The following is a 57671-nucleotide window of genomic DNA, read 5'->3' on the forward strand; positions in this document are numbered from 1 at the left end:
GAAACTAACAAGTATAATGTTACTATTGATAATGTCATTAATACTGTCTACAACTGCATTTGCTGCCGAATCTGCCAATAACAACAATATAGATAGTGTTTATAAAAATGTATATGATGAATGTAAAAACGTTCAAAACAAAAAAATATCTGATGATTATGGAGCCTATTCATATCTATTAAATAATTTAAAAAAGGTTAATATATCAGATTCAAATATTGGATTGTCTTCAGATATTTATAACAACTTAGAAATAAATGAAATAGCATTGTAAAAGAGTTTGTTAATCATCTAAATACATTAATCAAGGAAGATGCCATTCTTGTTAATAGTAGTTTGAAAATTTCGGCAAAAAAAGCCCCAGTAGCTGAATCAAGAGTAATTCTTGATTCACAAATATTTGAAATTATGCCAGAAGCAAGAACTCATGCCAAGCAGCTAAAAAATGTATATGATAATGCTGTGTTTGGAACTGCGCACCTAGTAGCAGGTAAATATTTTGCTGACAGGGTTAAGTCAGGAGGTGTATGGGATTATAAAAATTATTTAGGGCTTAAAACCAGATATTATGAATCAGAATTACGTGCAACAATGACAGGAGAGACAATCGGTAATTTTCATTATGGATATGTTGGCAGCGTGTGTTTCGGACCCACAACTTTAAAAAGTGCTGCCGGATTTATACAAATTCTTTCTGGCACAACTGATCTTAGTTATTGGGATAGTTATTTTGATGATCCCCGTGATCAAAAAGATATTCAATGGGGAATTGATAAATATCAAGCTGAACATTGAGCTTGATAGTTTAATACAGTATATTAATACCTAATTTATTTTATTTAAAAATTTTAATTCCACTCCTTTTTAAAATAATTATAGAATAGAGCCAAAATATCTATATAATGATATAAAGTGCCTTGATTTGGTCTATAAAAACCATTTTCCAGGCACTTTATTTATAACTGACAATATCCGTTATTTATATCTACTCTGCTTACATAGGATGAGCCTCTTCCATCTGAGTCATAGCCCTAATAAATGCATCATAATCCTGTTTCTTCACCAGTTCCTGAATCTGCCTCTGACTTAACAGAAAAGAGGCAGTCAGCTGGTAAAAGTGCTGCAGTTCTGCGCTGGTATGGTCCTTATCCGCAATGCATACCAGGAAAACAGCCCGGATTTTCTGATCTCCCCACTCCACCGGTTCATCAAGAATTCCCACGCAGACAAAGGTCTCACTGCTCATGGCTTTATAAGCATGAGGCATTGCCACCTGATTGCCGAAGGCTGTTTTTGCCAGCCTCTCCCGCCGCAGCACCGATTCATAAAATTCCTGGGGCAGATTCTTCTTTTCAATGACAAACTGACACATAAAGCGAAGCACCTCACATTTGGTGCGGAACTTTAAATGTGGGAGAAACAGCTCCCGTTCATAATAATTGCAAACAGAAAACGATTTCTGGGCACAAAGTACTTTCTTAACATTAACAATGTCCTCGTCACCGAGAAAATATTCCACTTCCAGAATCGGCAGCGGAACAGAAACCGTGATGGGAACTGTGGTAAAGATATAGTCATATCTGGAAAAATCCATCTTATATAAGCTTCCAACGTCACAGGCAATGATCTCATCGATATAATCATGAAAGGAATTCTTATATTTATACTGCAAAAGCTGGGCACTTCCCCTCCCGGAAGAACAGACCAGAATAATATTTTTCTTCTTAATTTCCGTTTTCTTCCGTTCCAGGGCCAGTGCAAAGGCGAAAGCAAAGTAAGCCACCTCATCCTCAGACAAGGAGACCTTAAAATGTTCATTGAGCACCGTGACCGCATTACACGCCATAGTATAGGACAGGCAGAATTTCTCCTTCACATCACGCAGCATGGGATTTTTCATATCCATATCAAACCGGATCCGGACACTTAACGGCACCAGATGCTGGCTTAAGATCATTCTCAGTTCTAAATCACTGCGAAAATCGAATTTAAACAGATCATATACCCGTTCCAGCATGGCAGTTACCAGATCACTGATCTCCTGGGTAATAATCACATTTTCCCCTATACTCTCTTCCTGCAAAAACATCTTTTTCCCGGCAAGATGAATGGCGATGTAGACGATTTCATTTTCAGGAAAACTGATATGAAACCGCTCTTCCAGCTTTGCTGCTATGGTCTTTGCTATGTGATATTCATACCGCTCTTCCGGATTATCAAGAAGCCCCTCCGGCATGGGGACATAGTGGCATTCCATAATCCTGCTGATGGCGATATAAAGATGGACTACCAGATTCTGATACGCCGCTCCTGTAACCATAAAATCATTTTCCTTTAAAACCATGGATACGATGGCAGCAATCTCGTCCATGCTTTCATTTCCCTTGTGAAGCCGCTTACCGGAAAATGACGCAATGCAGAGTCTGGTATCAAATTCTTTTCCTTCCAGGCGGATTCCATAATTGGGCTTGCGTACAATCCGGATATTGAATTTTTTTAAAAACTGCTCCACTTCCTTAAGATCTTCCGTCAGTGTCCGTTTGGAAATATACAGGCTTTCGCTTAATTCCTCCAGCTTTACATAGGACCCGCTGTTGATTAAGTACTCCAGCAAATACTGGATCCGCTCCTCCGAAGTAGAAGGCAGGTATTCCTCCGAACCGTGGGCATAATTCTTGCGGCAGTAAGCCTCATATTTTTCATTGTCCTGAATATTTAGAAAATAACCCACTCCGTATTTTGACAGAATACCAGCGCCATGGGGCTCTATCTCCTGATTGATTTCCTTCAAAAGATTACGGACCGTTTTTGTCCCCGCATGGATCTGTTCTGCAAGCATTTCTGCTGTATAGTAATCTCTGTCTGATAAAATATCCAAGATCTGCTTCATTCGCCTGTCCATTCTTCTTCACTCCTGTCAATCACTGCCGGTGTTGTTCTCATTTTACTAGCAAATTATGTTTTGTTACTTTTTTATCATTAATTCATAATTATTTATTTTTTTTTATGCACATTTACATAGTAACATAAATCTTCTGTTAACTGAATGAATCTTTTTTCCATTTTCAAAGTGGTAATATCTTCTTTTTTTTTGCAGTCACATACAACATTGAACAAACAAATGAAATAATTGGTGCTGTATGCATATAATGAAATAGAAACTTTTTGACAGGGGAGTATTTATGAACGGAGAAAACGAAGACGCGAGAGGAATGATTACAGTAAGCGGAAGCATTATGGAGGTACAGAATGCCCTTGTGGAAGATATGTTTACCTCCAACAGCAGGACGGGATATCTCCTTATCTCTTATGCAGATCCAGGTGAGAATGATATGTTAAATATTGGTTGGGATACTCTCCTGATTGACCAATTCGGAGAAGTAATCAGCTTATGCAGCATTACAAAAGGAACTTATGTCAATGCGACATTTTCCAGTGTGATGACAAGAAGCATTCCACCCCAGTCAAACGCCTACCGGATAATTGCCATGGTGGACACCACCTCATACCGCATAACCACTGACCGGATTGTCTGGGTTGATACAGATAACCATTTTATCTATACCGGCAACCCCAACGACGAAAGCGAGCAGATACGCTTTGTTATTTCAAGTGCTACTCAAATCATGGATGAGGACGGTAAGCCACTGACTGACGTTGATTTAAAACCCGGAAAAATGATCCGCATTAAGCATGCCAGTTTTCAGACTGCCAGCATCCCTCCACAAACAACAGCATTTGAAATTGAACTGTTATCCAGTTAAAAAAACTGCCGGCAATTTTTGATTTCGTTTCAACACATGGAACGAAGAAATTACCGGCAGATCTCATTTAATATGATATTTATTCTACATCAAATCCCCTGCCTATGATATTGTTGCTTATGCTTGCACAGATAAAGCTGTCATCATGAAAGGCCTTAACAAAGTCTTTGATTGCAATTAACTCCTGCTGATTTACCACTGCCTGAATCAGCATCTTCTTTTTTACATTGGAGGTATCCATTCCCTGAATAAAGGTGGCACCCCTGTTTAAATCGTTGCGGATAAACTGTGTGATCTCTAAATACTGATCTGACATAATATTAACATTATAATATTTCTCAAATCCAATGATCAGCTTATCAGTTACCACACTCTGCACAAACGTACAGATCAGGGAATAGATGATCATCGTCATATTTCCATAAATAATAGAAGAGAAAATAACTACCGTATTAATAATTAAATAGTAGGACCCGATTGATAATCCCTTTTTTTCTTTCAGATACAATGCCACTATGGATTCCGGTCCGTTTGCAACCCTCTGCTTCATAATAATACCGCCGGCAATTCCGCCCACAACGCCGCCGCTGATGGCTGCCGCGATAGGATCTGTGTGAAGCTGGGGCAGAATCCGGTTCACAATGCCCACGTAAAAGGTAAACATAAAGTAGCTGAATGCGGCATAAAAAATCTGTTTTTTGCTATAGCTGAAAAATGCCCAGATGAAAATAGGCAATGCCATAATAATTAAAAGCAGCTGTACATCTGCACCGGTCAGACGGTTAAATACTGTAGCCAGTCCCCCAAGTCCGGTTGCGACTAAATTGTTGGCGTTCAAAATCTGGCAATATGCACATGCAGAGATAAACTGGCCTATTGCTATCCAAAATAGCTTTTTCTTCATTGTTGCTCTCCTCATTCCAGTAGGTGATTTCATAGTTTTTGCGGTTTGTTTTAATGCCATTTCACCGACACCTATTATATAGATTTCAATCCTGTTAAGCAACAACATTAATTTGTTAATTTTTTGACTATTTTCTCTATTTTAGCCTTTGTACTAACCAATTTTCCGAATATATCTGACAAACGAGTATCAATGTATCAAAACATCGGAACGCTATGGTGATATAAGTCCAGAAAATCAATTCTGCCAGGAAAAAGTTTGTTAAATCTCTACAAAGTCTCCTCTTTTTTCTACCACGTTGTAACCAATCGAAGAAACCCGGTTTCTTAAACAGACATTACATTCCGCTGCCTCTTCTCCGGTACAGATTTTGTTGTCATAAAGCTCATATTTCTTTCTCACACCGATGGGAGATAAGTTGGGCATTAAAACATTGGAACCGGATAAAATCCCTTTCTCTCTGCCCTTGGGATCTATGGTTCCCAGCGCAGTTGTAGCCGGAATTAAGGCATTGGGGAGCATGAGCCTGAGCATTCCTATCAGAAACAGGGTTAAATCCATGCTTCCGGCAGGAAAATCCTTAAACGGTGTGTCCTTATGGGGAATAAAGGGTCCGATTCCCACCATCTGCGGAGACAGTTCTTTAATAAACTGCAGATCCTCTGCCAGACATTCAGGGGTCTGGTAAGGAGAACCCACCATAAAGCCGGTTCCCACCTGATAACCGATCTTTTTTAAATTTCTTAAGCATTCTTTTCTGTTTTCCAGGGAAAGAGAATCCGGGTGAAGCTTTTTATAATGCTCTTCGTTAGCGGTCTCATGGCGCAGAAGGAAACGGTTTGCACCAGCCTCATAATATGCCAGATACTGCTCATAGCTTTTTTCTCCGATGGAAAGAGTAATGGCACAATCCGGATATCCTTCTCTGATGTCTTTTATAATATCTGTCATAATTTCATCAGTAAATGCCGGATCTTCTCCGCCCTGCAGCACAAAGGTCCGAAAGCCAAGCTCATAACCATTCTGACAGCAGGAAAGGATCTCCTCTTTGCTCAGTCGGTAACGGCTGGCATTTAAATTGCTTCGTCTGATCCCGCAGTAATAACAGTCATTTCTACAGTAATTGGTAAACTCAATCAATCCTCTGATATAAACTTCCTTTTGAAAATGTTCCTGGCTGGTTGACTGAGCCAGGGAAAAAAGATACTCGCTGGTATCCTTATCAAAATTTTTTATTAAATAAATGAATTCTTCCTTTTCCAGGTTATGATTCTTATATAATTTATCGATCAGTTCTCTCATATGCCTGTGCTCCTTCTCCTGAAACGGCTACGCATATCCGTGCCTCATGTGATTATTTTAACATGTTTCCCCTTAACTGCATAAATGAATTTTCTGGCAGTTTCTCGTAAATTCATAGTATAATGGTATGTTTATACTATCATTTTCCTGAGCTCAGGGGAAGTGGGTTTTATCTTCTTGACTAAAAACCATATATGCGCTACAATTATACCATAAATGGGGGATTTTTTTGTTGGTTTTCACAATGATCTTTTCCATTTTGACTCCTATCACTCTCAAACTAATACGTAAGGAGACCAGATATGAACTATTTTAATGAGGAAGACAGTGCTTACGCCGTTTTTGGTGACAGAGACAGGGAAGTAATTGCACTGCTTGCCAACCGCTTCATCGGAGAAAATCCACAGGCGCCTTATCAGTACCGGCTGGATTTTACCTCCGGCATTTTATGTGACACAAAGGGCTGGTATTTATTTGACTTCGAACGCCGCTTTCCACAGGCGCAAATCGGAGATATCTGCTATGGGGCAGGTGACCTTTACAGCCACGAACAGACACCTTCCCGCTTTGAGGTCCGCTGTCAGGGGCCTGTTGTATGTTATGTAAACGGAGAAGAGGTATTCCGCTCTCTGCCCGGAGACGAAAGTTTTAAAACCTCTGCGTATTTCTCCATCACCCTTTTAGCCGGGCTCAACCACTTCGTTCTGTTTACGGAAAAGACGGAGATTGGCTTTGGATTTGCTCTTCGGAATGCAAAACCGCAATGGGAACCGCCTCATTTTCTTTCACCCGTACCCGGACGGAACGGACAGGCCGGCTTTGTTTACAGCGAACCGGTGAAGTGGGATTCTGATCGTCTGAAGTCCATTCTTTCCGGCTGCTATGACGGTATGACCTGGTTTCCATGTGTGAAGTATGATAAAGCGCAGTCCTGCTGCCCCATTACCCGGATCTTTGGCTCCTCCAGTGAGGGAACTGCCGTTTTAAAAAGCGGATTTTTCCTTGATGAAGCAAAAACCATCCACGTTACAGGCCGCAGCAATACAAAGGTCAGACTCTTTATTGACGGAAATTTAAGCGGGGAATGGCAGAATGGAACCTGGGAGTCAGGCATTATGCTTCAGGGCGGAACACACAGCCTCCTGGTCCTGTGCCTGAAGCAGGCGGGTGAAGAGTCTGGATTTGATTTCCGGTTAGAGGCTGATGGCAAGGCTGTTTCCTTATCTGCAGGCGTAAAAGGTTATGAAGGACAGTGGCTTTATACCGGCATGTTTGGGGATGACATCCCGCCTGTCTCCGATCTTTTGTCTATGGAAAAGGTTTACCCGGGCAAAAACGGTACGTGCTTCTGGAAGACAGATCTGCCGGATTCGTTTGTGAGAATATTCTCAGAAGAGGAATTGTACGGAAAATGGACTTATCCCTGCGGAGTTACCTTATATGGTCTGTTAACTGCCAGCCGGTATTTCAACCGGGCTGACTGGCAGGAATACGTTCTGGAATATGCCCGTATGACAGCTGCTGCCTATGATTATTCCTTATACGACAAATCCATTTTCGGCTATCCTGGAGTTAATACCCAGCTTTGCTGGTTAAGTGAACTGGACGACTGCGGCTCTTTTGGCTCCTTCCTGCTGGAAGCATACAAATACCGCCCATCAAGTGAAGCAGAAAGACTTGCTGATGTGATAGCTGATTTCATGAGAAACCGTCAGAGAAGAGAAAAAGACATGGTATTTTCCAGAAACAACAATACCATGTGGATCGATGATATGTATATGAGCATACCGTTTCTATGCCGGTACTATAAGCTCAGTGAAGACCGTGCATATTTAGATGATGCGTGCCGCCAGGCGAAGCTTTTTAAACAGTACTTTTTTATGACGGATAAGAAACTGATGTCCCATATTATTGATTTAACTTATGGAAAGATGAACCGGATTCCCTGGAGCAGAGGAAACGGCTGGGTGGTTCTCGCCCTCTCTGAACTTCTTCTTATCCTGCCAAAGGAACATCCGGATTACGATGCTGTTACTTCCTTTTTCCTTGAGATGACAGAAGGCATATTACAGGTACAGGATGAAACAGGAATGTGGCATCAGATACTTGATGATTCCACCACCTATGAAGAGGCTTCTTCTACCTCCATGTTCATCTGCGCCTTTTCCCGGGGAATCAGGCTGGGTATCGTTAAAAAAGATCTTCGCATACGGTGTATGGCTTCCATAACCAGAGCCTGGACAGGTATGAAAAAAACAGTGATTAACCGGAAGGGCGACCTATACGGCGTATGCCGCGGGTCTGACTGTTCTTACAGCAGATCCTATTACCGTCAGCTTGGCTGGCGCTTTAACGATCCTCATGGAATCGGTATTGCAGTGCTGGCGGGTGTGGAAAAACTTATGCTGGATGAATTCCTGCAAAATCCTGCTTCCTGTTAATCAGACGGGCGTTCCTTATGGAGCGCCTTTTTTCATATATTGTCTTTCCCTATTAAATATTAATAAACAGCATCAACACCTTCACTATATCCTGGATACTTCTGTTCCTTTTTTCACCTTCTAACATGTAAATAATGAACAAATGGATTAAACATTATAATAAAAAAGATATCTTCAACTGCTATTATGCCGCCGAGGATATCTTTTTTATTTTCATATGCATTTCATAAACCAAATTCATTTGCTGCTTCTTCCCAGTACTTATCAGGAAGCATGGACCAGGTACCGCTTCCCCCGTCGTCCTGCCATTTTTTAAGTGCAGCAGTCAGGCAGCGGTCTGATTGATCAATTCCGGTAATGAGGGTTTTCTCCACCAGCTTCGTCCAGATTCTGGCCTTTTCGTTTAAGTGGCTATCATATAGTTCTTTTATCGCCAGTGATTTATCGTAATCTATATGAATCAGCTCAGCCTCCCACGCTCCATTATCTCCACGAAGAATGCAATACTGCGCATCTCCGTCATAATCCCATGGAACCCCCACAGATCCCGCATTGACATGCGTTTTACCTTTGTGTCGAAAGATCCCCTGCTTATGAGTATGTCCGCATATGATAAGGTCTGCATCCAAATTATCAAGTACTTCCTTTGCTTTTTCACTTCCCAAATGGAATACACCCTTTGTATTCTCCAAAGTTCCATGGCAATAATAAAAATCAGGATAACCCTCAATCTGCATTTTTCCGGATATCTCCATACTTTCAAAAAACTTCAGATCCTCTTTTGTAAGATGTTCATAAGTATATAATAGACCTCCAGTGGCAGAAGATGGGGTAGTCCAGCCATCTTCTGCCCCCTTTTGATGATTTAATAAATAATCCTCCCGGTTCCCCCTTATGAAGTGACAGAGATACCGGTCTCTTATCTGATACAAAAGCTCCATTGTTTTCTCAGGATATGCGCAGTCACTGACATAGTCTCCCAGAAACAGGAACTGATTCACTCCTCTTTTTACCGCCTCATCATAGCATGCACGAAACCCATGATAATTACTGTGAATATCGGAAAATACCCCTATTTTCATCTGACTCCCCCGATTCTCACCCCAGCAATACCCTGGCTTTCTCCATTCGATCAACAACCAAAACCCCAAATGGACACCGTGTTTCACATGCTCTGCAGGCGATACAGTCGGAGGCATTGGATGAAAGATTTTCATAATGGGCGCGTACTGTAGCAGGTACTTCTTCCTGCATAACAGCCAGATCATACAGTTTGTTAACCATGGCGATATCGATGTGGGCAGGACAGGGAGCGCAGTGGCCGCAATAAGTACACTGACCGGAATATGCATGATGGGGTGCACTGGCAAGTACACTGGCATAATCTTTTTCCTGTTCTGCAGCGGTCTCATAAGCAAGAGCCTCTTCCACCTCTTTTGGAGTACTTAATCCAACCATTACTGAAGCGACTGCGGGGCGGGTCAGCGCATAGTGAATGCACTGCACCGGAGTAAGGGCCACTCCAAACGGAGAATTTTCCTCAGAAAACAGCCTCCCTCCGCCATATCCCTTCATTACAGTAATACCAACGCCTTCCCTTTCACAAAGCTGATAAAGTTCAGCCCGCTCCGGAGCGATACCATTTAAATCTTCCTGATAGTCCTTTTGGAACAATTCATTCATATCCTCTGTTGCAGGAAGCAGATCAAATGCGGGGTTTAAGCTGAAAAGAATCATCTCAATCTCACCGCTTAAAGCAGCCAGTTTTGCAACAGCTGGATTGTGGGTGCTCAGCCCGATATGGCGGATGACTCCATCCGCTTTCAACTTCCTCACATAATCGATAAACTCTCCATTCATGATCCTGTAAAACTCGGCGGATTCATCTACAAAATGGATCATTCCAAGATCCATGTAATCAGTCTGGAAACGAGCCAGTAAATCTGCAAATGCTTCCTTTACCTTTTCCATATCCCGGGTTCTTACATACTGCCCGTTCTGCCATGTGGCGCCTAAATGGCCCTGTATGATCCATTGATCTCTGCAGCCCTTAATTGCCTCTCCCAGATTGGTTCTCACATTTGGCTCTGACATCCAGCAGTCTAAAATATTGACTCCCTGTTCCCAGCAAAGCCTGACCACTTCCTTCACTTCTTCTAAACTCCGTCGTTCCAGCCATTCGGCCCCCAGGCCAATCTCACTGACCATTAACCCTGTTTTCCCCAGTTTCCGATACCTCATCTTACCCCTCCAAGTATTGTTGCACATACCCAATAGTTATTTGAAGTATAGCATATCTACCAGGTTTTATCCAGATCACCGGAATAGAATCGAAGCTTGATCATTCCTTCCCCTGTACCGTTACCGGTATCCAAAGTTCACAAAACAGTCCAGGACTACTTTTCTCAAAATAAATTTCAAAATCCGTCTCTTCCGTATGTTTATAACCGGATTGGGGAAGAAATTCTTTAAAAAACCTGCTCCACATTTCATTGATGCAGTTTCCATCCTCTCCATAGCAGGAAAAAACAGCATACGTTGCAGGTCCTGTTTCCCAGATGCGGAATCCCTGATTAATTAAATCCTGTACTTTATCAATTGCTGTTTCTTCATCGATGACAACCCCAATACCATAATCAAAGGTATCCTCATCTTCTATGGTTGGACTGCACAACCCGTATAAGTCCCTTTTCCCCTCTGGCTTCAAAGTATAAAGTGCATCAAAGACCTTATCCTTCATGCACTGCGTCCAGAAATCAGGGATCTCCTGATTTCCATTGTCGTTTATTATCTCATTTTTAAATGCCTTGACTTTTGCTGCATATCTCTTATTTCCTGTTTCCACAATCCTGTAATCCATCGCTTTCCCGCCTTCCAATGTGATTTTGATAACCAGTGCATTGAATAATGAAAGCCGGGTTCCCCTTAACTTTGCGGCTTTGGGGGTTACACCGTGAAATCTGGAGAATGCCTTTGTAAAGCTTTCCGGAGTTTCATAACCGTATTTATAGGCTGCATCGATCACCTTCATATCAGTCATCTGAAGTTCCTGCCCCGCCAGAGACAGCCTTCGGTTCCTTATGTATTCACTGGCTGTCATTCCAGCCATAAGACTAAAGGTTCTGTGAAAATTATAGCTGGACATATGAACCGCTCTTGCAGCATCCTCATAACTGATCTTCTCAAGAAGATGATCCTCCATATAATCTATGGCCGTTTGTAAAAGTTTTACCCATTCCATTATTCGTCTCCCCTTTCACAAACTATTATAAAATTCTAATGTAATTCTGTCCTGTCACCGGTTGCCGCATTTTGTCCGGCAGAATATCAGGAAGCTTTACAGGCAGATTCTGTCCCGCCCTCTCTCCTTTGCTTCATAAAGCTTTTGATCTGCCCGTATCAGTGCCTCTGAAACTGTCCCAGATCCAATATGGTATTCCGTCATCCCTGCTGAAAACGTGACTTTACAGCTTTGAATTCCTTTGCTGTTTTTCGCTCTTAAAGTCTCTACCCGTTTATAGGCTTCTCCTAAGCCGGTCTCTGCCAGAAATACAGCAAACTCTTCCCCGCCGTAACGGCAGGAAATATGGTCCGGAAAGGTATGCTGAATTAATATACCGAAATCACTTAAAACCCGGTCTCCCTCAAAGTGTCCGAAGGTATCATTAATCACTTTAAAATGATCAAGGTCAATGATCACGAACACCCCGTCTGATCCAAACCGTTCCACCTGCTCCATAAAATATCTGCGGTTATAAAGTCCTGTCAGAGAATCTATGGTAGCCAGAATCTCCAGTTGTTTTTTCGCATTTTCTGATTCTGTGATATCATTTGCCACGTAAATACGGACTCTGTGGGTTTTCATTGTAATTGCCTTAAAGCTGTATATCCTGCCGCAAATATCATGAACCGGATTTACCGAATCCAGATTATGATCCTTTAGTTCTTCAATGAGCTCAAAAGACTGTCCGATTTTCATTTTTGAAAGAGATGGGAAAAATTCTTTGGATACATTGTTAAATCCGACCAGCATACCGTTGCTGTCAATTACAAGAACTGCTTCATTGATGCTTTGGAATATCATCTCATAAGTGATGGGATTAAGAACCAGCATGTCATATCTGAAAAGACCTATAGTAATGGAAATGCTCATGATAAAATAAGAAAATGGAGTCATATCCAGATAAACAGGTCCCATACCCAGCAGATAAAGCATCATTGTGATTACAGGTGCAGTCACACCCATCAGAAGAAACAACACTTTATTCCTGTAGCTGCCACTGGTCCTTTTCAGTTTTATCATCAGTACCGTTATGCTGTAGAAAATGGAAAAGCAGAGAAAGAACACCTGAATCTGATACCAGATTCCCTTTTGAAGAGCCAAAATAGGAAATCCAGGTGAATAATCCACGGCAATGGAAGAGTAATATAGGAAATGATGGTTATTGGTATATACAAGAATTAACGTGATGACATTAACCATCAGGACAAGGGACACCACAAATCTGTTTGCAAAGCTTTTTTCTTCTGTATACTCCCTGGAAAACATCATAATTAAAAACGGATAAAATGATACTCCAATATATTCAACCTTAATCCAGATATACATGATATCTGCTGAATCAGACAGCAGCTCAAATGCATACCCTACGGAATGGAAAATCATAGCCGTCATTAAAAGGCAAAAATAATAAACACCCGGAGTTCTTCTTCTGGCCAGGCCATAAATAACAAAATTACCGATCAGTGCAGAAGAAATGATCAGCAATACGCTCAGTAAAACATTATTCATATGTAAAACTCCTCTCCCGCTTGTTATTTTAGAGAATCAGCAGGCAAATGTCAATGATCTCCAGACAGGAATTAAGGAAAAGGAAAATGTCAAAAACAAGCTGCTCATTGAAAGCAGAATGCTTTTGACATTCTTTTTTACTCTTCTACCATATATAAGGGATTAGCCTATAGGTACGCTTCTCATATTCAGTAAATTCTTTTCCAAAATGCTTCCTTAATGCCTCTTCTTCAACAAAGATTCTGGCAGTATAACTTACTATGGAAAAAATAATTACAATCGCCAGTGCAATCACTCCCCTAAGTCCAAGCGCTGTGCCTATCAGACTGCATATGCTGCCTGTATATGCCGGATTTCTGACTTTTCCATAGATCCCGGTTGTAATAAGATGCTGCTCTTTCGATGTCTGCACAGATAATGTAAACGATCTCTTTAAAGTGAGCACCGCCCATAATCGAATCATAATCCCCGCCAGCATAAGTCCGACTCCGGGATAGATAACCACCACCGGCAATTTTGTATTTAGAATATAATCCCAGCCATTATGACCAACCATAAAAAAGCTTAAATAAATACAGACATAAAAGTTAATCATCAGCATCCATTTGGTACCTTTGTCCCGTTTATTAATTTTTTCCCCACCTCTGTCTTTCGAATGTGTATAAAAAACTATAAACACTTCTGCTGCTATCATAAGCAGCAAAGCCAAATGAAACATATAAAATGATGTTGAATCAGGAAATTTCGAAGTATCAAACATTTTTATCTCTCCACGCTTCCAATAATCGATTTATTTCTTCTGCATTGCTTTTTTCCATATAGTAAAAATAAAGATGATTTGCAGCCATAACCCAAAAATATACAGCAGAGCATAATACAATAGAAATTGTATTGATACCAATCCATTTAAATCTCACTGCAAAGAACATGGTAATGGGATACAGAAACACTGTTTCAGTCAGAAAATGACCGAGATATGTCTTATAATCAAACCTGCCTATCAATTCATCCAAAATACAGGTAAGAGTTAAATACCCCGCTACTTCAAAGGAGAACACAATAAAAAAGTTCTGCCTTTCCTCTGTAACTAAATTAATGATTCCTGCCATCAGTATAATAACGGTAAAGCACATTGAAATTGCAGGAATATATGTTTTTAATACCTTTTGCGCCATACTATCTCCTTATCTTTTCTTTTAAGTCTGTTATGTATTTTCTTGAAACAAGAAGATGCTCACCATTCATGAGTTCCACCATGATCCGGTGATTCGGATAGGGTTTTACACTATTGATGGCAGTAATATTCAGTAATTGAGATTTGGAAATTCGGACAATGGTTGTTCCCTCCAGTACTGATTCTATTTCCTGAATGGTCTTTTTTGTCTCATACATATTCCTGTCTGAATAGATAAATGTTTTCCTGTCTATTGTTTCAATGTAACAGACTTGTTCCAATGGGATCTGATAAAGCTTATCTTCCTTAAATCCTTCCAACATGAAGTCATATTGTCTGATGTGCTGAATCAGCTTTGTAATTCTTTCTGTCATGTTTGGATATTTTATTTCTATCTCTGTTTCCTGTAACTCTTTTTTATGCTGCAGCATTAACTTCAAAGAAACACCTCCTGACACCATAAATATAAAACTTTTCTTTTGTTCACTCAAGTAAATATGCCTTAAATACCCCTGATTGCGTTTATAATGCCAGTTTCACGTTTGTTGAAATGCTTTTATTACCTCTGACAGCCGTTCCACATTCTCGCTTGTGATCCCTGAGAGGCACAGCCGGTAGCACCTTCTGTTACTGTTCTCAATTAAATAATCTGATAGAAAGCAATCATCTGCATTCTTTATTATGATCCCCTGCTCTATTAAGTTTCTTTCCAATAAAGAACAGTTATTCTTCCTATTATCAACCACCCATATAAAAATTCCATTATCTGGAATGTGCCAGTCCATATCCTTAGACTTCAGAGAATTATAAATTGCCGATGCTTTTTTCATTTTCTCAGAATAAATCTTCCTGACTTTACGAATATGTTTTTCATACATACCGGATTCAATAAAAAGCTCCAGCGCATATTGAAATGTTTTAGACGTGTTTAAATCTGTAAGACGCTTCCTTTCTGTTGCTTCATCAACCATAAATTTGGGGAATACACCAGCTCCAATCCGCAGTCCCGGCATAAAAGTCTTAGAAAAGCTCCGGATATATATTACTTTTTCCTTGTCTCCATAGTAGTGAACTGGCATGGCATTCTTACTGGAACCTAAATCTGCCAGATAATCATCTTCAATTAATAAAATAGAATACTCATTAAAAAGATCTGCAACTTTTCTCTTATCCTTTTCGTTCAAACTGTATCCAGTTGGATTGTGATGTCTGGGAATGAAATAAAAAGCTCGTATATCTTCCTCTTTCAGCAGCTTTTCCAGTTTTTTAAAGTCATACCCTGTACTAGTGCGTTCAATTCCGATCATGGGAATTCCCATCATCTGTGCCTGCTTTATTGCCAGGCTGTAAGTCGGTATTTCTACCAGGAGCTTACCCTTCCGGTCCGGAAAGATACACTGAAGGGCAAGACCAATCGCCTGCTGGGCTCCGTTCGTCACCAGAATCTGTTCCGGGCCGGTATAAATTCCGCCAGTCATCAGATATTTGCCAAGAACATTTCTTAAGCTTATAAGTCCCTTTGGTTCCTCATAATCATAAGCTTTCGTTTTATATAACTCTGTGGATTTATTCATGACATGAGTAAACTCCCGGTAGGGCAGAAGCCTTTTATCCGGTGTTACTGCCGTGAAATCCACGATGGTCTTCCCCTGCTCTGACTCCAGATTAAAATCTGCCAGATAAAATCCACCTCTTTGAATAGAATAAACCTTATGTTCCTCCTCAAGTTCCCTGTAAGCGCGGTTTACCGTGATTTTATTAATTGCCAGCGCCGCCGCAGTTTCTCTGCAGCTTGGAAGCCTGCTTCCGCTTTTTAATTTTCCTTCTCCAATCAGATCCTCAATATATTTTTTTACCTCTTCTGATTTTTTCATCTGCCCAGCTTTCCACTGTAGTAGTACAGTTATCTTTATCTATTATTGTACTGTTCTTTTCTCTATTATAAACTATTCACATATTAATCATCCACCTGAAAGGAGACTTCATTATAAAAAATAAGAGGGATAAATGGCTTCGCCTGTCTGCCCGGCCAAAAACAAGACTGACGCCTTCCCCTTCGGATTAAAAATTTTAAAAGAGCAGGAGAAAAGCTGATTAAATGCTTTTCTCCTGCTCAGTAACATTACTCTATTGCTCTTTGTTCCGTTTTATCACCCTCCAGATTTTCTCCGGAGTTGCTGGTATGCTTAATTCTTCGGGATAGCTTCCCAGAGAGCAGAGCGCATCTGTGATTGCAAAAAATACGGATTCTCCATAGATAAAGGGCGGTTCTCCAATCGCTTTAGACCGTTTGATCCCCAGCTCATTGATGCAGCCGTCCATCAGTTCGATATGAAATTCCTCCGGAATATCACCAATGGTAGGAATCTTATAGGTAGCCGGTGAACTGCTGAGCAGCCTTCCGCTCTCCTGATATACCAGTTCTTCCGTTGTTACCCAGCCCACACCCTGAATAAAAGCTCCCTGAATCTGTCCGATATCCACCATGGGATTAATACTGCTTGCGCAGTCATGAAGGATATGGACGGAATCAAGAGTGGTCCGTCCGGTAAGTAAATCCACTGTCACTTCAGCAACTGCAGCCCCGAAAACATAGTACAGGAATGGATTGCCTTCCCCTTTGTCCCTGTCAAAATAAATGCCCGGAGTTGCGTAAAATCCATGATCGCATAAATCAACCCTCTCGAAATATGCCTTCTGAACCAGTTCTTTAAACGCAATAAGAGGATTTTCATAATCTGTCTTCCCCTCATGAACCGGATATACAAAACCATTTTCAAATGCCGCATCTTCTCCCGGATATAACTTTAAAACCAGTTCCTTCAGCCTTCCCAAAATTTTAAGAGCAGCATTCTCCACCGCATGACCGTTTAAATCACAGCCGGAGGATGCAGCAGTCGCTGAGGTGTTGGCTACCCGTTTGGTGTTATTGCTTTCAATCCTGATTGATCCAATGGGTACTCCCAGAGTGGTTGCAGCGATCTGGGCAATCTTGGTATTGACCTCCTGCCCCATCTCGATTGCTCCGTGAGTTACAGAAACAGAACCGTCAACAAATACGTGAATTAAAGCACTCCCCTGATTTAAATGGGCGGCAGTAAAGGAAATTCCAAACTTTACAGGGGTGATCCCAAGCCCCTTTTTCCTATACCGGTTGTTCTGATTGAATACGGCAATCTCTTTTTTCCGTTCGTCCCACCGGCTGTCAGTTCTCAGTTTCTCAAATATTCTTCCAATGTCCTCACCATGATGGATTTCCTGCCCGTATGGGGCCATATCCCCCTTCCGGTACATGTTCTTCATTCTCACATCATAGGGGTCCAGTCCAAGAGTATACGCAATTCTCTCCATTACACTTTCAATTGCGAATATCCCCTGTGGGCCGCCAAAACCACGGAATGCAGTCGCCGGGTGTAAGTTTGTCTTGCAGGGTCTTCCAATAATTCTGATGTTTTCAATGTGATAGCTGTTCTCTGCATGAAGCATCGCTCTTTCTAAAACGGAAGTGCTCACATCCGCAACAGCCCCGCAGTTGGAATTAAGCTCTACACAATAAGCAAGAATCTTTCCATCTTTGTCAAACGCTACCCGGTAATCGCTTTCAAATGCGTGGCGCTTTCCGGTTGAAAGCATATCTTCATCTCTTGTAAGATGTATCAGGGCAGGACGCCCGGTATGATATGCTGCAAGAGCTGCAAGACAGGCCCAGGAAGTCGCCTGGGATTCCTTTCCTCCAAATCCCCCGCCCAGTCTTTTAATATCTACTGTAACCATATTCTGAAGCAGCCCTAAAACACCGGCCGCCATCTTCTGAATCTCGTTGGGATTCTGGGAAGAGGAATACAGGGTAATCCCGCCGTTATCTTCCGGGACAGCAAGAGTACTCTGGGTTTCCAGGTAAAAATGTTCCTGGCCCTCATTTCTGATCACGCCTTCCATATAATAAGGGCAGTCAGCAAAGACGGCCTCTACATCTCCGTGCTCAATTTTCCTCACAGGACCTACAAACTGTTCTCTTCTCACAGCCTCCCTTACAGTAAGCACAGGAGTTTCTTCCTCCACCTCAAACAGGATCTGTTCCATAGCTGCCTCTGCTTCCTTCAAGCTTTCGGCAGCAATGATTGCCACAGGCTCACCCACAAACTGCACATGGCCCTGGGCGAGACAGACCTCATCTTTAATGATTCCTCCGATCTGATTCTCTCCCGGAATATCTTCTGCAGTCAGGACAGCCGCTACCCCCGGCATCTCACTGGCTTTTTGAGTATCCAGCTTTTTGATCCGTCCGCTGGCAGCCGGACTGACCATAACTTTTACAAATAACAGGTTTCCGGGTTTCGGTATATCATCAATAAACTGGGAGCGTCCCATAACGTGATCACGTCCGCTTACATGCAGAGGCGAAGTTCCTGCCTGCCCCCACTGGCTGTTTTGTTTCATCTGTTCATTCTTCATGACCATCTGCCTCCTGACTGCTTTCATAAGCCAGATAATGTTTCATTAAAAGATTCTGCATCACAGCTTTCCGGTAGTCTGCACTGCCTCTCACATCACCGATCGGAGCTGCCTCTCTGCCAATTATCTCATAAGCTCCCAAAAAAGTTTCTTCTGTCATACTCATTCCCTCCAGATAATGGGAGGTTTCCGGCATGAAAAGTGTGGTAGGGCCCACACCTCCGCAGGCAATGGAAGCCTTTTTAATAATTCCATCTGAAATCTTTAAGGCCATGGCGGAATTAACTGCGGAAATATCCACTTCTTTTCTTTTGCTGACTTTCTCAAAGTGGATAAAATCATACTCTCCCAAAGGAATCGAAATAGAAGCAACCCACTCATCTGATTTGTTTTCCGTCTGTTTATAGCCATGATAAAACTCCCTGACAGGAACGCATCTTGTTCCTTCACAGCCTCTTAATGTTAAAACTGCATTCATAGCCATCAAAAGAGGAACCGTATCTGCTACCGGAGAAGCGTTAACAAGATTGCCTGCCAACGTCGCGGAGGATCTTACCTGCTCCGAGCACATACTTAAGACTGCATCGGAAAACTGGGGAAATAATGGCTTTACCGTATCAATAATGGCTGATAAGGTAACTCCGCCTCCAATCGTCAGCTGGTGATCTTCCCCGTATGAAATTTTTTGGAGAGACGAAACTCTGCTGATGTCCACAAGGAGCCTGTAATGCTGGTTTCTTTTCTTGATTCCCACTACAACATCGCTTCCGCCATTTAGGAACCGCAGGTTCTTCCCTGAGACAAGTTCTCCGTGAACTTTTATAAAGGCTACCAGGTTTTCTTCTGAAACAGGGGAATAATAGGCATTTACGCCGTCATCAACAAAAATATCCTCATGAACGAAAGCCAGCTGTTTTTCTTCTGTCTGATCCAGATATGAGGGGCGTATATTTTCTGAATCAATGGTTAAATCCTCCAAGTATTCCGGCACTTTCCGAATCGCTGCATATCCCGTACACCGGCAGAGATTCCCCTCTAAATATCTGCGGAATTCTTCTTTTCCGGGATTTGGTCTCTCCAGATAAAGCGCCAGTATGGACAAAATCACACCAGGTGTACAAAACCCGCACTGAGTCGCATGTGCATTTAAAACAGCTTCCTGTATCGGATGAAGCTTTTCCTTTTGTGCAAGCCCTTCTATGGTAATGAGATGCTTCCCCTCAAGCTTTGCTGCCAGATATAAACAGCCTGCTGCTGACTTATAATGTACCTTACCCTCTCTTACCTCCCCGATTACTACCGTGCAGGCTCCGCAGTCCCCCTCTCCGCAGCCTTCCTTAATTCCGTTTAACCGGAACCGGCTGCGCAGAAGCTCCAAAACTGTTGTTTCCCCATTGACTGAAATTTCTTTTAATGTTCCGTTCAGAAAGAAGCGAATCGTTTTTTTCATACCTTTCCTTACTCCTTTTCATTCCTGTTTTCCCGCTGGTCTGCACGCATTTCTTCGGGCTTTTGGATAAAAAAAAGCCCCAGGCACACGAAACACACACCAGAACAACTGCTTCGATTGAAGCGGCAGTTCAGTCTGTGCTCATGTAGCCTGGGGCAATTTAAGGTCGCCTGGTCGAGACGCTCAAACCATATTAATGAGCTTATACAAGAAGCAGTCCATATTCAAATACTTCTTTGTATCTTTACAAATAATTATACCGGATTATGCCAGATAGTCAATAAATTTTTATCAACTTCTACAGGATTTTTATACCAGCATATATTAAACTCTGTCTGTTTTCTAATATTTTCCTAATTTCATATGACCTGCAAGCTCTGTCTTGGATCTCTGCTTAATAGTCCATGCCTCATCCTTCGCCTGGGTAAATGCAGATACACATTTGGGATCAAGGTTATCCTCAATTCCTTCCTTGCATAATGCGATCATCTTCTCTGCTAATGTGATAATCTCCATGTGAATGGCATTGGTGCGGTCAGAACGGTATATTTTTTCAGCATCTTCCTCGCTGAGTTCTTCAAACTTCTCTGCTCCCACTTTACATTTGGGGCAAACTTCCGGAGCGGTCTCCCCTTCATAAACATACCCGCATACAGTACATCTGAATAATTTCATATTACATGCCTCCTAATTGAATTATTTTTTTCAATACTTGAAGATTACTATTAGTATCTCCCATGCAATTTCATTTGTCAACCGCTGCCAGAAAAATTCACCATTTATTAACAAGTTTGGGCTTCCAGAACCTGAAGAATTTCCGTTTTGCAATTCGGCGCTAATGCCAGGATTCTCTTTTCCAGCTTCTTCAGCGCTGTCCTGACTTTAGGGGCACCGATTCCCGGAGGTGCATAGATTGTAAACAGAACATCGCTTGTATCCGGTGTTATTCTTGTATCATAGTCCGGTCCTTTCAAAATACTGGAAAACACCCTGACACTGTCACTCAATATTATATCACCTGCTGCTGCAGTTACGTCTCTTCCAGAGATAGACTGGTAAGCTTCATTTCCTGCTGCCAGATCCAAACGAAGAGGTGGTTTCAGCCTGTTTAAATCGTGACCAGCAGTCAGCATCATACTCTCCAGCTCATTAAAAAACATAGACTGAAGCAGAGGTAATTTTGAATCGCATATTTTTTTCCCATTTAGCATGGAATCAAGCTGTGCCAGAAGATGATAACTTTGTCCAAACTTTTTGTAATAGGATGCATAGGCATCAACAGGACTCTGTTCTTTTAATTCTTTTCTTGTAAACCCCTCATATTTCTCCCTCAGTTCTTTCAAAAATTTGGCTTCATCTTCTTTTTTACATACCGCTCTTTCCGAAATTCCCCTTACAATGAGAACCCCCATAATGGTACCTGGATAAACTTTTTCTATATCTTTCTCAAAAATTATCATAACTGCCTCCTGTTTTATGACTGCCGTCCAATGAACAGCATGCCGAAAATAATAAAGCCTCCGCCTGCCCATTGATTCAGACCAATCGGTTCATTGAGGAAAAATAGTGACAACAGCATGGAAGTTAGAGGAATCATACCTGAAAATGCAGCTGTCGTATATGCGCCAGAGCGCTTAACTCCTTGAAAAAAAAAGATAAAAGCCAAAGCAGTGACCACCAGACCATACCAGCTTAATGCCAGCCATTCCCTCCAGCCAATGGTGGAAAGTGACAGTACAGACTGCTTATAAAATCCAGGTATCAGGGATAAAAAAAAGGCGATTAATGATACCAGATACATTTGTATCATAGGCGGAACAGAAAATAATTCTGTATCATTTCCTTCTTCCCTGTATTTTCTGGAAATAATATTGAACGTTGATTCACTCGCCGCAGCACAAAGAATCAGTAAATTTCCAACCGCATGGCTCATAGAAAATGCCGCTGAATTCTGTGGATTTTTCTGTATCAGAACAATTCCCAGAACACTGCAGGCAATGCCAAGTACAGTCCAGGAATTGCAGGTTTCCTTTAATACCAGAAATGCCAGAATGGAAGTAATCGCTGGAGTAGTTCCAGTTAGAATTCCAGCCTCCACAGTGCTTGTCAGGCCCACGCCTGTCAAGAGAAACAGGCGGAATAAAACAATCCCAAAGCCTGCCTGCAAAGTAAAAACTGCCAGATCCCTTTTCTTAAGGCCGCCAGCCAGACGGATCGATCTGATCCCATAAAAAGGAAACAGACATAAAAGCATGATACCTAAACTTATAGGTGTTACCAGACGCCCATTTAACTTTTCCGTAAGTATGGATCCGGTAACAACGGAAGTTCCCGCTAAGGAAAACCCAAGCATTAAATAAATTTTTCCAGAAATATTTTTCATATCAGTCCTTTCTCACAGCATTGCAATACAGCGAATATTTGCTATAATGATACCGTAATGAACTGGCTATAGTAAGAGCCAGTTCAGACTTATTTTTAATGGACCAGTGAAAGGAGAGAGTATGTGGGGAATTGAATTACGCACTAACAGTGAAATCAGTCTGGCTCGCCAGATTTTTCTCTCCCTTCGCAAACGTATTCTCACAGGAGATATCCTGCCAGGCGAATTATTGCCATCCACCAGGGAACTGGCAAAAGGGCTTGGAACCTCCCGCAATACTGTATGTGAAGCCTATGACATGCTGCTGACAGAAGGGTTTATTATCAGCCGGCAGGGTGCCCCCTCCATGGTAACAGAAGGACTGCATATGATACCGGGAAATGCAGGAACCACCCAGGATACAAAAAAAGAGCAGCCGGCGATTCATTGGAATTTCAAAACAGGACAGCCGGATCTGTCACTTTTTCCATGGTCTTCATGGAGCCAGATGGTTCACAGAGCATTAAACACTCTTCCTGTACACCAGTTAGAATACAGCGGTCCAAAAGGATATGAACCTTTATGCAGAGAAATTTCCAAGTGGCTGATGCGCAGCAGAAGCATGGAGGTAAATCCGGAAGATATATTTATTACCTCAGGCGCCACCCAGGCATTCTATTTACTGGTGGATATACTTTATAAGAAAAATCGGCCCTTTGCTTTGGAAAATCCTTCTCATCCAGGGATCCGCACTGTAATAAATGACCGGAATTATCCCCTGTGCTTCATGCCTGTCGACCGGCAGGGCGCCGATGTATCATGGATTAAAAAGATGGATTTATCAGCCGTATATGTCACACCTTCCCATCAGTTTCCATTAGGCGGTATTCTGCCTGCTGTGCGTCGTGCATCGCTGATTCGTCTGGCAGCAGAAAAGGATTACTATATCATTGAGGATGATTACGACAGCGAATACCGCTACAGCGGCTCACCGGTAACTCCGCTTTATTCTATGGATCCTTCCAGAGTAATCTATGTGGGAACCTTTAGCAAAACTCTGTTTCCCGCCCTGAGAATCGGATTTGCCGTGCTTCCAAAAGAACTGCAGAAAAAATGGAGGCATTTCCGGAACTATCTGGATGTTCAAAATCCTGTTTTAGAGCAGATCGCTCTTACAGAATTTTTAAAAAGCAGAAAGATGGACCGCCACGTCCATCATATGTGCAGAGTGTACGCAAAGAAGCGCGAAACCCTTCTGTCAGCCGCAAAGGAGGCATTTGGCAGCCAGATCAGCGCCTGGGGCGATGAATCCGGACTTCATGTGGCTCTTGAATTACCGGAAATAAAATTTGGAAAAGATTTTATTCCGGACTGCAGAAAGAACGGCATTCAAATACAGACCATATCCCAGTACTGCAGCGACGAAAACTGTCATACAGATAAACTTTTATTGGGCTACGGTCATCTAAACGAAAAAGAGATTCAGGATGGCATAGCAGCACTGAAATCATTGATCGATGCCACTATTTAACAAAAAAAACAGCCGGAAGACGAGGGCATGAAACACCTTTTTCTCCCGGCTGGTTTTTATTTATGATTTATCACCTTTATATCAGCTTCACTCCAAAGCCTTTCTGAACGTAAGGAAGAAATTTTAAATCCTTTTCCTTAATCTGCCCGATTACATTGAGACGTTCATCCATTGGAAGATCCACACGGGCAATTTCGAGTTCTCCCATATACCTTAAATATTTTTTATTGGATATGCAGATGCTTCCTGCTTTTCTGAAAAGCATCCCGTTTTCCCCAACCATTGTCTCTGAGGAATTCTCTTCCGCTTCAATATCCTGCTTATACAATCTGGACTCTTGGGAACGGAAAATATATTCACTTGAATCGGGTCTGTCATGATGGATCTGATCTCTAACAAATTCATAGCCTGGAGTTAAGCCGGCTTCCAGCTCCACGTAGCCCTGACTGATGCATTTCACCGCTTCCCAGTCCTTCTCTTTAATGTCCACATCTCCAACCAGCACCACATCACAGTTTCCCTGCACAGAAAGTTCCAACATGTTGAAAGCCACCTCAGCCCGATGGTTCCTGTGTTCTTCTACTGTAGGCAGACCTTCAAAAAGCGGACCCCTGAGTGTCAAACTGCCCGGTACAAATGCCATGGTTGTAAATCCCAGATACTTTAATCTGTTATTGATTTCCTTCACCTGTTTTAAGGACAAAGCGGTGAACTGTTTGGGATAAAAGTTATGGCAGGCTGCAAATCTGGTAAAATCTGCCCCATACTGTTTCCATTCCAAAAGCTCCTCTTCCATAATGGTGGAGGCATTGAAAACGACATAAAAGCTTTTGGAGATTTCAACCACTTCCCTGGGGGAAAAGCCATAATCCAGCCTTACGTGGGTAATTCCCAGAGACTTTAATTCTTCCATGCTGGCAACACCAAGCTTTTCATAGGTCTCCGGTCCCACATCTGCGATCAGGTTTAAATTTTCCTCCCTGCAGCAGTTTAAAAGCTGCCTGATGCTATTACTGTAATCCACTCCTGTCTCTTCCGGTATGTGGAGAGAGGTAAACGCATAGGAGACTCCGTTTTTTACTGCCTTTTTAATCAGTGCTTCATTCTTCTCCATTCCACTGGAGAAGTAGATGGAAATTCCTGTTTTCATTATTCTTCTCCGTATACCTCGTTGATTCTGTTTTCATCTACGCCAAAGAAGTAAGTTACTAAAAATCCGCCTGCGTAGGCAACCAGCATAGCCAGTATAAAGGACAGCTGCTGGCCAGGTTTTACAATAAGAAGCCCAAACAGCCCGGAAACACCCTGAGAAACAGTTCCCAGATGAAGAAGTGCTGCCAGCGCGCCTCCGAAGCCGCTTCCGATACAGGCAGTTAAGAATGATCTGCCAAGAGGCAGGGTAACTGCGTACATCATTGGTTCTCCAATTCCAAGAATTCCTACTGGTATGGAGTCTCTTATGTATCTTTTTAATTTCTTATTTTTTGTTTTCACATAAAGAGCAATACCAGCTCCCACCTGACCGCCGCCTGCCATCATTAAGATCGGGAGCAGATAATTGATGCCGCCTGTGGCACCAGCAGGGTCATTTAACATGGCATGAATCGGAGTCAGAGCCTGATGCAGTCCAACTGCTACCAGAGGCAGGAAGCCCGCAGACAGAATATAGCCGCCCACAACTCCCATTTTTTCGTATGCAAAACTTAATACTGCAAAGATCACTTTGGTCAGTCCGGCTCCCAGAGGCTGAATGACTAACAATGCAACGATTCCGCCAATAATGAGCACCAGAAGAGGGCTGATAAAGGTATCAATTAAATCCGGCATGTGCTTTCTGATCCGCTTCTCCAGTTCTGCGAAAAACATACCGGCAATTAACGCTGCCAAAAGACCTCCGGAAGCAGGGTTAAACGGAGCATTGGTGATCGGCAGCAGAATCTGCTTCTCATTAATTGTTGCAAGAAGAGGCATGCCTGCATTGGCTATGGACATAGCGCCGGCAATGGCTCCCAGTGCGCCTGATCCTCCGAACTCTCTTGCTGCATTGTAACCCACCAGAATAGGAAGGTATGCGAACAAAGCCCAGCCCATGGTGCGTATGCAGGCAAACCACCAGACTCCCGCCAGTGCACCGTGTGTTGAAACATTAATAACATTGCAGATACCGTTAATTAAACCTGCTGCAATAATTCCAGGAAGCAGTGCCACGAAAATATTAGCGATTTTCTTTAAAAATCTCTGGACAGGCTTATCATACTTCGCCTTTTGCAGTTCTTTATTTTCTCTTGTGACTGTCTGGATATCGCTGTCTTTTTCCCCATCGTCTGCCTGGCCTTTTGGCAGCCCGGTAAGCTTGTAAAATTCGTCCAACACCTTGTTTACCTTACCAGGTCCAAAGACGATCTGAAGGGTATTGCTTTCCACTACCCCGAGGACTCCCTCCACCTTTTTTAACTGCACTATGTCCACTTTTGATAAATCCTTCACTCCGATGCGAAGCCTGGTCATACAGGCAGCATTGGATGTGATGTTGGTTTTCCCTCCCAACAGTGATAACAGTTCTTCACTGACTTGCTTGTAATCCATTGTTCTCCTCCTTTTATTCTAATTTCATAGTTTCGGCTTAACTGGCAGACCAAAACCCCCTTTCGTTTTCTATTTCAAAGCCTGACGGACATTCCCGCCTGCTTTTAACAGCTTTTCTCTTGCTTCATTTGCATTACAGTCAGATAAAATCATAATTACGGCTGTTTTCACATGGCCGTCTGCCTGTTCCAGTACCGCTTTTGCTTCCTCTCTTTCACAGCCCGTCGCTGTCATCACGATATTCTGTGATCTCACCACAAGCTTTTCATTGCTCTGTCTGACATCCACCATTAAATTCTGATAGACCTTTCCGATTCCGATCATGCTTCCGGTTGATATCATGTTTAAAACCATTTTCTGAGCAGTACCTGCCTTCAGTCTGGTGGACCCGGTAAGAACCTCCGGTCCTGTGACCGGCTCAATGGCAAGCATTGCCTCCTTTCCGATGGCAGAATCCCTGTTGCATGAAATGGCGACGGTTTTACAGCCAATGGAACGCGCATACCGGAGTCCATGAATCACATAGGGAGTTCTGCCGGATGCAGCCAGTCCGATTACGATATCTTTTTTTAACAGGCTTATGGACTTTAACTCCTCTTCGCACAGAGTCTCGCTGTCTTCCGCACCTTCCACTGCTTCCACAAATGCCTTTTCCCCTCCTGCGATCAATCCCACAACCATCTGAGGCGGCACGCCGAAGGTAGGCGGACATTCTACCGCATCAAGGACTCCAAGCCTTCCCGATGTACCTGCGCCCACATAGATGATTCTGCCGCCTGCTTTCAGACTTTCGGCCGCCCACCCGATGGCCTGGGCTATCTGGGGAATGACTTCCTCTATTGCCTTTATAACCGTTTCATCCTCCCGGTTCATGATCCGGGCGATTTCTATAGGGGTCATCTCATCCAGACTCATGGTATCCGGATTTCTTGACTCAGTTGTCAGTTTTGATAAATCAATCATCTTTTATGTTCCTCCGTCTTTCTGTATATGAGTTCTGCCAAACTGATTCATACAGAACTCGTAATTGCGATTTACATAAGCGGTAAACAGCACATCTACCACATTTAACTGTGAAATCCTGGAAGACATAGCTCCGCTTCTGTGAATGAGCTCCGTCGCAGCCACAGGCAGAACAAAATCCGCTTCCGCCGCAAGCTTAGACTCAACCGCTCTCGTTATGGCAATCACCTTTGCACCGTTTGCCTTGGCTTCTTTGGCGCACTGAAGCATCTCTTCTGTAAGACCGGAATAGCTGATGACAATTGCCACATCACCAGCCCGTAAGTTCTTGGCTGTTAAAAACTGGGCATGCCAGTCATCACATAAACTGCAGATCACATCTGCCCTGAGAAGCTTTAAGTATAAGTCCCTCGCTACAAGAAGAGAAGTTCCAAGCCCGAACAGGGAAACTGTCCTGCTGGTTTCTAAAAGTTTCACGCAATCCGTTATTATCTTAGGTTCCAGAAGCTTTCTCGTGGTTTCCAGTGATTCAATATTTTTTTTTGTTACCTTATAAATAATATCCTCCACAGTATCCTTCTGGGTGATCTTCTGAAACGCAATATCACGGCTCTCCCGAAACAAAGCCACCTCATAGGCCAGAGTGCTCTGAAAATCCTTATAGCCTTTACAACCCAGCTTTTTACACAGCCTGACAATGGTGGCGGGAGAGGTATAGGTTTCTTTGGCAATCTCCTTAATGGTCTTTCTTAACACAGATTCCGGATTTCTCTGAAGCCTGCTTATGAGTTGTTTTTCAGCCTCTCCGGAATTTTGAACATAATCATCGATTCTTACAAGTAGACCTTTCATTCTCTGTTCCTCTCTAAAAAGCCGGAAGGAGTTCCCTGTGCTTCACAGTTGTATTGAACTCATTCTAGCGGGTTTGTATTATAGTTTCAATATGTGATAAAAATTATGAAACTTATTTTCATTATATGATGTTTTCCGGGGGATTAACAGAGGGGATTTTTCTTGAGACAGGCAAAAAAATCCCGGTTCCGTTGGAGATACCCTGATAAATGGAACCGGGAACTGACTATTTTATTTTCTCTTTGCACCAACGTAGGAGCCCATACCGCCCCCCACATTCACCACATCGAATCCTTTTTTCAAAAGAGCACTGCAGGTTCGTCTGCTTCTTGCTCCGGACTGACACATGATATAATAGGTCTTGTCCTTCATTAAATATTTTTCCGGGTTATATAATAAATTGCCCATGGGGATATTTTTTGCCGTTCTCAAGGTTCCGCTTTTAAATTCATAGGGCTCACGGATATCTATTAACTCAATACTGCCAATGAGTGGGTCTAAATCATTTACATGAATTACTTTTCCTGTATTTCTTTTTAAAAATTCAAACATATATTTTTCTCCTGTTTCCTTCAATAAATTTAATTTCATTATAAATCCTATTCTATTATTATCCGTGACTAAATCACATATACAGTCCAAAATGGCAATAAAAACCCCGGGCAGGTACACATGATCAAAAAATACCATGTGTACCCGCCCGGGGATCTTATTTTCTTATTTACAAATGCTTTCGATTCGTTCCTTTGTAATATCGCCGTCAATCTTCTCCTGTATCTTACAATCCTTAATCCAGACTGCGCAGGGACCGCTTTGGACGCCGAGGCGTTTTGCAATTCCGTCAGATTTATAGATGTCAATGCAGGATACCCGCATGCCGTTTTGATCCTGCTCAAATTCCTTGAATACAGATAAAAGCTCTCTGGATTTTGCATCAACTGCATTATAGATATAGACGAGTGAAGGCTTTCCTTCATTCATAATCTGCTGCTCAAATATCTCACACTCAGAAAGATATTTTTCTGCTCCGTAACCTGCCACTGCTCCGTCGCCTACTGCTGTTGCAACCTGCTTTAAGAATTTATCCCGCACATCACCTACTGCATAAACTCCAGGGATATTGGTTTCCATCCGTTCATTGGTAATTAAATAACCGCCGCGGTTCATATCCAGCATTCCCTTAAATATCTCTGTATTAGGCAGATATCCGATAAATAAAAAGCAGCTGTCAACGGTAACCGGAATCTTTTCTTCCGTTTTTACATTTTTTAAGACAACCGTACTGAGTCTTTCTTCTCCCTCGAAGCTGTCCACAACCGTATTCCACATAAATTCCATCTTGGGATTTGCCAGTGCCTGTGCCTTAGCAATTTCATTGCAGTCCATCTTTCCGTTTTCATGCATAACGGAAACAATCACCTTATCAGCAAATTTTGTTAAAAACATGCCCTCTTCAATTGCCGCATCTCCGCTGCCGATTACCATAACCGTTTTACCGGTGTTGGCTGCTGCATCGCAGGTAGCACAGAAAGAGATTCCTTTATCATAAAGATACAGTTCCTCGTTTTTTGCACCGGTCAGACGGGGCTTTCCGCCGCTTCCGATGATCACTGCCTTTGCCTCAAAGATATTGCGGAACGTTTCCACTTTTTTTACATCTCCCTCAAGAGATACGCTTCTTACATCGGTTAATTTGAACTCGACTCCGAACTTTTTGGCCTGTTTATGAAATAAATCCATCAGTCCAAGACCGGTGGCTCCATCAGGAAAACCAGGGTAATTTTCGATCTCATTGGTATAAGTTGCAAGTCCGCCCACCAGAGTCTTTTCAATAATCAGCGTCTTTAATTTTGCTCTTCCGCAATAAATACCTGCAGTTAAGCCGGCAGCGCCGCCGCCGATGATGACCACATCATACTGTAATGTTTTCTTTTCCATGGTATATAATCCTTTCTAAACGATTGGAGCAATCATTTCTGATTGCTCCAGCCATTACATAAAATACTTTGCCAGTAATTTGCTTCCGATAAATGCTCCCACTAAAAGGAACGCTCCAAATACCCAGCCGGATAAGGAAAAGGATGCAATTGCGGTAAACAAAGCTCCGATATTACAGCCGTTTGCAAGTCTTGCTCCGTAACCCATAAGCAGACCGCCCAGGACAGCTGCCACTACCTGGCGCAGGGTTTTAATCTTCTTTATTTTAAACTGTGATGCAAATAAGGTTGCTGCCAATGCTCCGAAGATAATGCCAAGATTTCGGATGGAACCGCCGTCTGCCAGAAAACCGGTATGAAGTTCCTGCTGCATCTTTTCCGATGCATAATAGGCCCAGCTGCCTGCATCTCCGCCCAGTGCGTTATAAACCCAGGTTCCCCAGACAGCAAATGTACTTGTCACTCCCCAGCCTTTTTCAAATACTGTGAAATGAGCAATCTGGAAAACGGAAAGTAAAACAGCTCCCGCCACATAGGTTAAAGGTTCCTTTAACAGTTTTTTGTAAATCGGATGATCACCCAGTTTAATAAAAAACTCTTTCAATTCATTCACCTACTTTCAAAGCGGTTATTATTTTGCTTTCTCAATAACGATTTCCCATTCTCCGTCATCTACTTCTTCAATTTCAACATTGTGTCCCTGTTTTCTTGCCCATTCAGGAACATTCTTCATTGCACAGCTGTGGTCAATGGAAACCACCAGCACATCACCTACCGATAACTCACTCATCTTTTTCTCAGTTTTCATTAACGGTACAGGACAAGCCTCGCCTAAACAATCCAGTGTAAATTCAGCCATTTTTTTATCTCCTTTAAATAATTTTATTTATTCAATACTTCCCATTTTCTTCTGCTGCCATTTCACAGCAGCTATGTAGAGCAATACGATAATCAGTCCCTGAACGACAATTGCTCCAAACCAGCCAAATACGTCAGGTAAAAATACCTTCGGAGCATTGGCATTTAATTTTCCCCAGAATCCCATGTCATGAGCACCCCAGACGGAACCTGCGATAAAAAATACCAGTGACAGCATCTGCATGAGGAAGCCCTCTCCCACACGCATTAAGGTTCCGGAAGCACAGCCTCCTGCAATTACCATACCAATTCCAAATAAGACAGCCCCGATGATTAACGGCAGCCCGATGGGGGATACCCCCGCCATGTTTAAATTGGAATCTCCGCCTCCCATAGCACTGGCATACTTAATTGCCACAAAACCAACGCTTGATACAGCGACTGCCACCAGGACAGCTCTTGTTACTGATGTGCTCCCTGTTATGCAGGGATCACGAAACGCTGCTGTAAAACAGAATCTGGAGCGCTGCAGGATATAGCCAAATGCGATACCAAATATCCAGTAAACCGGAAGCTTGCTGCTCCCATGCCCCAAATAGAATCCAAAAGCAATAATTAGTGCAGTAAGTAGTATAGCAAATGGAATCTGACTCTTTTTGGGCTTTCTTGTCTTACGCACTCTCTGTGTACCTGTTTCGGTACTTGAATTAGTCTCTGACACTTGAATCCTCCCTTCTACATTGATAATTATATAACGATCTTTACAGTAAAATTATATCACAATAAATTTAAAGCTGTTAATCAAGATTTTTATATGGTATAAGATATCCTTATACCCAAACAAATCTTCCCACTAGTCATGATGCCTTACATTTGTTATAATTGCCCAAGGGGAACTGTACAGAATTTTAACAGTTAGCAGTTTTGCGAGGGGAGATTCTTATGAATGTTCAAAATCTGAAGATGTTTATTAAAATAGTGGAAACGGGCAGCATCTCAAAGGCTGCGGAACTTATGAGTATCAGCCAGTCCGCACTAAGCCAGCAGCTGCGGGTCATGGAACTGGAAATCGGTGCCCGGCTCTTTGAACGCAATTATAACGGGGTCATACCTACCGATACGGGAAAAATCGTATACAGTCACGCCATGGAAATTACATCTTCTTATGACCGAATGTTTTTAGACATCTCTAACTCTCAAAATCAGAACAAAACCATACATATAATAGCCAATCCCTGCGTCTATTCCTATGCCCTGCCCTGTACCCTCTATCATGTAAAGAACAATTATCCCCAATATACCCTTCATATGGAGGTCATGACCAGCCAGAATATTGAGGAAAAAATAACAAAGGGTCAGGCAGATATGGGGATCATCATCGGCAGGCCAAAGGATAAAAATCTTTCTTCCAAAAAAGTATTTACGGACAGGTTCTGTCTGGTCGCAGGAGAAAAGATGCAGGTTCCGACCCGGTTATCATCTGAGGAACTTTATCATTATCCTCTGCTGATGCTTGACAAAAATCAGAAAACCAGGCAGCTCATAGACAGATCTTTAATAAAAAGCGGAATTCAGATCAGCAGACTTCATATTCTTTACACACTGGAATCCACAGAATCCATTAAGCTGTCAGCGATCAATGGCTTCGGGCTTGCCTTTCTGCCCTACATGGCAATAAAAAAAGAGCTTTACCATAAGCAGCTTTGCATCATTGACTGTCCCGGGCTGGAGTTTGAGAATGATTATTACTCCATTAAACGTTCCAATGATGTACCTGCTTCTCCTGAATCGGCAAAGCTCATAAAATATATTGAAAAAATATTAAAGGACACTATCTGCTAGCAGTAATAGTGATCTCCCATACGCCGTTCATCACCTCATCCAATTGGTAATCCAGTTTATTGGCTTTACAAAAGGATTCCAGATTTGAAATGGTGCAGCTGTGATCCGTAACCAGCAGATAGTCTTCTCCTTTTTGTATGGAATCCATAACTGCCTGCAGTTTCATTACAGGAACCGGGCAGATCTCGCCCAGACAGTCTATTTTTTTCATACTTTTCCCTTTCCTCTTTTCACTCCGAAACGCATGGGGCAGACAGTTCTGCACCGATTGCATTCTACTGTTTCAAAGCCCCGCTTTGTTTTTCCATAGCTGTATTGTCTGCATGGTTTCTGCTCCACAAACCCTTCCTTAATGGACCCCTGAGGGCAGTTCTCTATGCACAGACTGCAGCTGTCCGGGCAGATGGAAACAGCAGGTTCATCTGGTTCTGTTTCCAGATCTGTGAGAACGCAGCCCACGACCAGGCGGTTTCCAAATTCTTTATTCAGAAGCAGCGTATTCTTTCCCATCGTACCAAGGCCTGCCAGGCATGCCGCATGCTTCATGGATATAAGACCGCGCCCTTCCAGCTTCTCTTCATCCCAGTATTCATAGGGAGAATCACATGGCAGAGGAACTGCGCGGGCTTCAAACCTATCTTCAATCAGCTTTGCAGTCTGTAACGCGATGTGGTCAACCTGCGGACAGGCCAGACTGTTATAATGAGAATAAATAAAACGGGAATCCACTTCATATAACCCGCGTGGTAAAGCTATACCAAATACAACAACGCTTTTACAGTCAGGAAAAATGCTGCAGGGTTGAAAGCCATCCGGTGCCTGATTAAACCCTTCTGCGCCCGCAAATCCACACACATCCGCGCCTGACTGAAGAACTGCGTTACGAATTTTTTCCTTCATATCAACCTACCTCGTCTTATCCGGATTTATGAATTGCCCATCTTTTTCTTTGACCCAATAAAGAGTCCCATCGTTTGTCCGGTCCATAAATCCGTATTCAATAAGCGCTCTTCGAATGGCGGCATTATCCTCATAAATCCTTTTTAAAATACGGTTTAACTCCTTCTCCTCATATTGTTTACCAGGCGCAAAATTCTTTACGATTTCGCTTAATACGACCAGCTTTTTCTTCTCTCTGGCAGGTATGCTTTTTAAACCGCCCTTGTCATCAAAATAGGTTTTTCTGATGCTTTCAATTTCTTTATCCGTGATATTATAGCGGTCATCCACCATGGTAGCCGAACTGTGTGCATCATGCAGCACACTTCCTTCCAGACGGCTGATTTCCTTTTGTGTCTGTTCAGACAGCAGTTCCATCATGGCCAGAAAAACCTTCGCCTGCTTTTCTTTTTCCCTTAATTTGTACTTATGGTTTCGAATGGTTGAATCTGCAACGCCTAACGCAGAAGCCACTTCCTTATCCGACAGCCCCTGTGCAATAAGCTGAAGCACCTTCTGCTGTGCCTGGGTAATTCCGGTATTGGCACAGCTCATATTCAGAACATAGGAAAGCATGGATCCATGTTTTTCTTTTATATGCTCTTTCATTGATCTTTCTGCATCATAGAAAAGCCCGGCCTTTTCATAGATCCGGCCTTCCAGAAAGCTTTCTTTGCAGATTACACAGGTATACGTCTCTCCCTCTTTGATATACCCGTTTTTTAGTTCATCCTTTGATGCGTCCCCAAAAATAGTATCATCTCCTTTATACTTTATATAAGCAATATATTAACACTATTATTATTTTATGTCTATATATTTATAGTCTTTTTTTAAATTTGTTTATATGAATAATTAAATCCGTTTTTATAAAAAGCCACTGCAGAGTTTTACTTTGCAGTGGCTTTTTATGGCATTAAAACAGTTTACCCTTAATTTTTATTTTCTTAACAGCTTTTTTTTCGCAATCCCCGGTTTCGTCATATTCATGGGATCCAGCACTAAATTTACGTCAGCCGGAGACAGTATTCCTTTTTTTATTATCAGCTCTCTTACCGGTCTGCCTGTCCGAATAGCCTCTTTTGCAATCTCCGCCGAATCTCTGTAACCGATGTGAGGACATAAAGCGGTAATGACTCCTACACTGTTTTCTACTAATTGACGGCATCTCTCTTCATTTGCTGTTATACCGGTTATACAGTGATCCACAAATGTCTGCACGGCATAAGTCAGGGTATCAATGGATTGAAACAGGGAATAAAATACAATGGGTTCAAAGGCATTTAACTCTAACTGCCCCGCTTCAGCGGCTAACGTTATAGTCAGGTCGTTCCCAATAATATGAAAAGCCACCTGATTGACCACCTCAGGAATGACCGGATTTACCTTACCCGGCATAATGGACGATCCATTCTGCCTTGCCGGAAGATTTATTTCTCCAAATCCGGTTCTTGGTCCTGATGACATCAGCCGTAAGTCACTGGCTATTTTTGATAGCGTGACAGCGCAGGCTTTCACCGTTCCGGAAACAGCCACAAAGGAATCCAGACTTTGAGTTGCATCAAAAAGATCGGAAGCCTGTATTACATCAATGCCGGATAACTCTTTCAGCTTTGGAACAATCCGTTTCATATACTGTTCATCCGCATTAATTCCGGTTCCTATGGCAGTGCCGCCTAAATTTACATATCTTATTTCTTCAAGCGCTTTTTCTATACGGATCATATCCCTTCTGACAGCAGTTGCATACGCGTGGAACTCCTGCCCCAGACGTATGGGTACCGCATCCTGCAGCTGGGTTCTTCCCATCTTAATCACATGATCGAATTCCTTCGCTTTTTCCTCAAATGCTTTATACAGGCGTCCCAGCTGTTTTAATGCTTTCTTTGTAAGAACAAAACACGTCATTTTGCCTGCTGTGGGAATCACGTCATTGGTTGATTGTCCGCAGTTCACATGATCATTGGGATTAATCAGGCTGTAGTCCCCTTTTTCTCCACCCAGGATCTCGATTGCTCTGTTTGCAATTACTTCATTGGCATTCATATTCAGGGAAGTTCCTGCTCCGCCCTGTATGGGATCCACAATAAAATATTCCAGGAGCTTTCCTTTCAGCAATTCATCGCATGCCTGGACGATTGCCATAGCAATTGTTTCATCCAGTAAGCCAGCTTCAAAATTTGTAATTGCAGCAGCTTTTTTAATATAAACCAGATTTTTAATGATCTCCGGATGCATCTTCAACCCGGTAATATTGAAATTTTCTTTTGCTCTTAAGGATTGAATACCATAATAGGCATTCCTGGAGACATTCAACTCTCCAATAATATCTTTCTCCAGACGATACCCTTCCTCTTTATCATCCAAACTGTTTTTCATAGGATTCCCTCACTTTTTACAAATGTTTGATATCTGATTCTTGTAATAAGTATATAAAACATTTATACTATAATCAAATATCAATTGGTTTATAATTATCATAACTCTACACTTATATGGAGGCGACTATGTTTTCCGGCAAAGAATACGTTTATGAGGTCTACAAAGAAAAGAGTTTCTCGAAAGCAGCTAGCAATCTCTTTATTTCCCAGCCCTCTTTGAGTTCCACCATCAAAAGAATCGAGAACAAAATCGGTATGCCGATTTTTGACCGAAGCACTACACCGGTTGGGCTGACCGAGTGCGGGCTTAAATACATACAGGCAGCGGAATCAATCATGGCCATTGAGCAGGACTTTCATAATTATCTTGATGATGCCAGGAACTTACAGACCGGAACTCTTACCATCGGAGGCAGCAATTTATTTACTTCTTATGTCATACCCCCTCTGATTTCCAGTCTGCACCAGAAGTATCCAGGAATTAACGTAACGATTATAGAAGATAATACCAGCAATCTTGAATCCCAGCTATTGCTTGGTTCACTGGATTTTATCGTAGATAACAGCACCCTTTGCGAATCCAAGTTTGATTCGTTTTTATACAGAGAAGAACATTTAATGATCGCGGTTCCACAAAAATACGAGATTAATAAAGATCTTCAGGAATATCAGGTTACTCTGGAACAGATCCGGACAAATGCCTGTCAGGACCCTAATGTTCCTGTAGTGCCGCTGATGGCATTTAAGGATTATCCCTTCATAATGCTGAAACCAAACAATGATACCATGCAAAGGGGAGCTCATTTGTGTAAAGCAAATGGTTTTAAGCCTGATATCCTGTTTGAACTGGATCAGCAGTCAACTGCATATCACATTGCATGCTCCGGAATGGGAATCTGTTTTGTCAGTGATACTCTTTTATGTAAATCACCGGCACTGAAAGACATGGTCTATTACAAGCTTGACGAAGAAAAAAGCAAACGTAATATCTGTTTCTTTTGCAAAAAGAACCGGTATATTACCTTTGCCATGTCTGAATTTTTGAAATTGATTTCTTAACTGGTATTACTTTTTTTACAACTAACACCCTTTAAATTCCTTTTTAGTATCTTTTCACTTTTCGAAAGCTCTTCCACAAAAAAACAGCTTTCGAAATTTCCCATTCACACAGGGAGGCATTAAGATATTTACGTACCTGCAGCAAATCCAGTTCCCCCTGTTCCTCCGGTACAATCCATGCTGCCAGTATATCCTGACCTCCCTTTTTCAAAGTCTTCACCGCAGCTTCAGCAATACCTGGGCAGCCTGCCAGTACATTTTCTATTTTCACGGACATCACCTTACGCCCGTTTACATTGCATATTCCATCTTTTTTTCCGTCGAAACAGGGTTATGTACAGATCAAACCGAGTAATCATGATGAGGTTATATAATCTATACTTATTTGTTAGTTATAGGGTACCAATGCCGGTACGATTACTGTCGTAAATTAAAGTATGCTTATTTATCAAATCTTCTATATCATACTCGTCTACATTTAAATCAAATATACGTTTTAATTCAAATGATTCTTCTCCTTCAGTAATATCTTCAAATAATCCCAAAATTATGCTTGTATACTCTTCTGATTTCATTCTTTCCCTTGAATTAATAAGGCATAAAACTCTAGGTTTATTATTACACCACTCTAAAATCATTTTATCCTCGGCAGAATAACCATTTCCATAATCAAATTCTAAGCTCCAGGCTTCATAAAAATCATCCTTAAAATATCTTCGTGCCCGACAATAAAATTCGTGTTCCATAGTCTAACTTCCTCTCTTTATTCTGCTAAACAGTCGCACTCGCCCACCTCTGGAACAAAACTATCTTGACTATTTACATAATCATCATATCCAAATGTAATATAAGTCAAATGTTTATACCCTTTATCATGCAACAAATCAACTGCTGCAGCTGCTCTTTTCCCTGAATAACACATTAAATAGATTGATTTTTTTTCAAGCTTATTATCCTGTAAATATTCCATCAATTCCACGCCATCGCTTGAAGGAATATTTATAAACCCGTCAATATGCCCTGCTTCATAGTCTTCCCTCTCTCTTAAGTCAATCATAACATTCGCAGGATATACTTCTTGCAATAATTCGGTCAATTCATCTTCCTCATACATTAAATCTACTTCTTTGCCTATTGACCATTTTATCATAGAAATATTAACTATCACAAGAAGAACTATTATTCCTATCAAAAACTTACTATTCATTTATCCTCCTGTATGAATCTCTTGACAATAATATGGAAGTCAAATAGTTAGATATATAAATAGCAATACTACTAGTAACAATCATACCTATCCATAATAGCCAATACCCTTCTATCTCGCCTAAAATAAACTTTGAATACAATATGTCATTGCTAATTATTCCCGATAACTGTGTCATAAGAATGGTCATTGGGAACATATAGCTATCTTCATTTAGTGCAAAATATAAAGCTAAAAATATAACTTCAAATACAAGTACCAATTCTTTTTTTAGATAAAAAGCACGCATGACCGTATTAATTACAAATCCAATTGACAACATATAAAAAGTTCCTAATAGAATGAGTACCGCAATAATAATAAAATTTTTATAATCAACTACAAGATTAAGTGCAGACATAATTAAAAACAATGACAATATGTTCAATATGCAAGTATATAAAGCCTTTATACTAATTCTTACTAAAAATAAATATGTTAAATCAGTATCAGCTATTCCATTATTTCTCAAATACCGGCCTCTGTTTATTTCAACATCATATACATTATTCGGCAGTGAAATACCTGTTAAAATCATTCGCAGCAACACATAAATAGAAACAAATTGTATTATTATATAACACTCTGCACTTGTATACTGCGATAAAGGCTTTCCTTCAAAAGAGCAATATGCATACAATGCCAAAAACAAAATCATAAATACTACATTAGCCTTACTAACTGAACTTAATTCATAATAGCTATATTTAATTTGAGATCTTATCATACGGATTATCATATACCATTTTCACCTCATTATCCTCGCACAACAAAAATGAATCAAAATCTTTTAAGATAGATATATCATTTGTTGATATTACAATTCCTTTTGTTTCCTTTTTATTCTTTAACATATCTAAAAACACTTTTTTTGAGTCTATATCAAGTCCAAGCGTTGGTTCATCAAGAAGAATAAAAGGTCTAACAGAAGAGAATGCAAATGATAATGAAATTTTTTGTTTTGTCCCAAGCGATAATTCATTTATCCTTTTATCTAAAACATTTTGATTAAACTCTAAATTTCTAAGTATTTCCCAAAAACATTCCTTATTGAAATTTCCCACTGACATGTAATATTTAATATTCTGTGCACATGACAGATTTTGATATAGGTAATTTTGGTCTTCAATATATAATACCGCATTTCTAAGAGCACGTTGATATTTTAAAGTATTTAATATTCCAATTGGAAAACAATAGGTTTCCTCATTTAATGTTACTCTTCCATTGTCCGGAAAAACATTACCAGATAATATACGCAACAAAGTTGTTTTTCCTTTGCCGTTTTTTCCAATAACAGCATACATTTTTCCACAATCCACTTCAAATGAAGCCGGACCTTTAATTACATGGCTTTTAGATATTTTCTCCAGTATCATTAAACAACTCCTAATAATAGCCCCCAAGCTACTGAATCACCTACTGGACCATCAAATGGACAAATTGTCGCCACAATTACCAATAAAACACATCCAGCAGTGGCTAATGACTTACCCCAACTAATTGTAGATGGTGAAATAGCACTTCCCCATTTACTTCCAACTTTATTCTTAGCTTCTTTCATAGCCCAATTTGGAACAGGATTACTTTTATATCCATCACATGGTTGTAAAGTATCTAATCTTAAACAATATTTAGGAGCCTTTTTATAATAAAAATGTATATGATAGTATGGTTTCGAATCCATTCCTGGAGTGTCTAATCTCATTGTCCATCCCTGTCCAAGATCATATGTTGTTCCTGCCGCCTGCACCTCTGTAGATGTACCGATAATTCCGGTTGTCATAACTAATACTGAAAATACTAATAATATCAGTTTTTTTAGTTTGTTTTTTCTTTTTTCTTTTTCCATTTTGTTTCTCCCTTCGTTTCTCCATATAGTCAAATGCTAAAAGATGTACCTTTTGAGACTGATTGCTGATCTTTACAAATTTGATTGGTCAGATGTTCCTTTATTTCACCCAAAGATTTTCCAAAATATTTTTATGCAGTTATTATAAACCAAATACCCCCTCTCCTAAAAAGCTAAGAGAATAAGTTTTACTTTTTTTTTACAACCATGGCATTCCTTCTTTCATTTTACTTTAAAGTTATTTATCGCCCTATATTATATAAACGTTTTAACCCCTAATTCGTAACACTATTTTATTTAAGTTTTTAAAGACGATACCCGTTTTAAGAAGATCTTCTGATTTTGGAATTGCATTTGTAAGGAATTTATGTTTCCGTCTCTCATGCCGAATATCTCATTCTGGATATGAAAATACCCCTGCCAGCTTCCCGGCGGCAAGAACCGCAGTTTCCGGACTTTTCAGTGGATTTCCTCCCACTGAAGGTACACCAAAACAATAAAAAACCGGGGATCCTCCCCGGTAATAGAATAATTATTCCTTAAAATTTAATCCGATTGCCTTAGCCGGACATTTTTCCATGGCTTCAAGAACGCGCATCTGCTGAGCCTCATTACCCACCGGAACAAGGACAACTGCCTTTTTTGACTCCATAGCGAAATTATCCGGTGCAATCCTTGTACATAGTCTGCACCCCATACAGCAGGCAGATTTTACAGTTAACCCCCTGCTCTGTGGATCCTCATCCGAATGCTCCATTGGAATGTCCTCCCGTTTTATCAGCCTGGACATAATAAAACCCATTATAAAAATGGAGACAGTGGTTAAAATCCAGCGTATTATCATAAATTTAAAACTTAAAAATTTAGCCTCATTAATAAGCATGGGAACCTTAATAACAGCCCAGGTGCTTAATATTATTACAATATTAGAAATGCCCGCTCCTTTTTCCAAAAGCGTTTTACACACAGGAAACGCTGCATAAATAGGTCCGGCGGAAAAGCTGCCCAGGAGAAATGAAAGAATGGATCCTTTCACTCCTGCCCCGCTGCCAAAGCTGTTTTCTATGGTCTTTCTTGGAACCCACGCTGTAATCAGTGAAGTCAGCACAAGAATGACAGGCATTATCATCAGCATTTCCTTCACGTAATATAAACTGCCTTTCAATGCCCGCGCTGCTTTATCTGGACTTAAAACTGACAATACAGAATAAACCAGAATAACCAACACCAAAAGCCTGTTATTATTAACTGCCTTTTTTAATTTAATCATAAAATCACCCCCATAATAACCGCAATCAGAATAGCAAAAACAAAGCTGAGAGAATTTCTAAGTAAGGTGAATTTTATTCCAAACTCTCTCTTTTCCAGGGGAAAAGTCACGATCCCCACCATTGTCAGGGTTGTGAGAAATGCAACCACCGGAACCAGATTTGCTCCCGCATCCAGGAGAGATCCAGCCAGCGGAAATGCCACAAAAGCGGGAATCAATGTAATACAGCCAATCAATGCAAAAATAATTGTAGAAGTCAGAAGGTTGGATTCTCCCATAAAATGTCTGACTGTATCCTGTGGAACAAAGGTCATGATTAAACCAATCAAAAATAAGATTGCCAGTATTTCACCTGCCATACTCTTCATCATTCCACCCGACATTTTAAGTGCACCAAACGTTTTCTTTCTGTCTCTGGCAATCGAAACAAAAAACCACACCAGCGTAATGATCCAGAATAAGGCTGTAAAAATGTCCATGTTATTCCCTCTCGTATTTTGCCGGGTTTGAAGACTTCACCACAAAGAATTCCAGAATCTCATCGTCGCTGTTTACAACGTTCATTTTTGCATGATATGGAATTGCGATAATCTGCCCTGCATGATATTTGTGCACTCCCTGCTGATCCAGTTCCAGAGACATGTTCCCCCTAACTATAATCATGTAGACATTGGAGTTTGAATAATGCTCCGGAAGCCGCTCCCCCTTCGGGAGAATCATATGATTCAGCTGCAGGTTGTCATCATCCACCAGTTTTTCAATATTTTTTGTATCCAGGATTGAGTAATTATAAGTTTTTTCAAGCATAGAATTGCTCCTTTCAATTTTAGTTTTAACATAGTATACTTTAGAATGACAAATAATAAAGTTACCATGGTAACTAATCAGGAGCGTGAGAAAAATAAATATAGAAAAGTATTCAACTTTGCTTTTAAACCTTGATTTATTTAAAGATTTTAAAGAGGAGCAGTTTATACAGCTGTTTAAAAATGCCCCATATGCAATCAATACCTATACAAAAGGCCAGGTCATTCATCTTCAGAATGAAGTCTGCTCCGCCATGGATATTGTGCTTGAGGGAGAAGTCTCTGTCCAGAAAATTGACTCCTCAGGTAATATATTAAAAATCATCGTCTTCTCCAATGCCGACATTTTGGGTGCGAACCTTCTTTTCTCAAGCAAACATGTCTATCCCATGACAATTGTTTCAGAATGCAGATCTGTCATACTTCATATCTACAAAGAACTGATCCTGGAACTCTGTCACTCCAATGACCGGTTTATGAGCGGACTTATGACAGAGATTGCGGATAAATCCCTGATGCTTACAGAAAAAATTGATGCCATATCCATGAAGACAATCAGACAGCGGATTGTGGATTACCTGGGATATCAGTATTATTTACAAAAATCTTATGTAATCAGGCTTAACATATCCAAAAAGGAATTGGCGGAAAGACTTGGAATACAGCGTTCTTCCTTAAGCAGGGAACTTCAGAAAATGAGATTAGACGGATTGTTAGAGTATGATGCAAAAACAATTACAGTGAAGGATACCGGAATAATCACAAGCAGGAATCTCTCTGCAGGAAAATAAAAGAACCGCTGCTCTCCCGTGACCTGACTTGAACTTTTTAGCAGCGGTTCTTTTATTTAACTATTATTTCATCATTTCCACAATCTGATCTGCATCCAGAACATCATCTATCACTTTTGCATAGTGAGCGTATGTGACTGTAAGGTCTGGCAATAGAATGAATGCCGCCGGAAGCTGCAGTTCTTCCCCCTCGTACCTTCCATGAGAGAATCCTGCTGCCATGGCTTTCCCCACTTTCACCATGGTCTTCAGTCCCGCCAGATCTTTTTTACTTGCTGCAGGAAGAATTTCAAACTCCCGGTACAGCTCTTCTTTTGGATCACAAACGATCTCAAACGGGAACATATCTTCTTTTCCCATATCTTCCCTCAGTAAATCCGGATCGCTCTGCAGAACCACCAGTAATTCGCCTCCTGCTGCCGTAATCTTTTCATAATTCCCGGCATACTGGGAAAGGTCGTACTGGCAAAGCGTACACCCATAATAGCGGAGAAATACAAGTGCCAGTTTTTTTCCTCCTGCTGCCTCACTGAGCCGGACATTTTTACGAAAAGGTGTATCAAATGTAAAGTCCCGCATCTTGTCATTTACATTAATTTTCCCCATATTGTGCACCTCGTTTTATCTGTGAATTTACTTTACATTAAAAACATACTGGTCAAGACGCTTCATCGCTTCCTCAACTCTGCTGAAAGGAAGAGCCAGATTAAGCCTTATTGAGCATGGTCCGTGGAACATGCGTCCATCCTGCCATGCAACACCTACATCCCAACCGCTCTTTTCCAGTTCATCAATGGTTTTTCCATTCTCTTTACACCAATCCGTACAATCCATAAACAGCATATAGGTACCCTGTGGTTTGGAAAGCTTCACACCTTTAAAATGCTGTGTGATATAGTCATAAGCGTAATTGACATTTCCTGTAAGCACCTCGCATAACTGGTCCACCCATTCGGCCCCTTCCGGTTTATATGCACCGATCAAAGCATGCATGCTGAGCACATTCATATCATTATAATGAGATTTGCTGCTCTGGGAACGGACACGGTCCCTTAAATACGGATCATAAATAATATGATAAGAACCGATCAGTCCTGCCAGGTTGAAGGTTTTGCTGGGCGCATAAAGGGCTATTGTCCGCTTGCGGGCATCCTCACTGACGGACTGCACCGGAATATGCTTATTTCCGTCTAAAATCAGATCCGACCAGATTTCGTCAGATATAACGATACAGTCATTATTCTTATAGACTTCCATCGCTTTTTCAATCTCCCATTTTTCCCATACACGTCCGCATGGATTGTGAGGATTGCAGAAAATAGCGGTATGAATCTTATGAGCCTTTATTTTTTTATCCATATCCTCATAGTCCATACGCCATACGCCGTTCTCATCCAGCTTTAATGGACTATGTATAATTTTGCGTCCATTGTTTTCAAGACTCATGGTAAAACCGATATAAGTAGGGGAATGAAGCAGTACTGCATCGCCAGGTGCTGAAAAAGCATTCAGCACAGAAATGACTCCGCCAAGAACACCATTTTCATATCCGATGCACTCCTTTGTCAGGCCTGTCACTCCGTTTCGTTCCTCCTGCCACCGGATTATGGCATTGTAATACTCCTTAGAAGGGCTGAAATAACCAAATGCCGGGTGCTGTACACGCTCCACAATTGCTTCGCAGATTGATGGGACTGTTGGGAAATTCATATCTGCAACCCACATCGGAATCGTATCAAAGCCATTCTTTGGAAGATCCGGAGCAAAACCTGGTAAGGTTCCAAGACCATCTACAGCAATGGCATCTTTACCTCTGCGGTCCATAATTGATGTAAAGTCGTATTTCATAGCAATATCCTCCTTCATCTTAATCCGCCGTCAGAACGGGAAAATCTTAGTAACGGCAGACATTTTGTATACAGTTTATTATTATTACTCCTCATCATCTGCAAGTGCCTGAACGATAATAGCCTTTTTGTTTTCCTCCAGGAACTCCTTCTTCACTGCACCGGTATGTATTCGAAGTAATGAGAATCCAACGCAAACAGCCAGAATTATGATGGATGCAATGATATCATTTCCTTTTAAATCTTTAAATAAGTTAAAAGCTACGACTCCTGCACAGGCTGCAGACAGAACACAAATAATATTATACACCGGAATGGGCATACGAAGTGCACATTTTTTCCACTGGTCCGGATATTTTTTCGGCAGCGTAATACATGCCATATTGAGATATACATTCATCACCATGGAGGGAATCATTACAAGTGATATTATGGAATCAAGACTGAATCCAAGCAGTATGGGCATTACGCTTAGTAAATAGAAAGCAAGCTGAATCACCCATGGAAAACCGTTTTTAGTGGTCCTTTTAAATACCGGAGGAAGCCATCCGTCTTCTGCAATCTTCATCAGCGGATAACGGAACATGGCAATACCGCCTAACAGACTGGTCGCAATGGCAAATACACCGCCGCCTAAAATAAACATAATATAAATACTATTTGGGAATATCGCCTTAGCAGTCGCCCCTAAATTTGCTCCTGCAACCTGCTCATATGGTAAAACACCAGCAGCCACAATACTCATTACACCATATATAACAGCTAAGGCAAGGGTAATCCAGAGAATAGCAAGCGGAATCGTCTTTTTCGGTTTATCAGTAACAGCAACCATTGATACAGGTGCCATAGTGGTTCCCTGGCAGGCCCAGCCCATAATTGCAATAGCACTAACGAATCCAGCAAAACCGCCATGGAAAAAACCGCCGTCTGCATTGGAAAAATAGTCTGGTTTTACCTGAGGCATTCCAAAAATTACGAAAATTGCTATTGCTCCAATCAATATTACTGTCATTGCATTTTCCAGCAGCGTAATAAAACGGGAACCACGCAGGGTGCTGGCAAAAAAAAGAGTCATGATAAGTACTGCCACTGTACGTGTATAAGGTTCCACCCCCGGAAATACCGCTGATATATAGTTAACCATTCCAAGTGCATAGCTAGACATAGCCATGCTGTTAACAAGAGCCATAGTTGCTGAAAAACCAGTCATTGTCGGATTAAACAGCAGTGCCTTCTGGCTGTAATCTCCCCCCTTAAATACAAACATGGAACTCATTATTACATTGTACATATAAGCCAGAAGCATAAACAGACAACCGCCCACACATACCAGTACAATTGATCTGCCTGTATAAGCAATTCCAAACCCAAGTAAAACAAATATGCCAGAACCTATTGCGCCACCCAAACCAAGACCGAAAATATTTAACATACCGAGCTTTTTGCCATGCTCTTCCATTATGTTTTCCTCCTCAATGATCTTCTTCTCAATCAGCTTCCATACATACTACAATACTGCAACCGCCTCAATCTCCACCCTGGCACCTTTAGGAAGACTGCCTACCTGGAATGCCGCTCTGGCAGGACAGTCTACGGTAAAATATTGTGCATAAACCTCATTCATTTCTGTAAATTCCCCAATATCCTTTAGTAATACGGTGGTTTTCACCACATTCTCCATACCGGCACCGGCAGATTCTAAAACAGCCCGGATATTCTCCAGAGACTGCCTGGTCTGCGCTTTGATATCCTCTCCGGCAAAGGATCCGGTAGCCGGATCTATAGGGAGCTGTCCCGATACATAGATCGTTCCAGACGCCATGATTGCCTGAGAATAAGGTCCAATCGCAGTTGGTGCTTTTTCAGTACTCAGTGCTTTTTTCTGCAACAAAATCATCCTCTCTTTTTAATAATTTTTTTATCTTTTTGATTGTATTTTTATCATAACACAGTTTTCAAAATTTGACAATATTTTTATCAAAGTGACAAAATTTTTATATATTTTTGTGTATTACAATTGATACTTTTTTTAAAAATGTTATAATAAAAAAGGAATATGAGAGGAATGTGAACGATGATGACAGATAAAGAATTGTTAGAAATGTATAAACCAATGGTATCTTTTTTATCCAGCCTGTGCGGTCCGGGTTGTGAAGTATTGCTTCATGATGTTTCAAAATCAGACAGCGGTACGGTGATTGCGGTTGCCAATGGGCACCACTCCGGACGAGGCATCGGTTCCCCCATGACTGACCTGGCCAATCAGATCACCAAGGACAAGATTTACAAAACGCAGGATTATCTTACGAATTATCATGGTGTAAGCAAAAGCAAGAATTTTATTTCCAACACCTATTTTATTAAGAATGAAGACAGGCTGATCGGTCTGTTATGCGTTAACCGAAATACAACGGCCATTCATGAATTAGACCTGGCATTGGCTAATTTGAAAAAACATTATAATTTGTCAGAAGGAAGAACGGATATACAGGAAGATTTAAGCACCCCTGTGGAAGAGATGCTTTCCACACTTGTAAACCAGGCGGTTAAAGAAGCCGGAGTCTCACCTCAGCGCATGTCCCGTCAGGAGAAGATAAACATTGTTCATCAGCTGAATGAGCAGGGTGTCCTGACTATGAAAGGGGCTGTTTCTGAAATTGCAAGACAGCTTTTCGTCTCTGAACCTACCGTTTACCGGTATTTGAACCACAAATAAAATTTTATATGCCATGACCTTAAACGGCAAACATAAATGAAACTGCCATTATCAACCGGAATAAATGGGGGATAAACGGCAGTTTCGTTTTGCCCATATAGCAGAAGGAGCAGACAAAATCGGACCAGATTTCAATTTTCATATGATCAGCTCCTTTTCCTTTTTGGCGTTTAATGTGTCTTTCTTTTTCAAAAGATACTTTCATTATAATGATAGAAAAATCAAAGGGTATTCTGTATTATTTTTTCATAAGAACCCAATAATTTTTATATACTGTTCCGTCATGACCGATTAGCTTTTCATCCGTCAGACAAAATTTCATTTTTTCCAATGCCTTTATTCTTTCATACGCAAGAGAGACCGCTTTTGTCGCAATGATCTGACATTCAAATAGATCATATATTGGTGTAATCAGTATGGATCTCAGCTTTCATTTATTTCCATCATAACAAAGGAACCATGACAGCCCTATGTCATGGTTCCTTTGTTATTCAGCTATATTAATCGGGCTTAAATTGCCAGTTCCAGTCACCATGGTAGATCATCCGCTTATTCATTCCGCCGTCCACAGTGATGGTTTCTCCTGTAATAAAATCCTGATCACATAAAAAAGTGACCATCTTTGAAATATCCTCCGGCGTCCCCACTTTTCCTGCCGGAATCGCAGCCATATCTTCCCGGCTAAATTCCTGCTGTTCCGTCACATGAATCCAGCCAGGTGCAATACAATTAACCAAAACCTCCGGTCCCAATGAGATGGCGAGCGCATGGGTCAGCGCAACGATTCCGCCTTTCGCACTGGCATATGCTTCCGTATCAGGTTCCGACTGAAACGCACGGGAAGAAGCAATGTTTATAATTCTTCCCCGGTTTTTAATTAATTCATTTTTACATAACCGGCTTAGTTCGAAGGGCGCCTTCAATCCAATAGATAAGGTATAGTCAAATTCTTCGTAAGTTAACCCTGACAATATCCCTTTATTTCCGCGGCAGGCGTTATTGACCAGAATATCTATCCGTTTCAGCTTTTCCATTGCAAATTCAATAAAACTCTTTAGGACTGCCGGATCTGCTACATCCCCATGATAATAAAACAGACCTGGGTACTCATTTGCAAAATCCAGTGATTTCTGTTCGTCTGTATCAATAAAACACACCTGATCTCCTGCGTTGATAAAATCAGAACAAATCTGTTTACCTATTCCGCGGGCTCCCCCGGTTACAACCACGCCTCTGTTCATACCCCTCTCCTTTACTTCAATATCATTTACGCATCTCTAACCATGCTGTACAATCTGTACTTCCAGACCATCCGGATCTTCTACAAAAAAGAAAGTGGTGGCTGGAACCGGTGAAAAGGGACCGCTTTTAATCGCTATACCGTTCTCCCTCAAATGTTCCATCGCTTTCTCAATCGATGGTACTTCAAACCCAATTGATATCCCTTTGCTCTCTTGGGAAATCCCCTTCTGTTCAATTAATTCAATCAGCGCATTGCCAGGCTCACCGAGCATAGCAATTTTCATACCGGGTCCACCCTCAAATTGATTTACAATATCCAGACCGATGATCTCATGATAAAATAAAATTGATTCCTCTAAAGATTTTACATGTATGGTTGTCCAGCAAAACTTCATATCCCGCCTCCATATTTATTATAATATTTTTCTAAGCCGCCTCAAACTGACTGTTATAAAGCTGTGCATAAAATCCGTTCTTTGAAAGCAGTTCCTCGTGGTTTCCGCTTTCAATGATATCACCATCCTTCATAACCAGAATTAAATCCGCATTTTTTATCGTTGAAAGCCGGTGAGCGATAACAAAAGATGTTCTTCCCGCCGTAAGCTGATCCATGGCTGCCTGAACCATACGTTCTGTACGGGTATCCACGGAGCTGGTCGCTTCATCAAGGATCAATAAAGGAGCGTTTTGTATCATCGCTCTTGCTATGGTGATCAGCTGCTTCTGTCCCTCTGAAAGACTGGCTTTATCATTTAATATTGTATCATATCCCTTGGGTAATGTCATAATAAAATGATGCAGACCTACCGTTTTGCAGGCATTTATCACATCTTCATCCGTCACTCCCTGTTTGCTGTAAATAATATTTTCCCGTATAGTCCCTTCAAAAATCCAGGTATCCTGTAATACCATACTAAACTGTGCATGGACACACTCTCTTGGCACCTGGTTCACTGGTACCCCATCGATCAGAATTTCCCCTTTATCTGTCTCGTAAAATCTCATGAGCAGATTGACCATGGTGGTCTTTCCGGCTCCCGTCGGTCCTACGATTGCCACCTTCTGTCCTGCATTTATTTTTGCAGAAAAATTATTTATCACCGGCTTATCCGGTGTGTAACCAAATCTGACATTTTTAAATTCCACATTTCCTTTTACATCTGTTAAAACATACTTTTTATCAGATTCATTCTCAAGTTCCGCTTCATCAAGAAATTCAAAAACACGTTCACTTGCTGCCGCAGTTCTCTGAAGATTATTCATCGCCTGGGCAATCTGGGACAATGGCTGTGTAAATAAACGGATATACATCATAAATGCCACAATCACACCAAAAGTGATTTTTCCTTCCAATGCAAGAGCTGCACCAACCACACAGACAACGACGTAGCCAAAGTTTCCTGCAAAGCTCATAAGAGGCATCATCAGTCCTGAAAGGAACTGTGATTTCCATGCACTGCTGTATAAACTGAGGTTGCTGTTTTCAAAAGCATCTTTCGCCTCCCTGCTGCCATTATAAACCTTTACAACATTATGGCCTGTATAAACTTCATCAATGAGGCCGTTGATATGACCTAATTCTGTCTGCTGCTGTTTAAAATATTTCTGTGATCCACTCATGATAATCATCATGAAACCGAAACCGATTATGCTTGACCCCACCGCAGTCAACGCCAGAATCCAACTGTTATAAAACATCATGATCAAAGAGCCAAACAGCATTGTAACAGCAGTAATCAAGGTACCCACACTTTGATTTAATGTCTGTCCGATGGCATCCACATCATTGGTCACACGGCTCAGTACATCTCCAAAGCTTACAGAGTCAAAATATTTTAAAGGCAGGCGGTTCATCTTCCGGGAGATATCTGTCCTCATCTTTTTTGATATTACCTGTGTGACAGTTGCCATAACCAGACTCTGTATATAGTTTAAAAGAAGAGAAACGGCGTAAAATGCGGCCAGTATCCGGCCGATTCTTAAAACGGAGCCCATGTCAATCGAACCTGAAACAGGCGTTCCATTGACCATGGCAGGAAGCCCCCTCATAATTTCATTCGTTAAATCTTTTAGTTTATCCGGACCGATAATCTGTAATACGGTACCAGCTGCAGCTGCAGCCAGAGCAAAGATAATAACAGGCAGATATTGTCTGCAATATGCCAAAAGCTTTGCCATTGTAGTGTTAAAGTTTTTCGGTTTTTCCACAACCTGACCCATGGATCCTTTTCCCATTGGACCTCCTGTCATGTGACCTGTATTGGAATTTTTCTTTCCCTGTTGTTCACTCATGATATTAATTCCTCCTGACTAAGCTGTGACATTGCAATTTCCTTATATACACTGCAGGTTTGAAGCAGCTCCCTGTGAGTTCCCTTTCCAACTACTTTTCCTTCATCAAGTACAATGATCTGATCCGCATCCATAATTGTACCGATTCTCTGTGCGACAATCAGACTGGTTGCTCCCCGGGATTCTTTTTTAAGGGCAGATCTTAATACCCGGTCAGTTTTATAATCCAGTGCTGAAAAGCTGTCATCAAAAATATAAATCTCCGGTTTACGGCAGACCGCCCGGGCGATGGCAAGGCGCTGTTTCTGTCCTCCTGATACATTGGTGCCTCCCTGTGCAATCTCCGCTTCATACTGATTTTCCATCTTCTCCACAAATTCGCTGCCCTGCGCAGTTTTTACTGCAGATTCAATTTCTTCCGGCAGTGGTTTTTTCCTTCCGTTATCACCAAATGCCACATTGCTGCTTACCGTTCCGCGGAACATCACTGCTTTCTGAGGCACATATCCGATCTTATTATGAAGAGCTTCCTGTGTATAATCCTTTACATTCACACCATCAACCAGAATCTCTCCCTCTGTTGCATCATAAAATCTAGGTATCAGACTGATCAGCGTGCTTTTTCCGCTTCCGGTTGAGCCAATGAAAGCTACCGTCTCGCCTTTCCCTGCTATAAAGCTGACATTTTCCAAAACATAGTCGGCAGCTCCCGGATACTGAAAGCTGACATTTTTAAATTCAACCGTCCCTTCCTTCCCCACCTCACCATCTTTTTTATGCCCGTCTAAAATAGCCGGCTTTGTTTCCAGTACCTCATTAATACGTTTTGCAGATACAGACGCTCTGGGAAGCAGGATAAAAATCATTACTAACATCATGAAGGACATGATGACCTGAACCGCATAAGAAGAAAATACCACCATGTTGGAAAATATTGTCAGGCGGTCCATGGCCTGGGCTGCGTTAATTAAATTAGCTCCAATCCAGTAAATAGCCAGAGACAAACCGCTCATTAACGCAGTCATCATGGGAAGCATGACCGCCATCCCCCGGTTGGTGTATAACTGGGTGGCAGTCAGTTCCTGATTTGCCTGATCAAACTTCTCTTCCTGGTAATGCTCTGCATTGTATGCCCTTACTACCCGTAAACCGGTTAAATTCTCTCTTGTAACCCTGTTTAAATTATCCGTAAGTGTCTGCATTTTTTTAAATCCGGGCATAATAAAAATCATAATTGTACCAATAACAGCCACCATGATTCCTACTGTAACACCCGTTGCCACTGTCCACTCATACCCTTTTCCTGCTATTTTTGTAATCGCCCATACCACCATGATCGGAGCCTTAATAAGCATCTGTAACCCCATGGTAATGAGCATCTGCACCTGGGTAATATCATTGGTGGAGCGTGTGATTAAGCTGTCTGTGGAAAAACGGTTGATTTCTTCCATGGAGAAGGAATCAACTTTAGAAAACAACAGACTTCTGATTCTTTGTGAAAAAGAAGCTGCAATTCTTGCTGCAAAGAAACCAACCACTGTCGCAGAGACCAGGCTCCCCAAAGCACAAATTAACATCTTTGCACCTGCAGCCCATATATCTGCCATGGCACTTCCCGGAATCTGTGTTAACTTCGTAATTTCTGACATATAGTCAGGAAGCTTTAAATCCAGCCAGACCTGAGCTACAATAAAAATCATACTGGCAAATACCTGCACCCATTCTGCCAATTTCAAACGCTTCAGTAATTTTATCATGTATTTCTCTCCTTTTTACTAACTTTGTTATATACTAATAGTATTAGATATTTTTGGTAAAATATGCAGCCGTTTTATCGGCCGCATATTATATAAACTCTTCCGGACTCCTGTCAGCAAGCTTCTTCATAATCCGGACCAGCTCCTTGGCATCCTCTTCTCCCAGATACTGAAGCATGTTTACCGTAATATTCATAATCATTTCATAATGCTTTTTAGCCTGTTCTCTTCCTGCCTCTGTTAAATCAATGAGAATCCTCCTGCGGTCCTCCGTATCAATCCTCCGGGTAATCAGGCCTTTTGCTTCCAGACTGTTAAGTGCAGCAGCTATTCTGGCAGAGGTAATTCCCATTTCATTGCTGATTTCACTTGGGATAATACCGCCCTGACGCCTGGAGATATAAGAGAGCATAAAATTCTCACCGTGCATGGAGTCATGAATCTTCTTCTGCCCACTTTTATTGCGCATATGATGCATTACCTGCATATATTCACGGGCCAGGCTTGTATAATCCATCTTTTCACCTTCTTGTATTGATTATTTTAGCTAACACAGTTAACTATATACACTATTAGTGATTTTGTCAATACCTGTTGGCGATTTTTTATTTTTATTTTTTATTCATAACATAATTAGTTACGGTTTTAATATCTTTATTGTTTCCGGAATCATTGATCTCCTGGCAAAGTTCATAATCCGTCATAAAGGTTCCATCCTCCTGCTGAAAGCAGACATTTGCAATCGGCAATCCGGAAGCCCCGTCGTATTGGTCTGAAACGATTATAATAATATCCTTTAAACCGTCTTTATTTAAATCTTTAAATGAAACAGCCTCTACATCTACACTGTAAGGAAAGGCTGTATTAAACTCATAATAAATAGCTCCATCTTCATCGGTCAGATAAAACACTGCAGGTATATGACTGCCGGCGGTCAATTTTCCTGAAACAAACTTCACTTTCCCCCATGAATCCAGATCCACCATAAAAGACTGATCTTCTATGGGTTCAAATCCTTCTATACGTTTCAGATTATCCGGAGTAAATTCAAAGGTTCCTTCCGGAAGAGTCATGATATTATCTTCTGATCTCTCAGTAATTGCAACTGCAGCTTCAAGAATTCCGGGAGATTTAAAAGTAAGCCTGACCGTACCTTTATTTCCTCTGGAATCATCCACAAGCTCGCACTGTGCCGTGTCTTTATCTACTGTTCCCTCAAATCCGGAGTTGTCCATATTATAAGCAGGTCCGCTGCCTACCGCTGAAATGTCACCCTTAATTTTACCATCCTTAATGCTGGAAATAACTAAGGATAAACCTCCGTTTTCAGGAAAATCGGTGTCTGTGCTTCTGATCCAGTTCTTTTTTAAGTATCGGCTGTAATCTGGTTTACTCTCTGTCTCTGCAGCAGCCTGGGAGTTACCTTCCTGAGAAGACTGTATTGTAATCGCATTCTCCTGCGAAGTGCTGGCGGATGTGTTTTCTTTTTCCTGTAAGCGGACCGATGGCGCCGTTTTTGTACAGCCTGCTGTCAGGCATGTTACTGTAATTATAGTGAGTAGAATTTTTTTATTCATGATACCTCCATCTTAATCAGACTTCATCTTACCGATGAAATTTCTATTTTTCTATTGCACAGCCTATACCGGATTTCCACGCCCCTATTTTAATATATTTGATTTACCCGTTTCAGTCAGAAAATCATATACAAGAAACGACAGATGCAGACGAAAAATAGTTTTATCAGAAAAATTCAAATCAGTGAGTTCAACAATCTTGTTAATCCGGTACTTAAGCGTATTGTAATGAATATGCAGCGCCGATGAAGTCAGCGATAAATCCTGATTATTTTTTAAGTATTCCTTTAATGTGGGACATAATTCACTGCTATATTCTGTATCATGTTCTTTTAAAAACTTAATGGCAGGATGAATTAACACCACCGGATCACTATGTTCCGAAAACAGGCTTACCATGTGATGTATGCAAAATTCGTCATAGAAAGCGACCCGTTCTTTACTGTTCATTTCCGTACTAAGTTCCAAAGCCGTCAATGCCTGGCGATAAAAAGGCTCGAACTTGTATATTTCCTTAAATGAGTTGCTTATTCCCGCTTTGATATCAAAATCAGCGCATAATTTTTCCAGATTAATCAATTCATTTTCAGAAAACGGCACTTTTGTTTTGCAATCATAAAGAATAACCAGATTCCCTTTAAATGTGATGACCGTCTCCCGATTTAAAAAATTCTTCATTTTTTTCTTTATAAAATAAATTTTATCGGTGATTAGACCCCGGGTTCCCAGTACAATTACCGACAGGTTCTCATATAGTTTCAAGCCAAAGCGGTTCACTCTTTCATCAATGGCATACTTGTCATACAAACGCTGGGTAAGCATGGATGTCAGGAGTGTATCAATCAGTGAATCTTCCTGGTCTGAGGTTCCCATGGAGGCGTTCATACAGATTGCAAGAAATTTACAAAGAATATTCAGCTTGTTTATGTCTTCATCAGTTATGGGCTGGTTGTATTCCAGAAGCTTCAGATAACCGATTGGAATTCCGTTTCTGTTAACCTTCCCTACCAGCTGCCTGTGGTGAAGAAGTCCTTCCTGCCAGATGAACCTTGAGTCGCCTGTGGACCATTCCTCCCCAGGATCATACTGGGTATTGTCACCGCATAAGATATATTTTACATACTCCTCAGTCACGTAGCCTTTGGAAAGAGTCCAGTCCCATAGGGGTTCATCTGTGATCAGACCTCCCCCGGTCTGTGCGACAAAACAAAGGGCAACATCAACCAGCAGCAGAGGGTTTCCAAGCTCCTGATATCCGATATCCAGCAACAGCTGTATATTATGACTGCTGTTGGATGCATCAAGAAGCTTGTTAATAAAATCATCGGTATTTTTTCCAGTGTCAGGATCAGTCATCATAACTCGTCATCGCCTTCCTTTTTCATGTGGTAATCAAATGATACGCTTTCATAAATTTTACCATACTTCTCACGCAATCGGTTGTAAATTTTCAACAAATCGCACAGACGGCGTTTGTTTGTCTTAGACAAACGCCGTCTATCTTATATCAACAATACTTTGTTAAAATTTTCATAATCTGCGCCATTGTAGGCACAGATTATAATTGCTACACTGGGTACAGAGAGATTGTTATTATCGTAACAAGCATTTTCTACTACTATCATAATAAGGAGATGTCACAATGTCAAGATATTCACAATTATGCCCGGTTTATTTCGGACCAGGGGAAGTAAACAACACAGGTGCCATAGCAAAAGAATTAGGAATGACCCATGTACTCCTGGTAACAGAAAAAGCAATTGTAGAAACAGGAATTCCACAGAAGGTGATGGACAGCCTTTTACAGAGCGGAATTAAAGTCAGCATTTATGACGGAGTAAAAATGGATGCCCCTGACACAACAGTCATAGAAGGTGCCGAATTAGCAGTAAGCACAGGCGCAGATGGAATCATCGGATGCGGCGGCGGTTCCAGTCTTGATACTGCCAAAGGTATTGCATTATATGTTACAAATAAGGAAAACGTTGATATTAAAAAAATGATCCATTTCGATCCAGCGAATCCCCTCATATTAGCACCTGCGCTAAAAACCATCATGATACCTACAACTTCCGGAACCGGTTCAGAGTCCACTTTTGTTGCAGTTATCACAGATACAGACACACACCAGAAATGCGGATGCATTGTATGGGCAAACGCTGCTATCGTTGATCCCGACTTAACCGTAGGACTGGGAAAGACAATCACTGCCTACACCGGCATGGATGCATTTTCCCACTGCAACGAATGTCTCTGCAACGTGATGCCAAATCCTCATTCCGATACGTTAGCACTTAGCAGCATGGAGCGAATCTACAAATGGCTTCCTGTGGCAGTCGATGATCCGGAATGCAAAGAGGCCCGCTATAATCTGGCCATAGCCAGCAACTTTGCCGGAATCGCATTCCAGGATTCCCAGGTAAATGTTGGACATGCCATGGCACACGCACTGGGAGCCAGATTACATATTCCTCATGGTATCGGCTGTGCTCTTGTAACTCCGCCTGTGATCGAACTGGTAGCTGGAGCCAGACCTGAAATTTATGGCAAAGTAGCGGAAATATTTGAACTGGAGATTTCTTCCGTTGAAGAGCTGCCCGCAAAACTTGCGGATGCTGTGCGTTCTTTCAACCGCAGAATCGGAATTCCTTCCATGAAAGACCTTGGCTTTACCAGAGAACAG

General features: G+C 41.4%; 60 protein-coding genes and 1 riboswitch (1 of these 61 running past the window's edge). Of the genes, 10 read left to right on the forward strand and 50 right to left on the reverse strand.

Features of this window, described 5'->3' with window-relative positions; all coding sequences use genetic code 11:
• Together DS742_RS29095 and DS742_RS26450 are read left to right on the forward strand one after the other, a co-directional pair.
• Positions 1–274: hypothetical protein (locus DS742_RS29095; RefSeq protein ID WP_170313602.1), on the forward strand; the 274-nt coding region annotated here is incomplete at its 5' end.
• Between the two features lie 62 nt (positions 275–336).
• On the forward strand, positions 337–795 hold the full coding sequence (locus DS742_RS26450; protein WP_117419906.1) for a polymorphic toxin type 44 domain-containing protein: 459 nt from the start codon (positions 337–339) through the stop codon (positions 793–795).
• Between the two features lie 199 nt (positions 796–994).
• On the opposite strand, the gene DS742_RS26455 is transcribed toward DS742_RS26450, so the two are convergent.
• Positions 995–2902, reverse strand: coding sequence for a BglG family transcription antiterminator (locus DS742_RS26455; protein ID WP_117419907.1), 1908 nt, complete (start codon positions 2900–2902; stop codon positions 995–997).
• Between the two features lie 280 nt (positions 2903–3182).
• Between DS742_RS26455 and DS742_RS26460 the strand changes: the two genes are divergently transcribed.
• Positions 3183–3764 (forward strand): hypothetical protein, encoded by a 582-nt coding sequence (locus tag DS742_RS26460; protein ID WP_242996855.1) that lies wholly within the window; start codon positions 3183–3185, stop codon positions 3762–3764.
• Between the two features lie 79 nt (positions 3765–3843).
• Here the strand turns inward: DS742_RS26460 and DS742_RS26465 are convergent, their stop codons facing one another.
• Positions 3844–4668, reverse strand: a complete 825-nt coding sequence (locus tag DS742_RS26465) for a YitT family protein (protein WP_170313603.1) — start codon at positions 4666–4668, stop codon at positions 3844–3846.
• Between the two features lie 261 nt (positions 4669–4929).
• Positions 4930–5970 (reverse strand): [FeFe] hydrogenase H-cluster radical SAM maturase HydE, encoded by a 1041-nt coding sequence (hydE, locus tag DS742_RS26470; RefSeq protein WP_117419909.1) that lies wholly within the window; start codon positions 5968–5970, stop codon positions 4930–4932.
• A gap of 302 nt (positions 5971–6272) precedes the next feature.
• On the opposite strand from hydE, the gene DS742_RS26475 reads away from it, so the two are divergent.
• The gene (locus DS742_RS26475) at positions 6273–8411 is read left to right on the forward strand and encodes a glycoside hydrolase family 88/105 protein (protein ID WP_117419910.1); all 2139 of its coding nucleotides are present in this window, start codon (positions 6273–6275) and stop codon (positions 8409–8411) included.
• Between the two features lie 224 nt (positions 8412–8635).
• Here the strand turns inward: DS742_RS26475 and DS742_RS26480 are convergent, their stop codons facing one another.
• The 13 genes from DS742_RS26480 to DS742_RS26545 form a co-directional block, all read right to left on the reverse strand.
• Positions 8636–9493, reverse strand: coding sequence for a metallophosphoesterase family protein (locus tag DS742_RS26480; RefSeq protein WP_170313604.1), 858 nt, complete (start codon positions 9491–9493; stop codon positions 8636–8638).
• 16 nt (positions 9494–9509) lie between these two features.
• Positions 9510–10652: an aldo/keto reductase gene (locus DS742_RS26485; protein ID WP_117419912.1), complete on the reverse strand. Its 1143-nt coding sequence runs from the start codon at positions 10650–10652 to the stop codon at positions 9510–9512.
• Positions 10653–10752: 100 nt separating this feature from the next.
• On the reverse strand, positions 10753–11652 hold the full coding sequence (locus tag DS742_RS26490; RefSeq protein ID WP_117419913.1) for an AraC family transcriptional regulator: 900 nt from the start codon (positions 11650–11652) through the stop codon (positions 10753–10755).
• A gap of 96 nt (positions 11653–11748) precedes the next feature.
• Positions 11749–13203: a histidine kinase N-terminal 7TM domain-containing diguanylate cyclase gene (locus DS742_RS26495; protein ID WP_117419914.1), complete on the reverse strand. Its 1455-nt coding sequence runs from the start codon at positions 13201–13203 to the stop codon at positions 11749–11751.
• A 145-nt stretch (positions 13204–13348) separates the two neighbouring features.
• Complete coding sequence (locus DS742_RS26505; protein ID WP_117419916.1) at positions 13349–13963, reverse strand: methyltransferase family protein; 615 nt, start codon at positions 13961–13963, stop codon at positions 13349–13351.
• Entirely contained in the window at positions 13956–14378 is a 423-nt protein-coding gene (locus DS742_RS26510; RefSeq protein WP_117419917.1) for a hypothetical protein, read from the reverse strand. The genes DS742_RS26505 and DS742_RS26510 overlap by 8 nt, the downstream gene beginning before the upstream one ends.
• 1 nt (position 14379) lies before the next feature.
• Positions 14380–14808, reverse strand: a complete 429-nt coding sequence (locus tag DS742_RS26515) for a LytTR family DNA-binding domain-containing protein (RefSeq protein ID WP_242996862.1) — start codon at positions 14806–14808, stop codon at positions 14380–14382.
• A 105-nt stretch (positions 14809–14913) separates the two neighbouring features.
• On the reverse strand, positions 14914–16251 hold the full coding sequence (locus DS742_RS26520) for an aminotransferase-like domain-containing protein (protein WP_117419919.1): 1338 nt from the start codon (positions 16249–16251) through the stop codon (positions 14914–14916).
• A 253-nt stretch (positions 16252–16504) separates the two neighbouring features.
• Complete coding sequence (gene xdhB, locus DS742_RS26525) at positions 16505–18832, reverse strand: xanthine dehydrogenase molybdopterin binding subunit (protein ID WP_170313606.1); 2328 nt, start codon at positions 18830–18832, stop codon at positions 16505–16507.
• Positions 18822–20282 carry a xanthine dehydrogenase small subunit gene (locus tag DS742_RS26530; protein ID WP_117419921.1) on the reverse strand — a complete coding sequence of 487 codons (1461 nt, stop codon included), beginning with the start codon at positions 20280–20282 and terminating at the stop codon, positions 18822–18824. The genes xdhB and DS742_RS26530 overlap by 11 nt, the downstream gene beginning before the upstream one ends.
• Before the next feature lie 126 nt (positions 20283–20408).
• Positions 20409–20512: riboswitch (purine riboswitch) on the reverse strand.
• Between the two features lie 112 nt (positions 20513–20624).
• A complete protein-coding gene (locus tag DS742_RS30170) occupies positions 20625–20957 on the reverse strand; it encodes a rubredoxin-like domain-containing protein (RefSeq protein WP_117419922.1) in 333 nt (110 codons plus the stop codon).
• A 107-nt stretch (positions 20958–21064) separates the two neighbouring features.
• Positions 21065–21742, reverse strand: coding sequence for a hypothetical protein (locus DS742_RS26540; protein ID WP_117419923.1), 678 nt, complete (start codon positions 21740–21742; stop codon positions 21065–21067).
• Positions 21743–21756: 14 nt separating this feature from the next.
• A complete protein-coding gene (locus tag DS742_RS26545) occupies positions 21757–22665 on the reverse strand; it encodes a DMT family transporter (protein ID WP_117419924.1) in 909 nt (302 codons plus the stop codon).
• Positions 22666–22786: 121 nt separating this feature from the next.
• Between DS742_RS26545 and pdxR the strand changes: the two genes are divergently transcribed.
• Positions 22787–24175 carry a MocR-like pyridoxine biosynthesis transcription factor PdxR gene (gene pdxR, locus DS742_RS26550; protein ID WP_117419925.1) on the forward strand — a complete coding sequence of 463 codons (1389 nt, stop codon included), beginning with the start codon at positions 22787–22789 and terminating at the stop codon, positions 24173–24175.
• A 76-nt stretch (positions 24176–24251) separates the two neighbouring features.
• Here pdxR and DS742_RS26555 read toward each other — a convergent pair whose 3' ends face one another.
• The 9 genes from DS742_RS26555 to DS742_RS26595 form a co-directional block, all read right to left on the reverse strand.
• Positions 24252–25325, reverse strand: coding sequence for a MupG family TIM beta-alpha barrel fold protein (locus DS742_RS26555; protein ID WP_117419926.1), 1074 nt, complete (start codon positions 25323–25325; stop codon positions 24252–24254).
• Positions 25325–26761: a PTS transporter subunit EIIC gene (locus DS742_RS26560; RefSeq protein ID WP_117419927.1), complete on the reverse strand. Its 1437-nt coding sequence runs from the start codon at positions 26759–26761 to the stop codon at positions 25325–25327. Before DS742_RS26560 ends, DS742_RS26555 begins: the two co-directional genes overlap by 1 nt.
• Positions 26762–26830: 69 nt before the next feature.
• Complete coding sequence (gene murQ, locus DS742_RS26565; RefSeq protein WP_117419928.1) at positions 26831–27724, reverse strand: N-acetylmuramic acid 6-phosphate etherase; 894 nt, start codon at positions 27722–27724, stop codon at positions 26831–26833.
• 3 nt (positions 27725–27727) lie between these two features.
• Positions 27728–28576, reverse strand: a complete 849-nt coding sequence (locus tag DS742_RS26570) for a MurR/RpiR family transcriptional regulator (RefSeq protein ID WP_117419929.1) — start codon at positions 28574–28576, stop codon at positions 27728–27730.
• Between the two features lie 231 nt (positions 28577–28807).
• The gene (locus DS742_RS26575) at positions 28808–29128 is read right to left on the reverse strand and encodes a rhodanese-like domain-containing protein (RefSeq protein WP_117419974.1); all 321 of its coding nucleotides are present in this window, start codon (positions 29126–29128) and stop codon (positions 28808–28810) included.
• A gap of 165 nt (positions 29129–29293) precedes the next feature.
• Positions 29294–30514 carry an FAD-dependent oxidoreductase gene (locus tag DS742_RS26580; RefSeq protein WP_117419930.1) on the reverse strand — a complete coding sequence of 407 codons (1221 nt, stop codon included), beginning with the start codon at positions 30512–30514 and terminating at the stop codon, positions 29294–29296.
• Positions 30515–30568: 54 nt separating this feature from the next.
• Positions 30569–31117 carry a YeeE/YedE thiosulfate transporter family protein gene (locus DS742_RS26585; protein WP_170313607.1) on the reverse strand — a complete coding sequence of 183 codons (549 nt, stop codon included), beginning with the start codon at positions 31115–31117 and terminating at the stop codon, positions 30569–30571.
• 27 nt (positions 31118–31144) lie between these two features.
• A complete protein-coding gene (locus DS742_RS26590; RefSeq protein WP_104434092.1) occupies positions 31145–31372 on the reverse strand; it encodes a sulfurtransferase TusA family protein in 228 nt (75 codons plus the stop codon).
• Between the two features lie 27 nt (positions 31373–31399).
• Positions 31400–32092, reverse strand: a complete 693-nt coding sequence (locus DS742_RS26595; RefSeq protein WP_117419931.1) for a YeeE/YedE thiosulfate transporter family protein — start codon at positions 32090–32092, stop codon at positions 31400–31402.
• A 221-nt stretch (positions 32093–32313) separates the two neighbouring features.
• Between DS742_RS26595 and DS742_RS26600 the strand changes: the two genes are divergently transcribed.
• A complete protein-coding gene (locus DS742_RS26600) occupies positions 32314–33213 on the forward strand; it encodes a LysR family transcriptional regulator (protein WP_117419932.1) in 900 nt (299 codons plus the stop codon).
• Here the strand turns inward: DS742_RS26600 and DS742_RS26605 are convergent.
• The 4 genes from DS742_RS26605 to DS742_RS26620 all read right to left on the reverse strand — a co-directional run bounded on the left by DS742_RS26605 (position 33203) and on the right by DS742_RS26620 (position 36531).
• Positions 33203–33424, reverse strand: a complete 222-nt coding sequence (locus DS742_RS26605; protein WP_117419933.1) for a sulfurtransferase TusA family protein — start codon at positions 33422–33424, stop codon at positions 33203–33205. The two genes, DS742_RS26600 and DS742_RS26605, sit on opposite strands and share 11 nt — an antisense overlap.
• Positions 33421–34113, reverse strand: coding sequence for an epoxyqueuosine reductase (locus DS742_RS26610; RefSeq protein WP_117419934.1), 693 nt, complete (start codon positions 34111–34113; stop codon positions 33421–33423). The genes DS742_RS26605 and DS742_RS26610 overlap by 4 nt, the downstream gene beginning before the upstream one ends.
• A 6-nt stretch (positions 34114–34119) precedes the next feature.
• Positions 34120–34761 carry a DUF2087 domain-containing protein gene (locus DS742_RS26615; RefSeq protein WP_367575514.1) on the reverse strand — a complete coding sequence of 214 codons (642 nt, stop codon included), beginning with the start codon at positions 34759–34761 and terminating at the stop codon, positions 34120–34122.
• A gap of 330 nt (positions 34762–35091) precedes the next feature.
• A complete protein-coding gene (locus tag DS742_RS26620) occupies positions 35092–36531 on the reverse strand; it encodes an aspartate ammonia-lyase (protein ID WP_117419936.1) in 1440 nt (479 codons plus the stop codon).
• A 128-nt stretch (positions 36532–36659) separates the two neighbouring features.
• Here DS742_RS26620 and DS742_RS26625 point away from each other — a divergent pair, with 128 nt between their 5' ends.
• Positions 36660–37592 (forward strand): LysR family transcriptional regulator, encoded by a 933-nt coding sequence (locus DS742_RS26625; protein WP_117419937.1) that lies wholly within the window; start codon positions 36660–36662, stop codon positions 37590–37592.
• A gap of 43 nt (positions 37593–37635) precedes the next feature.
• On the opposite strand, the gene DS742_RS26630 is transcribed toward DS742_RS26625, so the two are convergent.
• From DS742_RS26630 to DS742_RS26670, 9 genes are all read right to left on the reverse strand, one after another.
• Entirely contained in the window at positions 37636–37863 is a 228-nt protein-coding gene (locus DS742_RS26630; protein WP_170313608.1) for an AMP-binding enzyme, read from the reverse strand.
• Positions 37864–37984: 121 nt separating this feature from the next.
• Positions 37985–38338 (reverse strand): hypothetical protein, encoded by a 354-nt coding sequence (locus tag DS742_RS26635; protein WP_117419939.1) that lies wholly within the window; start codon positions 38336–38338, stop codon positions 37985–37987.
• Positions 38339–38355: 17 nt separating this feature from the next.
• Positions 38356–38799, reverse strand: a complete 444-nt coding sequence (locus tag DS742_RS26640) for a rhodanese-like domain-containing protein (protein WP_117419940.1) — start codon at positions 38797–38799, stop codon at positions 38356–38358.
• Complete coding sequence (locus tag DS742_RS26645) at positions 38792–39577, reverse strand: hypothetical protein (protein ID WP_117419941.1); 786 nt, start codon at positions 39575–39577, stop codon at positions 38792–38794. Before DS742_RS26645 ends, DS742_RS26640 begins: the two co-directional genes overlap by 8 nt.
• On the reverse strand, positions 39546–40217 hold the full coding sequence (locus DS742_RS26650) for an ATP-binding cassette domain-containing protein (protein ID WP_117419942.1): 672 nt from the start codon (positions 40215–40217) through the stop codon (positions 39546–39548). Before DS742_RS26650 ends, DS742_RS26645 begins: the two co-directional genes overlap by 32 nt.
• Positions 40217–40690: a hypothetical protein gene (locus tag DS742_RS26655; protein ID WP_117419943.1), complete on the reverse strand. Its 474-nt coding sequence runs from the start codon at positions 40688–40690 to the stop codon at positions 40217–40219. Before DS742_RS26655 ends, DS742_RS26650 begins: the two co-directional genes overlap by 1 nt.
• A 532-nt stretch (positions 40691–41222) precedes the next feature.
• The gene (locus tag DS742_RS26660) at positions 41223–41960 is read right to left on the reverse strand and encodes a permease (protein WP_117419944.1); all 738 of its coding nucleotides are present in this window, start codon (positions 41958–41960) and stop codon (positions 41223–41225) included.
• Complete coding sequence (locus tag DS742_RS26665) at positions 41957–42439, reverse strand: permease (RefSeq protein ID WP_117419945.1); 483 nt, start codon at positions 42437–42439, stop codon at positions 41957–41959. The genes DS742_RS26660 and DS742_RS26665 overlap by 4 nt, the downstream gene beginning before the upstream one ends.
• A 1-nt stretch (position 42440) precedes the next feature.
• Positions 42441–42767 (reverse strand): cupin domain-containing protein, encoded by a 327-nt coding sequence (locus DS742_RS26670; RefSeq protein WP_117419946.1) that lies wholly within the window; start codon positions 42765–42767, stop codon positions 42441–42443.
• A gap of 85 nt (positions 42768–42852) precedes the next feature.
• Between DS742_RS26670 and DS742_RS26675 the strand changes: the two genes are divergently transcribed.
• Positions 42853–43557 carry a Crp/Fnr family transcriptional regulator gene (locus DS742_RS26675; protein WP_117419947.1) on the forward strand — a complete coding sequence of 235 codons (705 nt, stop codon included), beginning with the start codon at positions 42853–42855 and terminating at the stop codon, positions 43555–43557.
• 63 nt (positions 43558–43620) lie between these two features.
• On the opposite strand, the gene DS742_RS26680 is transcribed toward DS742_RS26675, so the two are convergent.
• From DS742_RS26680 to DS742_RS26695, 4 genes are all read right to left on the reverse strand, one after another.
• Positions 43621–44163 (reverse strand): peroxiredoxin-like family protein, encoded by a 543-nt coding sequence (locus tag DS742_RS26680; protein WP_117419948.1) that lies wholly within the window; start codon positions 44161–44163, stop codon positions 43621–43623.
• Positions 44164–44190: 27 nt separating this feature from the next.
• On the reverse strand, positions 44191–45405 hold the full coding sequence (locus DS742_RS26685; protein WP_117419949.1) for a MalY/PatB family protein: 1215 nt from the start codon (positions 45403–45405) through the stop codon (positions 44191–44193).
• An 84-nt stretch (positions 45406–45489) separates the two neighbouring features.
• Positions 45490–46863 carry an APC family permease gene (locus DS742_RS26690; protein WP_117419950.1) on the reverse strand — a complete coding sequence of 458 codons (1374 nt, stop codon included), beginning with the start codon at positions 46861–46863 and terminating at the stop codon, positions 45490–45492.
• 48 nt (positions 46864–46911) lie between these two features.
• Positions 46912–47292, reverse strand: a complete 381-nt coding sequence (locus tag DS742_RS26695; RefSeq protein WP_117419951.1) for a RidA family protein — start codon at positions 47290–47292, stop codon at positions 46912–46914.
• 186 nt (positions 47293–47478) lie between these two features.
• Between DS742_RS26695 and DS742_RS26700 the strand changes: the two genes are divergently transcribed.
• Positions 47479–48120 carry a helix-turn-helix transcriptional regulator gene (locus tag DS742_RS26700; protein ID WP_205692813.1) on the forward strand — a complete coding sequence of 214 codons (642 nt, stop codon included), beginning with the start codon at positions 47479–47481 and terminating at the stop codon, positions 48118–48120.
• Between the two features lie 19 nt (positions 48121–48139).
• Here the strand turns inward: DS742_RS26700 and DS742_RS29845 are convergent, their stop codons facing one another.
• From DS742_RS29845 to DS742_RS26735, 8 genes are all read right to left on the reverse strand, one after another.
• A complete protein-coding gene (locus tag DS742_RS29845; protein ID WP_278336113.1) occupies positions 48140–48262 on the reverse strand; it encodes a hypothetical protein in 123 nt (40 codons plus the stop codon).
• 358 nt (positions 48263–48620) lie between these two features.
• Positions 48621–49361, reverse strand: a complete 741-nt coding sequence (locus tag DS742_RS26705; protein WP_117419952.1) for an SDR family oxidoreductase — start codon at positions 49359–49361, stop codon at positions 48621–48623.
• A 36-nt stretch (positions 49362–49397) separates the two neighbouring features.
• The gene (locus DS742_RS26710; RefSeq protein ID WP_117419953.1) at positions 49398–49757 is read right to left on the reverse strand and encodes a VOC family protein; all 360 of its coding nucleotides are present in this window, start codon (positions 49755–49757) and stop codon (positions 49398–49400) included.
• A 31-nt stretch (positions 49758–49788) separates the two neighbouring features.
• Complete coding sequence (locus tag DS742_RS26715) at positions 49789–51654, reverse strand: ABC transporter ATP-binding protein (protein ID WP_205692814.1); 1866 nt, start codon at positions 51652–51654, stop codon at positions 49789–49791.
• Positions 51651–53411, reverse strand: a complete 1761-nt coding sequence (locus DS742_RS26720) for an ABC transporter ATP-binding protein (protein ID WP_117419954.1) — start codon at positions 53409–53411, stop codon at positions 51651–51653. The genes DS742_RS26715 and DS742_RS26720 overlap by 4 nt, the downstream gene beginning before the upstream one ends.
• A gap of 88 nt (positions 53412–53499) precedes the next feature.
• Complete coding sequence (locus DS742_RS26725; RefSeq protein ID WP_117419955.1) at positions 53500–53928, reverse strand: MarR family winged helix-turn-helix transcriptional regulator; 429 nt, start codon at positions 53926–53928, stop codon at positions 53500–53502.
• Positions 53929–54022: 94 nt separating this feature from the next.
• Complete coding sequence (locus DS742_RS26730; RefSeq protein ID WP_117419956.1) at positions 54023–54988, reverse strand: hypothetical protein; 966 nt, start codon at positions 54986–54988, stop codon at positions 54023–54025.
• Between the two features lie 84 nt (positions 54989–55072).
• Positions 55073–56347: a PucR family transcriptional regulator gene (locus tag DS742_RS26735; protein WP_117419957.1), complete on the reverse strand. Its 1275-nt coding sequence runs from the start codon at positions 56345–56347 to the stop codon at positions 55073–55075.
• Between the two features lie 283 nt (positions 56348–56630).
• Between DS742_RS26735 and DS742_RS26740 the strand changes: the two genes are divergently transcribed.
• A protein-coding gene (locus tag DS742_RS26740; RefSeq protein ID WP_117419958.1) for an iron-containing alcohol dehydrogenase crosses the window boundary here: on the forward strand, positions 56631–57671 show its 5' portion. The gene runs 117 nt beyond the window's last position; 1041 of the gene's 1158 nt are visible here — the first part of the coding sequence; its start codon is at positions 56631–56633; its stop codon lies off the right edge, out of view.

Origin of the sequence: Lacrimispora amygdalina (assembly GCF_003432035.1) — a bacterium.
Taxonomy (GTDB): Bacteria; Bacillota; Clostridia; order Lachnospirales; family Lachnospiraceae; genus Lacrimispora; species Lacrimispora amygdalina.

Bases quoted from the DNA above. Each gene is read 5' to 3' on its own strand.
- DS742_RS26670 (WP_117419946.1), bottom strand. From the start codon at position 42,767: ATGCTTGAAAAAACTTATAATTACTCAATCCTGGATACAAAAAATATT.
- DS742_RS26725 (WP_117419955.1), bottom strand. From the start codon at position 53,928: ATGGATTATACAAGCCTGGCCCGTGAATATATGCAGGTAATGCATCAT.
- DS742_RS26650 (WP_117419942.1), bottom strand. From the start codon at position 40,217: ATGATACTGGAGAAAATATCTAAAAGCCATGTAATTAAAGGTCCGGCT.
- DS742_RS26520 (WP_117419919.1), bottom strand. From the start codon at position 16,251: ATGAAAAAATCAGAAGAGGTAAAAAAATATATTGAGGATCTGATTGGA.
- DS742_RS26720 (WP_117419954.1), bottom strand. From the start codon at position 53,411: ATGATAAAATTACTGAAGCGTTTGAAATTGGCAGAATGGGTGCAGGTA.
- DS742_RS26625 (WP_117419937.1), top strand. From the start codon at position 36,660: ATGTTTTCCGGCAAAGAATACGTTTATGAGGTCTACAAAGAAAAGAGT.
- DS742_RS26575 (WP_117419974.1), bottom strand. From the start codon at position 29,128: ATGTTTGAATTTTTAAAAAGAAATACAGGAAAAGTAATTCATGTAAAT.
- DS742_RS26735 (WP_117419957.1), bottom strand. From the start codon at position 56,347: ATGATGACTGATCCTGACACTGGAAAAAATACCGATGATTTTATTAAC.
- DS742_RS26490 (WP_117419913.1), bottom strand. From the start codon at position 11,652: ATGGAATGGGTAAAACTTTTACAAACGGCCATAGATTATATGGAGGAT.
- DS742_RS29845 (WP_278336113.1), bottom strand. From the start codon at position 48,262: ATGAAAATTGAAATCTGGTCCGATTTTGTCTGCTCCTTCTGCTATATG.
- DS742_RS26515 (WP_242996862.1), bottom strand. From the start codon at position 14,808: ATGCTGCAGCATAAAAAAGAGTTACAGGAAACAGAGATAGAAATAAAA.
- DS742_RS26580 (WP_117419930.1), bottom strand. From the start codon at position 30,514: ATGGAAAAGAAAACATTACAGTATGATGTGGTCATCATCGGCGGCGGC.
- DS742_RS26540 (WP_117419923.1), bottom strand. From the start codon at position 21,742: ATGATAATTTTTGAGAAAGATATAGAAAAAGTTTATCCAGGTACCATT.
- DS742_RS26635 (WP_117419939.1), bottom strand. From the start codon at position 38,338: ATGGAACACGAATTTTATTGTCGGGCACGAAGATATTTTAAGGATGAT.
- DS742_RS26480 (WP_170313604.1), bottom strand. From the start codon at position 9,493: ATGAAAATAGGGGTATTTTCCGATATTCACAGTAATTATCATGGGTTT.
- DS742_RS26475 (WP_117419910.1), top strand. From the start codon at position 6,273: ATGAACTATTTTAATGAGGAAGACAGTGCTTACGCCGTTTTTGGTGAC.
- DS742_RS26495 (WP_117419914.1), bottom strand. From the start codon at position 13,203: ATGAATAATGTTTTACTGAGCGTATTGCTGATCATTTCTTCTGCACTG.
- DS742_RS26560 (WP_117419927.1), bottom strand. From the start codon at position 26,761: ATGGATTACAAGCAAGTCAGTGAAGAACTGTTATCACTGTTGGGAGGG.
- DS742_RS26610 (WP_117419934.1), bottom strand. From the start codon at position 34,113: ATGAAGGAAAAAATTCGTAACGCAGTTCTTCAGTCAGGCGCGGATGTG.
- DS742_RS26655 (WP_117419943.1), bottom strand. From the start codon at position 40,690: ATGGAAAAAGAAAAAAGAAAAAACAAACTAAAAAAACTGATATTATTA.
- DS742_RS26460 (WP_242996855.1), top strand. From the start codon at position 3,183: ATGAACGGAGAAAACGAAGACGCGAGAGGAATGATTACAGTAAGCGGA.
- DS742_RS26700 (WP_205692813.1), top strand. From the start codon at position 47,479: ATGATGACAGATAAAGAATTGTTAGAAATGTATAAACCAATGGTATCT.
- DS742_RS26640 (WP_117419940.1), bottom strand. From the start codon at position 38,799: ATGAATAGTAAGTTTTTGATAGGAATAATAGTTCTTCTTGTGATAGTT.
- DS742_RS26710 (WP_117419953.1), bottom strand. From the start codon at position 49,757: ATGAAGTTTTGCTGGACAACCATACATGTAAAATCTTTAGAGGAATCA.
- DS742_RS26555 (WP_117419926.1), bottom strand. From the start codon at position 25,325: ATGAAAACAGGAATTTCCATCTACTTCTCCAGTGGAATGGAGAAGAAT.
- DS742_RS26485 (WP_117419912.1), bottom strand. From the start codon at position 10,652: ATGAGGTATCGGAAACTGGGGAAAACAGGGTTAATGGTCAGTGAGATT.
- pdxR (WP_117419925.1), top strand. From the start codon at position 22,787: ATGTGGGGAATTGAATTACGCACTAACAGTGAAATCAGTCTGGCTCGC.
- DS742_RS26645 (WP_117419941.1), bottom strand. From the start codon at position 39,577: ATGATAATCCGTATGATAAGATCTCAAATTAAATATAGCTATTATGAA.
- DS742_RS26705 (WP_117419952.1), bottom strand. From the start codon at position 49,361: ATGAACAGAGGCGTGGTTGTAACCGGGGGAGCCCGCGGAATAGGTAAA.
- DS742_RS26455 (WP_117419907.1), bottom strand. From the start codon at position 2,902: ATGGACAGGCGAATGAAGCAGATCTTGGATATTTTATCAGACAGAGAT.
- DS742_RS26600 (WP_117419932.1), top strand. From the start codon at position 32,314: ATGAATGTTCAAAATCTGAAGATGTTTATTAAAATAGTGGAAACGGGC.
- murQ (WP_117419928.1), bottom strand. From the start codon at position 27,724: ATGATTGATTTATCAAAACTGACAACTGAGTCAAGAAATCCGGATACC.
- DS742_RS26685 (WP_117419949.1), bottom strand. From the start codon at position 45,405: ATGAAATACGACTTTACATCAATTATGGACCGCAGAGGTAAAGATGCC.
- DS742_RS26660 (WP_117419944.1), bottom strand. From the start codon at position 41,960: ATGATTAAATTAAAAAAGGCAGTTAATAATAACAGGCTTTTGGTGTTG.
- DS742_RS26590 (WP_104434092.1), bottom strand. From the start codon at position 31,372: ATGGCTGAATTTACACTGGATTGTTTAGGCGAGGCTTGTCCTGTACCG.
- DS742_RS26715 (WP_205692814.1), bottom strand. From the start codon at position 51,654: ATGAGTGAACAACAGGGAAAGAAAAATTCCAATACAGGTCACATGACA.
- DS742_RS26505 (WP_117419916.1), bottom strand. From the start codon at position 13,963: ATGTTTGATACTTCGAAATTTCCTGATTCAACATCATTTTATATGTTT.
- DS742_RS26605 (WP_117419933.1), bottom strand. From the start codon at position 33,424: ATGAAAAAAATAGACTGTCTGGGCGAGATCTGCCCGGTTCCTGTAATG.
- DS742_RS26730 (WP_117419956.1), bottom strand. From the start codon at position 54,988: ATGAATAAAAAAATTCTACTCACTATAATTACAGTAACATGCCTGACA.
- DS742_RS26620 (WP_117419936.1), bottom strand. From the start codon at position 36,531: ATGAAAAACAGTTTGGATGATAAAGAGGAAGGGTATCGTCTGGAGAAA.
- DS742_RS26530 (WP_117419921.1), bottom strand. From the start codon at position 20,282: ATGAAAAAAACGATTCGCTTCTTTCTGAACGGAACATTAAAAGAAATT.
- DS742_RS26510 (WP_117419917.1), bottom strand. From the start codon at position 14,378: ATGGCGCAAAAGGTATTAAAAACATATATTCCTGCAATTTCAATGTGC.
- DS742_RS26665 (WP_117419945.1), bottom strand. From the start codon at position 42,439: ATGGACATTTTTACAGCCTTATTCTGGATCATTACGCTGGTGTGGTTT.
- DS742_RS26690 (WP_117419950.1), bottom strand. From the start codon at position 46,863: ATGGAAGAGCATGGCAAAAAGCTCGGTATGTTAAATATTTTCGGTCTT.
- DS742_RS30170 (WP_117419922.1), bottom strand. From the start codon at position 20,957: ATGAAATTATTCAGATGTACTGTATGCGGGTATGTTTATGAAGGGGAG.
- DS742_RS26545 (WP_117419924.1), bottom strand. From the start codon at position 22,665: ATGAAAAATATTTCTGGAAAAATTTATTTAATGCTTGGGTTTTCCTTA.
- DS742_RS26465 (WP_170313603.1), bottom strand. From the start codon at position 4,668: ATGAAGAAAAAGCTATTTTGGATAGCAATAGGCCAGTTTATCTCTGCA.
- hydE (WP_117419909.1), bottom strand. From the start codon at position 5,970: ATGAGAGAACTGATCGATAAATTATATAAGAATCATAACCTGGAAAAG.
- DS742_RS26570 (WP_117419929.1), bottom strand. From the start codon at position 28,576: ATGAAAGGTCTACTTGTAAGAATCGATGATTATGTTCAAAATTCCGGA.
- xdhB (WP_170313606.1), bottom strand. From the start codon at position 18,832: ATGAAGAATGAACAGATGAAACAAAACAGCCAGTGGGGGCAGGCAGGA.
- DS742_RS26615 (WP_367575514.1), bottom strand. From the start codon at position 34,761: ATGAAAGAGCATATAAAAGAAAAACATGGATCCATGCTTTCCTATGTT.
- DS742_RS26680 (WP_117419948.1), bottom strand. From the start codon at position 44,163: ATGGGGAAAATTAATGTAAATGACAAGATGCGGGACTTTACATTTGAT.